We start from the raw sequence: 57,671 nt of genomic DNA, 5'->3' as shown, positions 1-57,671 counted from the left end.
TTCACTGAAGTGAAAATACGTGGGGCAGTCTCACGGCGCTCTGTCGTCAATTTAGCAGTACAAGCGGTAACATCTTGATTTGCCGATTTAAGACCATCGACCACATCTACTGAGCTACAACCACCAGCTGCCATCAACACCATCTCCATCGGGCTTGGTGCCGTTTCGCCGCCGCTACCGTCCATGACGATAGAATGACCTGACTGAGATTGACCTAAAAACTTGAATCCTTCGATCCATTTCACTTCCGCTTGCATATAAACCTCTGCATGGTAATTGGGAAAGACGGCAAAGATAGTAACCCGACACGTTGTGAATTTGAAAGTTTTTGCGCGTTTGTTGTGTCTTATTAAGAAATTAGACCACCACGTCTTAGGAGTAACTATGACAAACTTAGCCAAACTACTTCTTTCACTCGTTGTTGCGGTACCAGCGCTGTTTGCCCTCACTAGCCATTCTGGCATGGCAAATAGCCAAAAGGCGAATGCTGCAGCGCCGCAAGTCGCAACTTTAGCAGGCGGCTGTTTTTGGTGCACCGAGTCAGACCTTGAACAGCTAGACGGAGTAGTCGATGTTGTCTCCGGTTATGCGGGTGGGACATTGGAAAAGCCGACCTACCGACAAGTTGCCAGTGGACAGACGGAGCACATTGAAGTCATTCAGGTAACGTTTGATGCTGATGTCGTCAGCTACGAGCAAGTACTCGACCATTTCTTTAGGCATATTGACCCAACAGACGACAAGGGGTCGTTCGTAGATAGAGGCGCGCAATATCGACCGGCCGTTTTCTACCATAACGATCAGCAGAAAGCGGTGGCTCAATCATTTATGGCTGAGATCGATGCCCTTGGTGTTTACAAAAAACCGCTCGCGACAGAGCTGATTGAATATACAACGTTTTGGCCAGCTGAGGATTACCATCAGGACTATTACAAAAATAGCAGCCTGAAATACAAGTACTATCGCTACAACTCAGGCAGAGATCAGTATTTGGATGACATCTTTGGTGACGACCGCAAGGACAAGCCTGTCACCCTTAGGCAGATGATCGATGGTGCCAACCAACCTGCAGCAAAAGTGTACGTTCGCCCTGGAGACAAAGACATTAAGGAGGCACTGACGCCATTACAATTTTACGTGACTCAGGAAGATGGTACCGAAAGACCTTTTGATAACACATATTGGGATAACAAAGAGGACGGAATTTATGTCGATGTCGTAACAGGAGAGCCACTGTTTTCTTCCACTGACAAGTACAAGTCTGGTACCGGTTGGCCTAGTTTCACTAAACCTATCGACGAACGTTACATTGTCACTACAACAGACTATAAGCTTCTTTATCCAAGGACTGAAGTTCGTAGCAAGTTTGGAGATTCACACCTTGGACACGTATTTAAAGATGGCCCTGCTCCAACGGGCCTACGCTACTGTATGAACTCTGCCGCGTTGCGATTTGTACCGAAAAAGCTTCTCGCGCAGCAAGGTTATGAAGAGTTCCTACCTTTGTTCGACAAGTAAGTTTGGTAACGCGTACCTATGCTGCAAGCGCGGAGCTAACATTAAAACTTGAACGCACGCGACATCGATGATCCTTCCAGATGTCGCGTTTCTTTATCTGCGGTATACAAATGATTACTATGAAAAATACCCACAATCGCTGATAATTAACCTATTGATTATTAACAAGTGTCGTTTCAATGAACGGTTCAATGGAATTCTTACAGCGCTACGTCGAATCATTTGGCTATGATTGGCTTAGCAATGTTCTGCTCATCACCGCTGGCAGTTTTGTGCTTTGGCTAGCCTGGCGTGTTATCTATGGTCGCTTAGAAGCGATTACCGCGAGAACCCAACTGGCGTGGGATGACCTCGTGATACGAGCTGTCAAAACGCCAGTCAGCACACTTATTTGGGTTTGGCCTGCTACCGTCTCAATTGGGCTCATTGTCGCTTCACACTCAGATAGAGACACTATATGGCTTGGTAAGATTGACCTTATCCTAGTCATCACCACCTTTATCTGGATATCACTGCGTCTGATTCAAAATGTCGAAGAGTATGTTTTAGAGCAGAAAAAGCGCGACGAGACGACAGTACAAGCCATTGCTAAAGTTGCTCGACTCTTTTTCGTCACCATCGGTATTCTCACCATCATGCAAGCGCTGGGCCTGAGCCTCTCAGGTCTGCTTACGTTCGGTGGTGTCGGTGGTTTGATTGTCGGTTTGGCCGCTAAAGATCTGCTGTCCAACTTTTTCGGCGGTATGATGATTTACTTCGACCGCCCATTTAAAGTCGGCGACTGGATCCGCTCTCCAGATCGCGCCATTGAGGGTACTGTTGAGCGCATTGGCTGGCGTATGACGATTATCCGTACATTTGATAGAAGACCGCTTTACGTACCAAACTCCGTATTCAGTAATATCGTCGTTGAAAACCCGTCCCGCATGTTAAACCGCCGTATCTACGAGAAGATTGGCCTGCGTTACGATGACGGCGACAAGATGGAAGCCATTGTCGACGACGTAAAGAAAATGCTTGAAAGCCACAAAGACATCGATAGTCGCCAGACCTTGATGGTTAACTTTGACACCTTTGGTCCATCATCACTCAACTTTTTTATCTATACCTTCACTAAGACAGTGAACTGGGCACGATACCATGAAGTGAAGCAAGACGTACTGCTGCAAGTGATGGAGATAATAAAGAGTCATGGCGCAGATATCGCCTACCCTACGCAAACACTCAAGATCGACCCTGTTGTCATGGCAAATGACGAGGCTCAATCTAAGCACATTATTCAGCCGTAACCTGGCGAAATCGAAAAAGGGCTCATTCGAGCCCTTTTTGCTATTCGAAGTATAAAAACTATCGAAGTATAAAACCTATCTAAGCGTAAACTTAAGTTAAATCACACCTAGCTCACGCAAACGCTCCATAAGGTAGCTGTTCGCAGTGTATTTTTCTGAAAGCACCACGTCCGGTTTAGGGTGTAAAAACAGTGGTAGCGAAATACGTGACGTTTCCTGTTTTTCTCCCGTCGGATTGATTACACGGTGCGTAGTAGAAGGAAAATACCCACCGCTCGCTTCTTGAAGCATATCGCCGATATTGATGATGAGATTACCAAAATCGCAAGGAACGTCTAACCATTGACCCTCTTTGCTTAGCACTTGTAGTCCTGGCTGATTGGCGGCAGGTAGAACGGTTAGAAGGTTAATATCCTCATGGGCAGCCGCGCGAATAGCTCCTGGCTCTTCATCCCCAGTCATTGGTGGGTAATGCAGAACGCGAAGCAGCGTCTTCTCGCTGCCATTGATCATTTCTGACAGAGCAATAGAGAACTTTTCTTGTACTTCCACTGGCGCGTGCGCCTCTACCCAGCCCAGTAACTCTTTGGCAAAGCTGTTTGCTTTATCATAGTAATCAAGAATTTGATCACGCAACTCTGGTGGGATCTGACCCCAAGGGTATACGTGAAAGTACTCTTTAATGTCTTTAACGCTGTGGCCTTTTGCTACTTCCGACACCGTTGGCGGAAAGTAGCCATCTTGCGTTTCTACATTAAACTGGTAGTCGTTTTTCTTTTCCGACATAAAAAACTGGTACCAATTTTCGTAAATAGACTCAACAAGCTGCTGGGGAATTGGGTGGTTTTTGAGCACGCCAAACCCTGTTTCGCGTAGCGATGTGACAAATTGCTCTGCGGCATCTGCCGCTTGATAATCGACGGTTTCTAATTTCATGACTTTACTTTCTTATCGTTATGGTGCGACGCAGATGTTAAAAAAAAGTGCGACCTTTTACAAAGATTCTCATGTCACAGTCTGTCATCGAGTTACTCTTTTGTGCACTAGATCGCCAATTAAACATAATTAGCAATTGAACAGCGTTTTATTACACCTATACTAAGCTTACTCCATTCTGTATAGATAAGTTGAACGCATGAATTATCAAAGCTCGACCCGTTTTTGCCCTAGCCTTACCTTGCTTAGCGGACTCTACACCCTAGTGTTTCTATTCTCAGCAATCGCACCGAGCTCACGGGCGGTGTGGGTCGCCGAAATTATTCCTGCGGTGGGTATTCTTGTCTGTATTTGGTTGGTCTCAAGAACGTTTAAGTTCTCTAAACTGGCTTACTTACTGATGTTCATTTGGCTGTCACTACACACTATAGGCGCCAAATACACCTTTGCAGAAGTACCTTTTGACTGGTTCAATCAGTTAATTGGCTCAGAGCGTAACAACTTTGATCGTGTCGCCCACTTTTCCATTGGTCTGTATGCGTTTCCTATTGCCGAATATGTCTACCGCACTCGCGTTATGAACAAACTGCCTTCCATAATGTTTGCCCTCTTCGCCATCATGAGTTTGGCGGCGGCTTATGAGATTATTGAATGGTGGTACGCCGCGCTCGCTGGCGGCGATGAAGGGATTGCGTTCTTAGGCTCGCAAGGGGATATTTGGGACGCACAAAAAGATATGCTTTGTGACACGCTCGGAGCCATAACTGCGTTAATCTTGTTTTGGCTGACTTCGCCGACTAGGGATTAACGTGCTGCTTAAGCCAATTGAGGTAAGGTCGATAGCCTGCCTCAATCGGTAGTGCGACCACTTGTGGTACTTCGTAATCATGATTGGCCACAATCGTACGCTCAAGCCTTGAATAAGCCTCGTTCGTGGATTTGATGATCAACAACACTTCTTCATCACAGCACAGTTTTCCGTCCCAAACATAGTTACTCTCAATCTGCTGGGTTTGAATACAGGCCGCAAGGCGCGATTCCAGCAAAACTTTAATCAAGCGTTCTGCTTGCTGCTTCGACCCGACTGTTGTGAGTACCGTAATAGCGTTTGATTTCATCAAATCCTTCCTATTTCATCCGTACTTTGCCACCAATCATTTTGATTGATGGCGCTCCTCGTATTAGCATTTCTCTACCAAAAACAGTGTCGCATTCTGGGCAAATACCAACGGCTTTCGTATGGTCTTCGGTAATGCGCTCTTTGAAGCATTTTACCAAGGAACCTTTGCCGCCCTTTCTGTAGCGATACAATCTAAAACCACATTTGGCACAGAAAATATCTACCGCTTTGGTGGGCAGCTTTTTATTCGGTTTTGCCATGACTACTCAGACACCTCTTGGTTGTCTGGCTTCACCCATACCTTACTAAAATCAAACCAACCAAGCGCGTTACATTTTGCGTTTTGCAAGCTACCACAATGATCTTTGCTAATGCCCAGCCAGCAATGGAACAGAGGTATCACTTGAGCATGCTGCACCAATTGCTTTCCAATTTCTTGTGCTGGGAACTTGGTGTCGGCTTGACTTAACCACCCGGTCACAAGTGCACGCCAACCAGAAAATTCCTCGGGCTTAGCCATTTTCTCAATATCACTGTAATCGAGCAACCAACCTGCAAGGGCATCTTCTCGATTGCTGGCAATACCCATTGGACGGATCCAAATGTCAACATCATGAAAGTCTGGCGCATCAACTCCATAACGAATAAATTTAGCGCGTATCCCATCCTGCTTTAACAAGGCATCAATAGCTACCGAGATTTCTGGGAACGTGGGATGCTCCGCATAATACGCTATGCGGATTTCGCCATCCAACTCATCTACTGTGAGGTTGGCTTCTATGTCCGTCACATCGCTGTCGTCGACTGGAGTGGCCATTGGTTGATGATACCAACCAGGCTTCATACCGTGAGCGGGAATCATACCCAGCTCTTTAATCGTATCTTCTGGTAGCTTTCGAAAAATCGCTAAAGAGTTTAATTGTTTGGTGAGATAACGTGCCCACCTATCGTGTTTGGCTACGCCTGAGACTCGATTCAACAACAAATAAGTGCAGCCAGGATCGAGGTCGATCCCATCTTGAATGTCAGAACGAGCACCAGCGATAGGATCGGCAAGACTCGGAAAAACCATCGTCGAGTGGACTTCATCAATCACCCATACTTCAACCGTATCAAGCAGTGGTCGATAGCCAAAATAGCCATCAAAAGCCGTTAAGATAAGACGTTTGTCGTTGTTAGTAGTCACGGAATAAGGCCCGGTACCGATTGGGTACCGGTCGAAGTCATCCCCTCGCATTGATTCTGGCGGCAATATCTTCGCCATATTCTCTGCAAACAACTGGGGGGCACGATGATCTGGCTGAATGAAACTCACATCGATCACCCAAGGTGAAGGTGACACTACCTGGCTTAAGTGCTGGAACAAATTGGCAGATTTAAGGGACTCAATACTGCTGATAATATGTTCGAGCTTAAGTAATTCCCCATTGTGAAACCGCACACCCGGACGAATGTAAAATCGCCACTCAGTCTCACTGACTTGCTGCCAATGGTGCGCAAGGTCTGGCTGGAGTTCATCGTTTTCATCAAACTTGGTAAGGCCGCTAAATACCTGGCGTGCAATGTGAATTTCTGAGCGACGCATCGGTTTTTTCGGGTTAAGCATGGATAACGGACGATAGTACGGCAAACGAATGACCTGCTTACCATCCGCTTGAGAGACCCCCAAATAACTTTGGATCACGCTTGATAAACGATTCGCATCTTTATCAAGTACGTTGAGCGCGTGACCAATGCGGCCTTCTTCCAAATAACGACGCGCCAGAGTTTCACTCACATCGTTACGATTTTGTTTAAAAATCAGTTTTGAGAGTTTGCCGCGCCCTGCAGCAGGGTGCCACTCGATCCACCCCTCTTCTTCGAGTTTGTTTAAGACAATTCGAGCATTACGACGGGTGCAAAACAAAATACCAGTGACGTCATCAAGCTGAGTATCAGCATTTTCACCAGAGAAATGTTCAAACAAGATTTCGAATTGCTTGCGAAGACGAGGGCTGCTCATAAAGAGGAAATTCCATTAATGCTTTTGCCATTAAGTTTCCTCTTTATAAACATAATTAGCAAGTTACACGCGCATGATCTTGATGCTACATGCCTCAGAAATCGCCTTTACTTGAGATTCATCATCCAGTTTGATCGACCACTTACATTCTGAGGCATTTGCGGACAGGATACAGGCTGGCAAAATAAGCTGAAGCGCGTCTACTTGAGACTGCAAAGTGATTTGCCCCACTAGATAGCGAACCACAACTTCATGCGGTGTCGCAATCACCTTGCCCGAGGAAAAATCAATAACCATTACTTTCCCTTTTTATGCTTTTTCACGGCAATCGTCAGGCGGCTGGTACACACCAAACGTTGCTTTTCATCGGTAATATCGATTTGCCAAACCTGCGTAGAAACGCCAAGGTGCATGGGTTTCGCGGTACCAATGACATACCCAGTACGCATCGCTCTGATATGGTTAGCATTGATGTCTAAACCAACACAATAATGGTCATCGTCAACGCAAAAATTAGCCGCTAACGAACCAAGCGTCTCTGCCAGTACCACAGACGCGCCACCATGCAACATACCCAAAGGTTGATGAGTAAAGCTGCACACTGGCATGGTTGCCGACAAGGTACTGTCGCTAAAGTCCGTGTATTCGATTTGAAGATGCTCCATAAGCGTATTCTTAGATGTGCGATTCAGCGCCTCCAAAGAAATATTCTTCTTCCAAATACTCATCGATAAATCCTATACTTAGCTGATTGAATGATAGGAATGATGCCTTCAGTCACTCAGAAAGGCAAACATCTCACAAGGACAAGGGAGTCTTCACCATGAAACGTTGGACAAAGGTGTGCTGCAGCGCTGCCATTACCGTCGCTATTGCAGCTTGTTCGTCGTCTCCAACTGGACGTAACCAGATCATACTTTTCTCAGACGCTCAAATGAGCGACCTCGGTGCTCAGTCGTTCGAGCAAATGAAGAAAGAGCTAAAAATCAGCAACAACGAACAAGTCAATGAATACGTGCAATGTGTAGCGAAAGCCATCACTGATCATGTCCCTCCGCAACCCGAGTTTTCTCAATGGGAAGTTGTCGTTTTCGACTCTGACCAAGTGAATGCGTTTGCTCTGCCTGGTGGTAAAATTGGCGTTTATACCGGGTTATTAGATGTTGCGGTAAATCAAGACCAGTTAGCCACCGTTATTGGCCACGAAGTGGCTCACGTTCTGGCTGATCACAGCAACGAACGTTTGTCACAATCTCAGCTCGCCAATGCTGGCCTTCAAGTAACAAGCGTAGCGCTTGGCGGCTCCCAGTATAAAGATGTCACGATGGCAGCTCTTGGCGTGGGTGTTCAGTATGGCGTGATTTTACCTTATGGACGTACTCAAGAGTCAGAAGCCGATATCGTTGGTCTAGAGCTCATGGCGAAAAGCGGCTTTGACCCATTCCAAAGTATTGAACTTTGGAAAAACATGGCGAAAGCATCCGGAGGAAACCAACCACCGGAGCTTCTCTCTACTCACCCATCTCACGATACGCGCATTTCAGATTTGAAAACCAAAGCGGATCAACTCCCTGAATACGACATTTCACACCCGACCTGTAAAAAAGCCTAAACTTGATTTACGCCGGATGCTCCCTATCCGGCGGTTCTTTCTTTTTGTGAACCCCTCCTGCTTTTCCTTAATGCAACTAGCATCACAGTGCGCGCCTGTATCATTTTTGAGCATTTCTTCTTTTAATTTACTTAGTTGTTACATATAGTTAACAACAGGTCTGACAAGTCGCACTACATAGTCACTCAAAGATGCGACAGTTCAGATCCCCTACATTTATGAAAGGACGACTAAATGAAAAGAAGAATGCTGCTGACACCAATAGCGCTCGCTGTTGCTGCTCCCACCGTCTTTGCTGCTGGATTTCAGGCAAACGAACACTCCGCATCCGGTCTCGGACGCGCCTTTTCCGGTGAAGGTGCGGTTGCTGATAATGCGAGTGTGTTAGCTCGCAACCCTGCGGCAATGACGTTGTTTGATACTGCACAGTTCTCCGGTGCCATTTCAGTGGTGGATCCGCAGGTTGATGTGACACAAACCTCCCCTATTAATCAAACCTCTAAAGACGTTGCACCAACCCAACTCGTGCCAGGTGCTTATTACATCAGCCCTATTAATGAAAATTGGGCATGGGGACTTGGTTTATTTACCAACTACGGCGTTGCGACTGACTATCCAGATGGCATTTACGCTGGTGATCTCGCGGGTGACACCTCTCTTATTACCGTCAGTCTTAACCCTAATATCGCCTATCGTATTAACGAATCATTTTCTGTAGGTGCTGGCGTGAATCTGACTCATGCTGAAGCTGAACTCACCCGTCATAAAGGCGGTCTAGCACCAGCATTTGGCGGAGGTAACCCAAGCGACAAACTTATCGGCCTAAAAGGCGATACATTTGGCTACGGTTGGAACATTGGCGCACTGTATGAAATTAACCAAAACAATCGCCTTGCACTTACTTACCGCTCCACCGTTGACCTAGAGTTCAAGGATGGTGAATTCTCGAGCTACGATTCAGGCATCGCGACCAAACCAACCGTAGATGGGCGCTTAGATGTCACCTTACCCTCCATTTGGGAGCTATCTGGCTATCACAAATTCGCTGAGAAATGGGCGCTTCATTACAGTTGGTTTAGAACCGAATGGAGCAGCTTTAAAGAACTAAAAGCAACCTCACCTGATTGTAACGATGGCACAGCTGGGCAGTGTTTCTATAAGAAGGAAGACTATAACGACAACGATCGTTACTCGCTTGGCTTTACCCATTATCTAAACCAAGACTGGACACTTCGAGCAGGCTTCGCGCTTGATCAGCAAGCTGGTAAAACCACATTAAGCATCCCAGATACCGACCGTTATTGGTATTCCGCTGGGTTTACCTATCAGTGGAGCCCTAACCTATCGTTTGATGCTGGCCTTACGTACATCCATGGTAAACCTGGCTCGTTCACTGAAGAGAACGCAGCTGGTGAAGTGCTTACGTTCGATGCCTCGTCATCTGCCGCTATTGGTGCACTCCAAGTCAACTATGTATTCAATTAATGGCCAGAGAAAGGATTCAATAATGAAAAAAACAATTCTCGCGACCGCACTGTCTGGCGCTCTTTTACTTTCTGGTTGTGGCAGCGACGCCACGCAAAGTGGTGAACCTACACTGCCGACTTATGAGTCGTTTATTACTACGTCCCTCGCTCAACCAACTAAGCTTGAGTTTATCTTAAACGGTGCGAACGCCACCGTACCCGTTCCAAATAACCTGCTCTTCAATGCCGTAGACGGAACTATCGAAATACCTACCGATGACAGTGCATTGTCGAACCCGCTCGCGGCTATGGGCCAAATGGATGGTTGGTCGACAACCGCAAGCTTTCTTATTCCTTTTTCTGGACAATTGGATGCTGCGACTGCAGCTGCATCAGTAAGCCTTGTTAAGATCTCAGATAAAATGACCGGCAATCCAGCACCGGAGAAAGTCCTGGTATTCCCTACCGATTATTTTGTCAGTGTATCAGGTGGTAACCTTGTGATTACCCCGACTCAACCATTAGAGCCCGCCGCTGAATACCTCGTCGCGGTCAATGACTCGCTCTTAGATACTGATGGCGAAAAAGTGGGTATGTCTCAAAGCTACGCCTCATTAAAATCAAAGTCTCGCCCCTACGAGTCAGGTGACTTAGTCGCTCCTCAGCAGCTTACCTATGGCGTTGAGGCATTAGTTGAAGGCGCGACCACATTAGCTGGTAGTCCAGTTAGCGCAGAAAGTATTGTGTATTCTGCTTGGTTTAGTACCCAATCTGTTGGTGCCACGCTTTCAGGTACCAAAGGCATGCTTGCTTTAGCCCAAGGTGCCGATTACAGCTACGCAGATATCTGGAAAGAAGGCGCAAACCCAAACGGTGAAGCCGTTGAAACCATTGGTCAAATGACATTTGGCCAAGGCGCAGACTACGCAGAAGTGTTGGCAAACGATACCAATTTCACTAGGTACATAGCGACAACTACCGAGCAACAAATGTTGATTGGGTTTTATAACTCAACAGCACCTGGCACCGTTACCGTAAGCCGGGGTACCGTCAAGCTTCCACACTACTTAGAAAAAGGGGCAAATTGGAATACTCAACCGTTTGAGTCTGCGTCAACAAGCTTCGCTATCATTAACGATGCCGTTTCCGATGATGCTGAACAGAATAACTTCGCTCAGCAATTAGTAAGTTACGGTATCGACCCAGAAGAGTTCTTGGCGAACCCAGCATCAAAACTCCCAGATATCATGGGATACACGTTCACCAAGCTTGACGGCTCTCAATACGACGCAGACCGTATTGTCACTCAATACTCGCCTGTTCCATCAATCAAGTCGATTGAAGAAGTGAATTACCTGCTCTTCACCCCTACTGACAAGGTTATGAAAGGGCTAGTTATCTACCAGCACGGCATTACTTCAGCTAAAGAAAACAGCTACTTCTTTGCCAATAACCTGGTAGCCAGTGATTATGCTGTCATTGCCATTGACGCGCCGCTCCATGGTGACCGTAGTCTAGACGACCAACGCTCGGCGAATGCGAACGTTTTGGCTTATATGAATCTGTCGGTTTTACCGGTAGCACGCGATAACATTCGTCAATCTATGCTGGATCTCATCGCGCTTCGTTTAGCATTGGGCACCAATCAAGCAGCGCAGCAATTTGGTTCAAGCACACTCGCAACACTTCCTTCATTGGCAGACTCAGCTACAGCGCCGAGCTTTATCGGTCACTCATTAGGCGGTATCTTGGGTGCACCTGCGGTTGCCCAGTCTAACACTGCGTTGGGCTCTCCCGTTGATGCTTTCTTCTCATTTAAGAACTCATCATTTGTGAATTCAGGTGGTCAAATCGCTAACTTATTGTTGGGTTCTGCAGCCTTCGGCCCAGTTGTCACACATAACGTCGCACTTGGCGGTGTACCTGGCTACGCAGCATTTGCGGATGCCAATTGTGGCACTCCGGGCACTCTAGGTTACGAGCAACTATGTCTTAATGCTTATGAGGCTGATAATGCCGCTAACTACCCAACGCTTATCAGTGCGACCTCGCAGTTTAGTTTTGCCGCGCAAACAGTGTTGGATACTGCTGATCCTATCAACTATGCCATGACATTGAATGCGAGCAATACCCCTGTTTACATGGCTCAAGTTCTTGGAGATTCGACGGTACCAAACAATGTTCTTGGTCCAACAGGGACACCACCGACTAAGTATGCTTTGTATTCACCGCTTGCAGGTACTGAGCCAATGGCTAAAGCCTTAGAGTTGACTGAGATAGTGAAGACCGACGGTCCCGGAATAAAAGACAAGCCTTTTGTAAAATTCGATGCTGATGGTCGCCACTCTACCTATGTTATTCAACAAGGAGATGACGACGTTCTCCATCATCAAGAAATGCAGAAGCAAGTCATATACTTTGTGGAAAACAGTCAGGCAGCCGTCTCTGATGCAGATGTACTACAATAGCCTCCATCCCTAAGGCAAAAGCACGGTCTCGACCGTGCTTTTTTTATGCCCAAGATCACACTTTTTCGTAAAACCATGTATAATGCGCGGCTATCAATCCAGTGATACTAAAATTAAGTACCACATCATCTTAACCATCAGCTTATCGGCTGCTGGTCATATCAAAATAAGGTATATGTATGTCTACTGAAGCAACCATGCTTGAACGCTGCGAAAACAAATGTGAACTTTGTGCTGCCGAAGCGCCACTCACGCCATTCGCCGTTGCGCCTCATACACAAATCACGGTTGATCATGCGATTATGCTTTGCGACACATGTACGAGCCAGATTGAAAACCCAGAAACTATGGATGTGAACCACTGGCGTTGCCTAAACGACAGCATGTGGAGCCAAGTTGCCCCTGTTCAAGTGATGGCGTGGCGCCAACTTAAACGTCTATCTGCTGAAGGCTGGGCTCAAGATCTTGTCGACATGATGTACATGGACGAAGAAGTAGCAAAATGGGCTGAGCTTGGTCTTGATGAAAACCAGGAGAAACCTCGCGACGTGAACGGCGTTGAACTTAAAAAAGGTGACGACGTAACGGTAATCAAAGATCTACCAATCAAAGGTTCTTCTCAAGTCATTAAACAAGGTACTGTGATTCGCGGTATCAGCGTTAACCCTGACGATCCAAAGCACGTTCAGGGTAAAGCGAACGGTCAAGCGATGTATGTTATCGCTGAGTACTGCCGCAAGAAGTAATCTATACCCTGGTGTTAACTAACATCTCGATCAGAAAAGCGACCTTCAAGGTCGCTTTTTTATTCACTTCAATTCACGCTCTAATCGACATTCAAAACAGTCATTACCGCCGCATGATCCGAGCCCGTAATTTCCATGACTCGCTCTCTTTGGCATATCGGTGACCTATCACTATTCTCATTACTTACCCATAAGTGGTCTATCGCGACTATCGGGTAAGTTGGTAAATGCCAGCGCTTAAGAAACACAGGCCAGCTGTGGATGGGCGCTGTGTGAAACATAGGTAGAAATTTATCGAAACGGCGCGTTGTACTCGCGAGGTTAAAATCTCCTACTACTAGATTGAATGTTAGCGGAGAACGAAGGGCTAACGTTTCTATTTCTGCCAGCATGTCATTTCTCTCATTCCAGTGTTTCTGGTTTCTTGGAGACGGTGGGTGAGCCGCTATCACCATGACATCTTGCTCAAATCGAGTTTGCCAAACGAAACTAATGAAAGCATGACCAGCCGTAGTACGGTGAGTTGTCATGCCATAAAGTGGTGTCTTACTTAATACCATTTGCCCGCTCGGATAACCAACCCGAATCTGACCACCATAGTAATAGGGATAGCTGCGAAACAAGGCTTCTAGTGCTTGCCCATGCCTTGGCGAGACTTCTTGAAGAACAACCATGTCTGGCTGAGCCTGATTTACATAATCAATCAGAGAGGATAATGATGGGTTATCAAAAAACACATTATATTGCAGAACTGATAATCGATTAGTAGCACAAGCGCTTTGGTTGATGGATATGTTGCTCATTCCGAGCGTAAAGAGTAATACCGTAAGCAAGAGCCCTGTAAACACAAGCCAGTGGCGCATCATTAGAAATATCAGCGCCAACAAACCGAAATAGATGGTGAATAAAGATAAGAAAGCAGCAAGGTTCTCAAGCTGCCAGGAAGGTTCGAAAAATCTTAGATAAACGGCAAGAGGTAACGGCAAAAGAACAGCCAACAGTGCAAACACTCGTACCATACTTGTCCCCCACTACCCTGATAACTCCTTCCATTTCATTAGGATAGTCGCTGGTGGGACTATTCACCGCTTTTTCTTACCACTATTTGTAACAGGACTATTGCTCTTCGCTTTGCTCGTTCACGTCAAACTCAGACAATAGCAGACCAATTTCAATCGCATCTAGCCACTCTAGCTCGTGTTCGTTGATGTCTTTTTCCATACTCATATTCCTTAATCATGTCTGTGCGACAATGTAGTCACGCTATATGACATTAATAAGAAACCCAACTCGCTCTTACCATTTCCTTGAGCAAAGTCATCGTTAAACGATTGCTTCGCGCTTCAATCTCCCACTGTAAATAATTATTTACACAAGTATAAACATTATCGTACAAAGTACTTGATCGTTAGCTTTTAGCACTGCATAATCCCATCATTAATAGAATTAGCGTCTACAACATCAGCCAAAATAGTTTACATATCGCTAATTACCATCAATACGTAAAGAATTATATACAATGCAATCAAAAGTTCTCGGAAGCACTCTCATCATCGCCGGCACCACCATAGGTGCAGGTATGCTTGCCCTTCCCATCGCCTCTGCCGGCATCGGCTTTGGTACTTCTCTACTATTAATGGTTGGTCTGTGGGCGCTCATGGCTTATACCGCACTACTAATGGTTGAGTTACACCAATATGCCGACCATTCGGCGACACTACATACGCTTGCAAAGCAGATCCTAGGCAAGAAAGGTAAGTACATAGCCAGCTTCGCGATGCTGTTTTTGTTCTATGCATTGTGTGCGGCATACATTGCAGGAGGAGGCGGTCAATTTGCTGAGCGCTTAGAAATGGTATTTGGTCTTTCTCTATCATCAACCACAGCAACCGTAGTGTTTACGTTGATCGTCGCATTGACCGTCACTGTTGGTACCCATGCGGTGGACAAACTGAATCGAGTGTTGTTTACCATCAAGCTGATTGCCATGGGCAGTGTGCTTTTCTTGCTAGCACCGAATGTGACTCAAGGTTACTTAACCAGCCTTCCTCTCCAACAAGGATTAATTGTTGCGGCTATCCCAGTGGTCTTTACCTCATTTGGTTTCCACGGAAGTATTCCGGCGATTGTTAACTACCTTAAGGGGGACACCGCTTCGCTGCGTAAAGCCATTCTTATCGGTTCAAGCCTACCGTTGGTCATTTACGTATTTTGGCAACTCGTGACACTAGGCGTTGTACAACAACAAACCTTGGTTGAAAATAGCGGTTTATCTAACTTGATTTCACTACTTTCAAGCACCGTTCATGTCGAGCGATTAGCGACGATTATTGGTGTATTTGCAGACTTAGCCTTGGTGACTTCGTTTTTGGGTGTGAGTTTAGGTTTGTTTGAATACTTGCGAGATTTGGGCCGTAAAGCATCAGCAGATACATCAACTGACAGCGCGTTTGCTCATCGTGCTTTAGCGGCACTGATTACCTTTTTGCCACCTTTATGCTTTGCCCTGTTCTACCCACAAGGCTTTATTATGGCATTGGGATACGCGGCAATCGCCCTAGCCATTCTGGCGATATTTCTACCAACCGTCATGGTGGCAAAAACTCGTAAGGTTAGGTTAGACCAGGCTCAATCTACGACGCACTACCAAACCGGTGGTGGGCAAATTGCGCTTTACGTCGCAATGAGTGTCGGCCTGGTTATCGTTGTAGCTCAATTACTTGTAAGCTTTCATGTACTACCAAGTCTCGGCTAGTTTTAGTGATCAAAATCACAGCATTAGTGTATGCCTATAAAGACATTGCATAAAAAGTCGATATCATACCCATTAATTAAGCCCCTCTGGGGCTTTTTCATGTCTATTCAATAATAACAATATCACTCACGGAGCCGCCCATGAGAGAAGTACAATTTAGAAAAATCGATGCGTTTTTTATTAAGCTGTCGATCAACGACAAAGTATGGATTGTGTTTGCACTGTTTTTTGCAGCACTCACCTACTCGTCTGTCGCCCGTTATCAAGACGCTGTCACCAGTTCTGAATCTCAAGCAATCAGTCAGGTCGAAGCAAGCCTCAATGCTTATCTCGATGCGGCACATGCTACGGGTGATATGACTTTACTTAACAAGATGGGCGTGACAGAGGGATATTCTCAGTCCTCAGGCATCAGCAATGGTACCGTTTCTGCTAGCGCTAAAGGTAGTGAAGGCAAGAACTACTCACTCAGCGTTTCGATGAAAAATCAACTTGAGCAAGCGAAATCTGACGCACTAACTAGTTTGGCGCTAACCTACCTATGGGTGATTCCATTTGGTATTTTCAGCTACTGGCTTGCGACATTCCTTGGCGGCGCACTTTACACGCTATATACAACGGTAAACAAAATCGCAGATGGAGACCTAACTTCGCGTCTGAACTTTGTCGCTGGACGTGATGAGTTTGGTACTATCGGTGTCGCCCTAGACCAAGCAATGGACACGTTGACTGAGCTTGTTACCACAGTTAAAAACTCCGCGACTAGCTTAGAAGAAACAGCCTCTTCTTTTCATGAAGAAATGGCGCGCAGTAACAGCCAAATCAACAATCAATATGCTTCTTTGGATTCCGTCGCGACGGCAATGGAACAGATGACGGCTTCTGCACAAGAAGTGTCTAACATCTCTTTGCAATCAAATCAGCAAGCAGAAGAAGATAGCAAACAAGTTGAGCAGAGCTACCAACGTGTGCAACAAGCTATTGCGGATATCAACCAGCTGTCTGCCTACATCGAAGAAGCCTCGCACTCTGTTGCTGCATTGACCGACAACACGACACAAATCAACGAAGTGATCACCACGATCAATGCGATTTCAGAGCAAACTAACCTACTCGCTCTCAACGCTGCAATCGAAGCGGCACGTGCTGGTGAGCAAGGCCGTGGTTTCGCCGTGGTAGCGGATGAAGTTCGCACCTTAGCCAGTCGTACTCAGGCCGCCACTGTTGAAATTCAAGCAATGATTGAAAAACTGCAATCTGAAAGCCAAAACATTGCAGAGATCACCCAACAAACCGTTGAGCAGGCACAATCTAGTAGCAGTCTCATTGGTGAAATTGGCGGTGATGTTAACTCAATTGCTGACTCTTCACGTGCCGTTATGGATATGAGTACCCAAATCTCGACGTCAGCTGCAGAGCAAAGCAGCGTGGCATCAGAAATTGCCACAGAGCTTAGCGATATTCGTACCCAATCAGCAACCATTCGTGAAGTTGCAGAAAACAGTGAAATTGGCGTAGCGAACCTATCGAAAGCAACGAAGGTGCTAAGCGAAGTATTGACTCGCTATCGCACTTAACTAAAAACACGCCCAACGACAATGCGCTCTTAAACAACTAGAGCGTTTTATTCAAAAGAATGTTTAGCCATAAATCCAAATAGATCAGTTCATCTGGTCTATTTTTTATGCGAGCGCATTGATATAAGTGATGATTTCGAGTCATTCACTGATATTAGTGATATAAGTCGCATTACCTCGCCTAATTCAAGGGTAATGTAAGTGAGTTCCACTGAAGAGTATTACAATCATAAAAACCAGCCTATCCTCCACAACAAGAGGGGTTTTATGAATAAAACCAAACCTTCGCATCAACCGCTGGGTCTATGTCCAGTGTGTGGATCTGATGAAGGACTATTATCTGAAGATGCAGAGACATTTATATGCGCAGATTGTGGCTACTTTACCCGCCAGTTTTCTCATCATAGTCTTGTGGTTTACCAGAGCACCCATTTTCAAAATCATGTTCCACGCATCAAACATATCCACTTGATGCACTGACGTTTCGCTGTTGCTACTACTCTGCCTTCTCGATGTGTTTAATTACTTCACTCATCGAGGTTAGGCAAGTACTGGAGTTTTGCTGATAATCACACGACGAAGCGAAGTGGATGGTTTGAATCCCCGCCGTAATGCCCATCTTCACGCCTTTAGCCGTGTCATCAATGTACAAGCACTCGTCAGGCAGAAAGCCCATCATGGTCACTGCATATTGAAGCAAGTCCGGCTCCGGCTTCCAGCTATTAGCATCAAACGCCGAAATCACACGATTACTAAAACGCTGTTCTAGTCCCACTGTCGCCAACATCTTTTTGGCTTTGTGAGTAGGACTATTTGTGACCACACAATATTCAATACCGGATTGATCTAAAAAATCGAGCAGCTCAACGGCTCCTTCCATTGGTCTTAATTGCTCTTCAAACAGACGTTGGGTTTGCTCGCGATAAATAGGCTCTAACAGGTCGAGTGATACGTGGCTCCCCGCCAGTTGTTGAGCAGACGTCAATACGTCGGCAATTTTTCCGCCAACAAAGTTATCCATGACGGCGTCTAACCTAAGTGTCACCCCAACTTGCTCAAACGTTTCTACTATCGCAACACAGCACAAACGCTCGCTATCAACCAAGGTTCCATCACAATCAAACAATACACATTTAATACTCGCCATTATGTATTCAACGACCTTTTGCACTTAATTTTCGTTGAATATTAATACACTTCGGCGAATCAGAAGGCGATGGAATCGAAAGTTTGGATATTTGAAGAGAGCAAAATTCGAAACTCAGTGATTGATCACCGTTTTTCTAACCAAACCTGTGAATTAGTTGCAATCTGGGCACTTTGTATTAGAGAAGCGATACTGGCCGATACATTCGCCTCGTTCCAATCACCGGAAAGTGCGATATCTGAGATCAGCACCGTCTCCCCTTCTGTCGATACCATGGCCGCTGCTGCAACCTCTCCACGCTCAAAACCAACGTACAACGCGTAACTAGGCTCAACGATGATCTGCGTGAGAAATTCGACAATAAGTTGCTGGTGATCATCATTTGCCCAGCGTTTGGAATGTAACAGTGAGAACATAATGGTTAGCCGATGAAAATCGACCAAATGCCATTCAATATTAGTTGTTGAGTCACTGGGAGCTTCAAACGGTTCCAAGTAACAACTAGAGATTGCACCAAGGTAAAGTTCGCGACCTTTGAGGCTCTCTTTGGTTGGATACCCACCTTCTACTTGGCTAGCCAGCCATTGATTCTTTTCGTTGTGGAGGCGTGTGGCTATGTCTTTCATATTAATCCTATTCGATTTTTCGGGTAACCTTAGTTATGGTATACAAAAGCCTAATTTAAAAAGGAATCCTTTATGCTTAAAAAGCTTTTGCTTGTCCCGCTTGCCACATTAGCCCTATCGGGGTGTGGTGACAAAGAGGTGGGCGATGTGTCGCTCGGTATGTTCACATTAAAAGATATTAAACTCAACACTCTTGATGACCCAATTATCACTGGCGTTACGTGTCACGTTGCCAGCATCGAGGCCGATTTGAGCCTGGCCGATCCAAGTGACAGCTCTATCTCATGCCGCCAAACAGGCGAGATCACGCCTGAGATGATTGCTCAAATCGACAAATCAAAGTCTGGCGAAGTGGTGTTTAAGAAGTCCAAAAGTATCTTTTTCAAAAGTATGAAGGTTCGTAGGATTTATGATGCGGACAATCAAACCCTGATGTATCTGTCATATTCAACCAAAGAAACATCAGGCAGCTTTAAACACAGCTTGTCGACCGTACCCTTGTGGGGAACTAAAGCTTACGTAGAATCTCCGGTAGACGTTCAACAGTAGTCCTCGACATATAGTCAGCTCTTTTCTTTAGAGCTGACTTTTTAATGGCAGGTACGTTTCAACTTACATCGTTCACACTCGGTAATATGGCCTTGTTTGTCACAAAAGACCAACGTCATGTTTTTTCCTTCCTTTTCACGTTTCACCGTCATCAACGCCCCATCCGCTTGAGCGACAAGTAAGCCCGTGTTTCCTTCAGTAAGCTGTGAAACACCAAGACTAATGTTAATAGAGAACTTTTGCCCTTCTGAAGACACAAACTCATGTTCAGCAATGCTGGCACGAATTCTCTCCGCCACCTTATAAGCAGCAAATAACGAGGTCAGCGGTAACAGCAAGGCGAATTCATCACCGCCAAAACGAAAGCAATAGTCTTCTTCGCGTACCGATGATTCCATTAGCTTGGCAACGTTTTTAAGGACGTAGTCTCCAATGCTGTGACCATAGCTGTCATTGATATGTTTAAAATTATCGACATCCAGCATGACGTAGCAAAGTGGCTTGTTGTGGCGTACGTGAGCTGCAATTTCTCGCTTTAATTGCAACTCCAAGTAGCGGCGATTGTAGACGCCAGTCAGGACATCTCGAATAGCTAAGTATTCATATTCATCTCGCTTAGCAATAGACTCTGAAATGTCGATCGCCAAACCGAAAATTCCCGCCACATTGCCTTCGTCGTCATAAATCGGTGTTTTCAGAATTTGATAGTGATGGGTCACACCATATATATCCGTGCTTTTTTCAACTTGTGACAGCGATTCTCCTTCGAGCACTTTTCGATCGTGTTGAATAAGATCATGGCACTGTTCAAGGTCAAAAAACTGGGTGTCATCACCGCCAACAATGTCTTCGGCAGGTTTACCAAACAAACGCGACACTGCGTCGTTAACGTAGGTGTAGCGCACATGTTGGTCTTTGACAAAAAAGTAGCAATCTAAACGACTTAGTACCGCTCTAATTTCGTCGACTGTCAGATTTTTCATATCCATAACCTGCGTCCTCTACCTTACCCTAGCATTGAACAGTATTGCATATCGACACACTTTCCGTATGGCAATCGGTTCAATTTGTGACCGCTGACCTAGGTAGCACGCACCCCAAAACTAAAACAACTCACAAACTCAATGCAATTTCATGAAACACAGATAAACTTCTTGTGATATCATGCCGACAAATTTTGAGCCGCTAGCTTTTTATTATGAAATTTCCTGGACAACGCAAGTCAAAACACTACTTTCCTACCAGCAAGAAAGACCTTTCGGTCAGTCAAGCGCAGTCAGCGCCTAAGCTGTACCGTCCAACGATTGTTGGTGTCGGTCAAACCATCGTTGATATCGAAGCACGAGTTGATGATGACTTTTTAGCGAAATACGACTTGAGTAAAGGACACTCACTTGTGCTTGAGGAGAGCAAAGCGGACGCTCTTTATGCAGAACTCGTTGAGAAAGAGTTGATCACTCACCAGTTTCCGGGTGATACGATTGGCAACACACTACACAACTACTCGGTTCTCGCTGATAGCAAATCAGTATTGCTCGGTGTGATGTCAAAAAACATCCAAGTCGGCTCTTACGGCTATCGTTACCTTTGCCGCACATCTTCACGAATGAACCTAAATCATTTGCAGACTGTAGATGGCCCAATTGGTCGTTGTTATACCTTGATCACAGACGACGGCGAACGCACTTTCGCTATCAACGAAGGTGAAATGAACCAACTGCGTCCAGAAAGTGTTCCTGAATCGGTATTTAACAAAGCGTCAGCGCTTGTTGTATCTTCGTACTTGATGCGTGGTAAGCCTGAAGATCCAATGCCACAGGCCGTTGCACGCGCCGTAGAAATCGCAAAACAAAAGTCGGTACCAATCGTACTTACGCTAGGTACAAAGTGGGTAATCGAAGGTAACGAGAAGTTCTGGCAAGATTACATCCAAGAAAACGTGACTATCTTGGCGATGAATGAAGAAGAAGGTGAAGCATTAACTGGCTTTGCTGATCCATTACAAGCCGCTGATAAAGCGCTAGATTGGGTCGACCTTGTCCTGTGTACTGCAGGCCCAGAAGGTCTTTACATGGCAGGTTACTGTGACAACGTCACTCTACGTGAAACCACCCATGACTTGCTATCATCTGAGCAGTTCAGCGATTTCAACCAGTTTGAGTTCAGCCGCGCTATGCGCAAGCAAGACTGTACTGATCCGCAAAAAGTGTACTCACATATTGGCCCTTATCTTGGCGGTCCATTAGAAATCAAAAACACCAATGGTGCTGGCGATGGTGCCCTCTCTGCATTGCTACACGATATGACAGCTAACTCATTCCACAGCAAGAATGTAGCAGACTCAGACAAACACGTTGCACCATGTTTAACATATTCGTCGCTATCGCAAATCTGTAAGTACGCGAACCGTGTAAGTTACGAAGTACTTACCCAGCATTCTCCTCGACTAACGCGCGCGCTACCTGAAAGGGAAGACAGCCTCGAAGAAGAAGCGTACTGGGATCGATAAAAAAGGGCTTCGGCCCTTTTTTTGTTTCTAAATCAGACAACTATTGAGAAACTGGTTAATATTAGTACAGGAGGCTAAATGTTTAGCTTTACAAAGCATATTTAACCAGTATTATCCTGACGCAAACGTTTTCCTCAATAATTTTGTGGCTTTAAAGGACCGTTAATGCTTTCCGATATCGATATCTGTCGTACGACGTCACTCTCCGCTATTTCTGACATTGCCGAGCAAGCAGGCTTGCTTGAGCATGAGTATCATCCGCAAGGTTATCACAAAGCTAAAGTTACTTTAGATGCGGTTTCTCGCCTTAAGGACAACCGTGACGGCAAGCTAATCGTTGTTACTGCGATTACCCCAACCCCGCTGGGTGAAGGAAAAACCGTAACAACTATCGGTTTATCTCAAGGTTTGAAAAAGCTCAACAAGTCGGTGATGGCTTGTATCCGCCAGCCTTCTATGGGCCCAATTTTCGGTGTTAAGGGTGGTGCTGCTGGCGGTGGCTATTCGCAAGTTGCGCCAATGGAAGAGCTAAACCTTCACCTGACAGGTGATATCCACGCCGTTACTGCTGCGCACAACTTGGCTGCAGCCGCTATTGACGCGCGTATCTACCATGAACAGCGTCAAGGATTTGAAGCGTTTGAAAACCGCACTGGATTAAAAGCGCTGAAAATCGATAGCAAGAATGTGGTTTGGAAACGTGTTGTTGACCACAATGACCGTGCCCTGCGTATGGTGACGGTTGGTCAAAACGAGGTTAACAAGACCATTAATGGTTATGAACGCCAAGATGGTTTTGATATTTCTGCTGCGTCTGAACTGATGGCTATCTTAGCGCTATCTAAAGACCTAAAAGACTTACGTGCACGAATCGGTAAGATCGTTGTCGCCTACTCCATCGACGGCACACCGATCACAACAGAAGATCTACAAGTTGCTGGTGCCATGGCAGTGAGCATGAAAGAGGCGATTGAGCCGACTCTAATGCAAACACTGGAAGGCGTACCTACGCTTATCCACGCTGGACCATTTGCAAATATCGCCCATGGTAACTCTTCAATCATTGCGGACAGCATCGCCACTAAACTCAGTGATTTCACTGTTACCGAAGGCGGCTTTGGCTCTGATATGGGTTTTGAGAAAGCATGCAACATTAAAGCTTCAGCGACAGATAAAAAACCTGACTGTGCGGTAATCGTCGCGACACTTCGTGGCCTAAAAGCTAACTCTGGCTTGTATGATCTCAAACCGGGTACACCGATCCCAGATAGCATTTATGGCGAAGACAGTGCTGCACTTGACGCCGGCTTTGAAAACCTAAAGTGGCACATCAATAACGTTGCCAAGTATGGTGTTCCATCTGTCGTCGCAATTAACCGCTTCCCTCAAGATAGCGAAAAAGAGCTTGCTCTACTCAAAGAGTGGGTAGAAGCACTCGATAGCAATTGCGGCGTTGCAATCAGCGAAGGCTTTGCCAAAGGCGGCGAAGGTACTGTCGCTCTGGCTGAAAAAGTGATTGAAGCATGTGAAACAGAAGCTAACTTCAAACCACTGTATACATCTGAGCAAGCCATTGAAGAAAAACTCATGACGGTATGTGAAGTTGGCTACGGTGCGGCACGTGTTACGCTCTCCTATCAGGCTCAGCAGCAGTTAGAGATATACAAGAAACACGGTTTTGATCATCTCGCCGTTTGTTTGGCGAAAACTCCGCTGTCTATCACGACCGATGGCAGTATCAAAGGTGCCCCAACTGGCTTTGATGTGGTGATTCGTGAGTTGCGCTTATGTGCGGGTGCAGGCTTTGTTTACGCACTTTGCGGCAATGTAATGACTATGCCGGGTTTGCCAGATAAGCCAGCCTTTATGAGTTTAGACCTTGATGACGATGGCAACATTGTTGGGCTAAGCTAGCGCTTTCAATACGTTATTGACAGTCAGATACCAAAAAGCGACAGATTCACCGTCGCTTTTTTAGTATTTCTAGATTACTGAGCAACAATCAGTGTCAGTTCCACTCGGCGATTGCAGGCTTTACCAAACTGAGTAGAGTTCGTGCATGCCGGAACGTATTCCCCGTAGCCTCGAGTATAGATCATCTGCTGTGGGACTTTATTACCCACCAGCGCTCGTTTTACCGATTCTGCGCGTTTATTTGCCAAAGAATCATTCAGTTTCACTGTCCCCGTATTGTCGGTATGACCACCAATGACAACATCCACCCCGGTTTGATTTGATAAAAAGCTAGCGAGCTGACTTAACCACTGAGCAGAACCATCAGCGACATTGGCTGAACCCGTGTTGAAATGAATTTTCTGTTTGAGACGAATCATGACGTAGTCACCGGGAATCAGTTCATAATCCAAACCGTGATTAACCAGATATGTTTCCAGTTCATCCCATGACTGAGTTCGATACTGACCATTTGGGCCGCCTACTCTCGCGCTCGACATGATCGGCGCCTCTGCCCAATCGGCGTGCATGACATCGCTCTCTCCACGAGGCGCTGTCTCTAGCATCGCTGGGAACATTTTACTTGTGGTTGCGGACATCGAACTGCACCCTGACAAAATGATCGCAGCACTACCCGTTACAGCAAAAGCTACGATTTTTTTCAGTTTCAACATCACCCACTCCTCACTTTTGAACTTACCCTTTTATCGACCGAAATAGTCAAAGCTTTACAATAAATCTTTCGTCTTTTCTCCTCTTGTGTGGTCCACTCATTCAACGTTACACTCTTTGGGTTAAATTCATTTAGAAGCATTATCATGTTAAAAACACTTTCTAAGTCATTCTCTATATTAGCGCTGGTTGTAGCTATTGCTGCATGCAGCGAATCATCTACTCCTGTCGAAGGCAAACAATATCGTACGCTGGATACCAACTTATCGACATACCGCCTTCCACAAATCACTGAAATCTTCTCTTTGAGCTGTGGCCACTGTCGCAATCTAGAGCCAATGCTACCCGCTTTAGAAGAACAAACGGGTGAAAAGCTTGGTAAACTGCACGTTATGTTCAATGACAGTGCCAAGATTGCCGCGATGATTTTTTACACTGCGGTAATGCAGTCGGAAAACGGTATCGTGCCGGCAGATATGAAAGATAGCCTTTTTGCTTTGGTTCAAGATCATGATCTAGATGGAGAAGCAAAGAAAGCGGAACTCGATCGTATTTTCCACTCTCGTGACATGGTAAGCCCATACGAGCTCGATAAAACGCAGCAAGAGCAATTATTCCGTTATCTAGAAGTCGCGGAGTCAGTCTCTATTGAAGCGCAAATAAATGCGGTACCGACATTTATCGTAAACGGTAAGTATGAAGTCATGGTCTCTGGTCATCAGGGAATCGATGAAATTGCCGAAACTATTAATTACCTAAAAACTAAATAGAAGGAAAGATTGTGTCTAAAATTCTTATCCCTGTTATCGTTCTGCTGCTGGCAGCTTTCATGATTTATCGCACTTGGAACAACAGCAAAGCAGGTGAAGAGAACTTCCAACAAGGTCAGGCATTTTTGCTTGAAAATGCTAAAAAAGAAGGTGTGATCAGCACTGAAAGTGGCCTTCAATATGAAATCCTTCATAAAGGTGAAAATACCGAAACCCCAACGGCTAAGAGCAAGGTAAAAGTGCACTATCACGGTACGCTAATCGATGGCACCGTTTTTGACAGCTCCGTTGATCGTGGAACACCAATCAGCTTTGGCCTTAACCAGGTAATCAAGGGCTGGCAAGAAGGTTTGCAATACATGTCGGAAGGCGATAAATACCGCCTATACATTCCTAGCACACTAGGTTACGGCAAAGGTGGTAGCGGACCAATTCCCCCTTCAGCAGTATTAATTTTCGATGTTGAGTTACTTAAGATTCAGTAGACTTACATCTGTGTAAGCGCATAACTAAAACGCCCTATCGTCATCGATAGGGCGTTTTTCTTTATGCAGGGTAAAACTCAAAGCTGCTTTCAGCCACTAAATAGCAATCCATTCCTGCCGCGTGCGCAGCTTGCAACCCCAGCTTTGTGTCCTCAAAAACAACGCAGCGTGAGGCTTGCTTGCCCATTTTCTCCGCTGCCATCAAGAAGGTGTCTGGATTCGGCTTATGGCTGGTCACCTCGGTTGCCGACACGATACAGTCAAACGCCTCCAACACACCGGCTTCAGTAAGCAGCTTTATTGCAGAGTCACGCTGGCTGCCGGTACCAATGGCCATCGGCTTCTGGTCTCGATATTGCTTGAATACTTCATAGGTATGCATGATTGGGGCACCATGAAACGGCAATGTAGCAAACGTCTCCATTTTGAAAGTCGATACTGTTTGCTGATCCAAACTCAGGCCATAGCGTTGATTTACCTCACCAGCAATCTTATAACTCGGCATGCCACCAAGCGAATGCAGCCAAGTACGATCAAATGGAAATTCAAAGTGTTCAGCTGTTAACTCCCATGCTTTTACGTGGTTCGGCATAGTGTCCAAAAGCGTACCATCCATATCAAAAATAATTGCGTCGTATTTTTCTAGCTGTAACAAGATGTTAACCTCTAATGTTCATTTTTGTGCTCTAAAACCTACACCGTTCGCTAAAGAACGCCACCTCATAACCGATATAAATATCAATAAAGGGTTTCATTAGGTTGCTTTATATGCACTCGATTCCATTTCTTCTTCTTGCTATTGCAAATGAAGACTAAAAATCAATAAGTTGCTATATTGCGCACCCGAAAAGGTTCCAAGTTCAGATAATAACAAAACTTTGCGTCTACTGATCCCTCTTCAGTCACGGCGTTTCAATACGGATAGATAATTAGTTAAGGCTCATTATGAAGATTAAGCATCAACTTCTACTCTTAGGATCGCTGTCACTGTTGGCGATACTTGCGGTACTGGGCACCAGTACCTACTTCGCCCGCACCGCTGACAACCTCTCCAATGCGGCTACGCAGCTTGGACAGCTAGAAGTCACACTTCTCAATCTTCGCCGTAACGAAAAAGATTTCTTACTCCGTAAAGACGAAAAGTACTTAGATAAGTTCAATTCGAATGCAAGGTTGTTCATTGAACAAAAAATCGCAGTAGAACAAACTCTTGAAGCATCAAATGTTCCACTGCCAAATCAACTCGATAAAGAGTTGGTCGATTATCGTAGCGCTTTTACCGACTTGGTCGCAGCCTATAAAGCGCTGGGCTTGACGTCGAATGACGGCATCATGGAGGAGTTCAAACAAGAACTAGAGAGACAGCAGCGCAACAATCTGACTCTATCTCTTGTCGAATTAGAAAAAGCGGTGCTTACAGGTTCTGCTCTCTCTTTTGATAAAAGTGGCGTCGCGACGCTAGATCGACTAGGCCAAGAAGTGTTAACGCAACGTTCCATCATTGGTTTTAAATACGACCAAGGCTTGCTAGGTGAAACCCGTAGCCGCTCTCATAGTATTGAATCCGATTTCAAAGCCTTTAATCAAACCGTTCACAACGCGTTGGATCAAGCGATTGGTACACTAACGACAATTAAGTGGGTTATTTCCGGCGGGCTTATCTTTGCAATCGTCACTTTAATAGGCATTATCCTTCGCTCCATCAGCCGTGATGTTGATACGCTGCAAACCAATATCTCCACTATCGCTCGCACTAACGATCTGACGCTGCATGTGCCATCAGAAGGAAAAAACGAAATCGCTTCGATTGGTCGTGCGGTCAATAGCCTACTAGATAGTTTCAGAGCACTGGTCGCCGATACGCAACAGCAATCTAGCCAACTCAAACACAGCAGTAGCAACATGAGCTCTGAGCTGCAAAATGTTGTTGAACAATTCCATAGCCAAAGCGATCACACCAATACAATGGCAGCTGCCGTTCAACAAATGGTGACCACTATCGATGAGATCTCTCAAACAACGCATAAAGCAGCAGATGTCGTTAACCAAGCCGCAGACAACTCTCAGCAAAGCCGTACTTTTGTTGATGACACAGTGAGCAATATTCAATCACTGTCTGCCGTACTCGCTGAAAGTAATGATGAAATTCGCTCATTGAGTGACCATGTAGGCAAAATTGGTGGTGCGGTACATATCATTCAAGATATTGCTGAGCAAACCAACCTTTTGGCGCTCAATGCTGCCATCGAAGCGGCGCGCGCAGGTGAGCAAGGTCGAGGTTTTGCCGTGGTTGCTGATGAAGTTCGAGCATTAGCAAGCCGAACTCACCAATCTACGGAAGAAATCACCAATTTGGTGACAGCCATTCAATCTCAAATGACCACAGTGGTTGATGATATTGAGCAGTGCAATACACAAGGCGCAGCAACGCTATCCGCTTCAGCCAAGTTAGATACAGCACTGCAACAAATTTCTACTGACATGTCCGAGATCCAAGCAAACTCAGAGCAAATCGCTGCAGCTATTGAAGAACAAGGCATAGTCATGAACCAGGTTAGCGAGTCGATTACCGAACTCAATGAGATCTCCACTGACAACATGAGCAATGCCAATACTTGTATTGAAGAAGTACAAAAGGTTTCAGGCCAAACTCAGCATATGGATGATGTTGTATCGAGCTACAAAATCTAGTCTTAGCTGCAACACAGAATAACCTAACCGAGCCTTTGCCCCGCGCAAAGGCTTTTTCTTATTATCAACAAAATCTAAAAACTGTTTACTAACCGAGCTTCTTGGTGAGATACCTTCTATCGCCTAATCTATAGATGTTCACTCATCAGGAGACTACGCCCATGCAAAAACACTTTTATTGACGGGCGCAACAGATGGTATTGGCCTAGAAATAGCAAAACCAATAATCCACAGAGTTATTTTTTCACCATGACTAACTCATGATCCATGAGTTCTTTAACAAATGGTGACGGTGACGATTGATAAGTGATCCACACTCGACTTTTCGCACGGGTCATGCCCACATAAAACAATCGTCGTTCTTCTGCATGAGGATACTGGTCCGAGCCTTTGGTTAGAGCATCATTTAAGTGAGTGAACTTGCGCTTGGCCGGGAACTGCCCTTCATCGGCATTCACAATTATAACAAAATCGGCCTCTTTACCCTTACTCGAGTGGCAAGTCATAAACTCCAAAGAAAGATTAGCAAATCGCTTCTGCCAATCATTAAACAGTTCTGGTCTGTGGTAATGATTACGGCCAAGCAGTAGAACCGATTTGGCACTCTTTGCTTTACTGTTGATATCATCGAGTATCTTCTCTACTCGATTACCATGTTCAATTACAACCGCTTTTTGCTTCACAGTTTTGTGGCTTTTTATTTCTTTACTGATTTGTGCAGGATTAGCCTGAATAAAATCTGACGCCACTGCACAGAGTTTGTCACTAAAGCGATAGGTGGTATCGAGTAAATGCACCGATGAATGAGGGAAACGATCGCTAAACTCGGTGGTCAAATCCACATCGGAGCCAGTAAACTGATAAATAGACTGCCAATCATCCCCGACAGCAAACAGCGAGGCTTTATTATCTGGCTGCTCACATAAAGATTGCACTAAGGCTAGGCGATCGGGTGAGATATCCTGATACTCATCAACCATGATGAACTTCCACGGCGAAGTGAACTTTTTCGAATTCACTCGCTTAGTGGCATTGGTGATCATCGAAGTAAAGTCGATCTGATCGTTGTCTTTGAGCATCTTCTGCCAAGCTTGATAGCATGGCCAGCATAATGCTAGCTCACTATTCAAGCGCGTATATTCAGCATCATCGATGAGTTGCTCTTGAATCGCTTTTTTACTCAGGCCCGTTGCGATCAACTGGTCGAGCTGCTGTTCTAGCCATGCGATTAACTTGGGGTTTTCGCTCTGACTGCCAAGCTCTTCATCACCTTTTAGGTAAGCTATAGGCCATTTGGATAAGTGCTTTTGCCAACGCTTAAAGTTGGTGGGCGTCATCCAATGTTTTTTCAGCCAGTCAATACACCACCCGTTTTTCTTTGCTGACTCTGTAGCGAGCGGCGTAAGTTTCGGCGGTTGGATTTCTGTCTCTTTGAGGATTTGTAGACCAAGCTGATGGAACGTCAGTACCGCAATGTCATCAGCAGTTTTGCCAAGCTTTCTCTCTAGTCGTTCACGCATTTCGTTAGCAGCATCACGGCCAAAAGCAACAAGGAGTATCTGCTCTGGTTGTGCTAAATGACTTTGCAGCAAGTACGAAACCCTTGCCATTAGCACACTGGTTTTGCCTGAACCAGCCCCTGCTAAAATCAAATTCTGATCATTGTTGTGCAAAACGGCCATTTGCTGTGAGTCATTCATTGGCGACGATTCTGACTGTGTAAACAGAACCTGCCAATTTTCACGCTCGTCAACCAACCAATTGGTATTGCGCTCTACCAATGATTGTTGCGTTTCATCTAGCCACGGCAATAACTTTTGGATTCGATTCGGCACAGTACGCATCGCTTCAGAGATAGACATGTTCATCTCCAGAAACTGACTGTTCACCTCATCTACCCACCCAGTCATCATTGAATGCGGTAAGAACTGAGGTAGCGTACGCAATCTCGTCAACTCCTGCTCCCACTTTGGTAAGTAGGTTTTAAGCATGGCACTTTGTTCTCGATGCCAGTTTTGGTAAACCGCCACAGCTTGCTTGGCAAAACGCTGCGCTTCTTGCCATGGCAAACCTTGTACGACCCAACAAACCTGCTTATCGTCACTCTCATGAGCATGAACTGTAATTGAAGACCAGATCAAGCCACGCTTAACGCTGAGCTTGCCGCTCCATTCACAGAAAGGTATTCGGACCTCCGCTCGAACAGAATGCAGTACTAGGGAGTGTGCTTGCAGTTCAATGGTTCGGAACTCGTGTTGAGTAAAGATTTCGGCGGTAGGAGTAGCGGTTAGCAGCATGATAAATCGAAATAACGGATATTCATTGTGAGTTATAGTAGTCAGTCTACTGTATCAACTCGCTAAATCCATCCAAGTTTATGTAATAAGTGTGAAAAAGAATCCAAATAAAAACGCTCCCAGTCGTTGGGAGCGCTTTTTATCATCACTTTACTTGTTGGTCGGTGTCTGCAGCTTTTGCATGACCTCATCCAAGTTAAAGCTTGCGGCTTTTTGCCTTGGCGGATATTCTTTGAACGTCTCTAGGAACTTACCTACATACACCTGAGCGGGTACAAGAAGATAAACTCTATCCAGCATCCAATCATAGTAAGTGTTAGATGTCACATCTGCGACTTCATAAGGATCCATTCTCAAGTTGAAAATTTTCGGTACACGTAGCGTAACAAACGGTTCTGCCCAAATCTCAAGTGTTCCCTGAACGCGCTGCTCCATAAATACCACTTTCCAGTTGTTATAGCGCAGTGCGGTGAGATCGCCATCATCAGAAAAGTAGAAAATTTCCGCACGCGGAGACTCTTCGGTTTCACCGGTTAAATACGGCAGAAAGTTATAGCCATCTAAGTGAACCTTAAAGCTCTTGTCACCGGCTTGGTGACCTTTAAGTAGCTTCTCTTTCACATCTGGCTCACCCGCAGCTGCAAGGAAAGTTGGTAACCAATCCATGTGGTGCATAATGTTGTTGGACACACTACCCGCTTCGATTTTGCCAGGCCACTTAACCATTGCAGGCACTCGGTAAGCCCCTTCCCAGTTGGTGTTCTTCTCTCCACGGAAAGGTGTAAGACCGGCATCAGGCCAAGTGTTCATATGTGGACCATTGTCCGTGGAGTAAAACACAATGGTATTGTCTTCAATGCCAAGCTCGTCGACTTTCTTAAGCAATTCCCCAACATGGTTGTCGTGCTCAATCATGCCATCTGCATAAAAGCTGATGCCTGATTTACCCAAGTTGCCATCTTTAACATGAGTACGGAAGTGCATGCGTGTCGCGTTCCACCAGACAAAGAAAGGTTTTTTCGCCGCAACAGCACGATCCATAAAATCGAGCGCGGCGGATAAGGTCTCTTCATCTACCGTTTCCATGCGTTTACGCGTTAAAGGCCCTGTATCCTCAATTTTGCCATCAGCAAATGATTTGATGACGCCTCGAGGGCCAAACTGTTTACGAAACTCTGGATCTTTTGGATAGTCAATATTTTCTGGCTCTTCCTCGGCGTTCAAGTGGTAGAGGTTACCAAAAAATTCATCAAAGCCATGGGCGGTGGGTAGAAACTCATCTTTATCACCCAAATGGTTTTTACCAAATTGCCCGGTCATATAGCCGTGGGGCTTAAGTAACTCTGCAATAGTGGCATCTTCCGCTTGCAAACCTAAATCTGCCCCAGGAAGACCGACTTTACTCAGGCCTGTGCGAAGTACGCTTTGACCTGTGATAAATGTCGAACGCCCAGCCGTACACGATTGCTCCCCGTAATAATCGGTAAACATCATGCCATCTTTAGCAATAGAATCGATGTTGGGCGTCTTGTAACCCATTAAGCCAAAAGTGTAAGCACTGACGTTGGATTGACCAATATCATCCCCCCAGATAACGAGGATATTGGGCTTATCCTCGGCATACGCACTTGCTGAAACACCAATTAACGCGGTAGCCAATACAGCTAAGCTCCGCTTAAACCTTGTTGTCGTTGTCATGTAAACCTCTACGTTAGTTGGTTGCATCCTGCCCATTAACATATAGTCGCTAACATGCATAACTACCACTAACACAAAGACTTTTCTTTAAAACGTCACCAACGAATTTAAACGAGTAATTTGACAATAATCACACAGCGTTCGGTATCGTTATCCACGTTGATTCCAGACATTAACTTTAAAGATCAGAGAGTTAAATCCGCGTTATAACTTTTCTTTATAGTCTCTATAAGAGGACTTGCGTTCGTGACTCGCCTAAAGTGCCAAGCATACAGATACCCGATGGTGTCTTGTTCAAATCCAATAAGTTAAAAGACGATGGAGTCTCGAATGGCGAACCACTTAAGTAAGATTGCAATGGGCGTTGGCCTAGTTGCAACCTCTTCAGCAGCAGTTGCAGCCGACCAACCTAATATCCTAGCGATTTTTGGTGATGATGTTGGTTACTGGAACATTAGCGCATACAACCAAGGCATGATGGGCTACGAAACCCCAAACATTGACCGTATTGCTAATGAAGGTGCCCTATTTACTGATCATTACGGTCAGCAATCATGTACTGCTGGTCGCGCGGCATTTATTACTGGTCAAGAACCTTTCCGTACAGGTCTACTTACTATCGGTATGCCGGGCTCAACTCACGGCATCCCTGACTGGGCGCCAACCATCGCCGATCTTTTGAAAGACCAAGGCTATGTCACTGCGCAGTTTGGTAAGAACCACTTAGGCGACCAAGACCAACATCTCCCTACTCAACACGGCTTTGATGAGTTTTTTGGTAACCTTTATCACCTTAATGCCGAAGAAGAGCCAGAAACTTACTACTATCCAAAAGACCCAGAGTTTCGTAAAAACTACGGTCCTCGCGGTGTGATCAAGTCCTACGCAGACGGCAAGATCGAAGATACAGGCCCTATGACGCGCAAACGTATGGAACACGCGGATGAAGAATTCCTAGAGTCTTCACTGGCATTCATGGAGAAAGCAGTTAAAGCGGATAAGCCTTTCTTTATTTGGCACAACACCACTCGTATGCACGTTTGGACTCGCCTACAAGAGAAATATCAAGGTAAATCAGGTATCTCTATCTATGCTGACGGAATGCTAGAGCACGATGACCACGTAGGTATCTTGCTAGACAAGCTGGACGAGTTGAAGATTGCTGACAACACTATCGTTATCTACTCGACCGATAACGGTGCAGAAACGGTAAGTTGGCCGGATGGCGGTGCAACCCCATTCCATGGCGAGAAAGGAACAACGTGGGAAGGCGGTATGCGTGTTCCTCAGCTTGTTCGCTGGCCGGGTACTATTGAACCGGGTACCAAGATCAACGAAATGATGGCTCACCAAGACTGGTTACCAACATTACTTGCAGCCGCTGGTGTACCAGATGTGAAAGAGAAACTAGCAGAAGGTTACAAAGCGAACGGCAAAGACTGGCGTGTACATATCGACGGCTACAACTTCAAACCATTCTTCGAAGGTAAAACGGACGAGGCGCCGCGTGAATCGCTACTTTACTTCACTGCAAACGGTGAGCTAAACGCCGTACGCTGGAACGACTGGAAACTGCACTTTGCAACGCTAGAAGGCAACATTACTGATGCGGTTCGATTTGAGCCTAACTGGCCGAAGATCATTCACCTACGTGCTGATCCATTTGAGAAAGCACCTCACGAGTCTGGTATGTACCTACGCTGGATGGCAGACAACATGTGGCTATTCGTACCGATCCAAGACGTACTAGGTGATTTCTTCAAGACGCTACCAGACTACCCTATGCAGCAAGGTCAGATGATGAACCCAGCGGCGATTGATTACCAATCTTTGGGTCTGAAAGGCAAGATGCACCAGCTTGACCAACTACAGAAACAAGTTGAGCAAATGAAATAATGCTTCGTTTGGAACAAGCAATCTAAAACAAGCGCTATAAAAAAGGCCAGTCACTAATAAAGTGACTGGCCTTTTCTTTTAGGTTTCAATTAAACGTAATACGCTTCAACTGTACCTTTAAGTTTGATCAGCATAGGTTGACCCCAACGGTCTTTCGCTTTTGGAGAAGGGATTTTAACCCAACCTTCGCTGATGCAGTATTCTTCAACGTCTGTACGCTCTTTACCATTTAGGCGAATGCCAATTTGGTGTTCAAAACACTCAGCCACGTGATGTGGGCTACGAGGGTTGCCTGATAGATGATCTGGTAATTCTGGCTTTGCGTTGTCGCTCATGGTGATAACCTGAATGAGTTAGTGAAAAGTGGCTCATTGTAGTCAATACCTCCCACCTGCTCAACTAGTCTCTAACGATGTCACGCGATTTTCATGCACAGCATCTACAACATTGAGCATTAATTCATCAAACTGAGCAATTAACAACCCAGAAAAACCCCAGTCAATCTACATAATCCTCTATGGTCTTGGTGCCGCAAACCTGACAGACCCGGTGACACGAATAGGCATGGGTGGAAGTCATTAATCCACCAAACACCCAACCTTTTAGTAGGTTGGCCAAAAACACGCTGTTGTCTTGTGAATGTTCGCCTTCCGCTAGTGCCGGTTTTTCAACCAGCACCACAATGTGCTTCGTTTCAGCACAACATACACTGCATACACAGTTTTCAATCCTTTGCATGAAGGCACTCCTGAAAATCAAACTGTTGATTTGTGGGTCGATTGTAATTCAACCACACCACAAACCATGTTAACCAGGTAGCATATTCACGCAGAGTTATCGGCTAATTTTCAAACGATATCAATTTATGATGCTAGCGCTAATGCAGTGCCCAAAAGACACTATACGTCACTGTCTTTCGAAGTTGGTTCTTGGTTCACCATGCGTTTGTTGGCAACTCGGCGATCAAAATCAGAAATACGAGCTAAGAACTGAGTCTTCTCCTCTTGTGAAATAGACGTCGCCAACGGAAGGTCTGCCGTTAGGGGGTTCACTGCACGGTTACGCACCAAGACTTCAAAGTGCAAGTGTGGGCCCGTCAGTCGACCTGTTGCCCCTGCGAGCGCAATCTTCTGGCCACGTTTCACTTGTTGTCCTTGCCTTACCAAAAACTTCGACAAATGTAAGTAGCGCGTTTTATACACATTATTATGCTCAATGACCAAATACTTACCAGCGTAAGGGTGGTTGCGGATAGCCGTCACCTTACCATCACCAATTGAATAAACCGGAGCACCTACTGGCGTTGCGAAGTCGGTGCCGTTATGTGGAGAAATGCGTCCCGTTACCGGGTGCTTGCGTTTAGGGTTAAAGTACGAGGTTACTCGGCGATAGGCTTTGTCTATAGGGAAACGGTCAAAAGCTTGTTCTAAACTATTTCCTTCACGGTCATAGAAGCGACCATCCTCAGCCAAAAATGCAGCGACCTCTCGATTACCAATTGTAATTGAGATTCCCTGAACTTCAGCGTTACCAGTTGGGTGATTACCCAAGTATTGATGGTTTACCAATATTTCGAAACGGTCTCCAGCGCGCAGCTCTCTGGCAAAATTTACTTTATCCTTCAGTACTTGTGTAATGTTGGCAATCTGTCCTGTTGAAAGACCAGATCGATACGCGGAGGTTGAAAAACTACCGTGAATCGTGCCTGAATATAGCGCTTCCCTCCACTCCCCCTTTTCTTCTTCAAAACGATACTCAAACGAGCCATCCGAATCTTTTGTATAGATAGCGCGCTCGACCAAACTCTCGTGGAAAATCATCGACTGCAGTTGCTTTGATTCTGAGTCGATGACCAGCTCAAGATGATCACCGGGTTTGATTGTGTCGAGTTTGAGTACGTTTAAATCAGCCTCTAGTACATGCTGAAGCGTCGAGTAGCCAAGGTTCCATGATGAGAAAATAGTACTTAAAGTATCCCCGACTTTAACAAAGTAGTGAACTCGGATTGAATGGTCTTTTTGCTGCTCTAGATTTACAGCAGGATTTGAAGCAGCCTCACCTTTGTAAGGAGTCACCTTTATTTTAACAGACTCCAGTGTCGGTTCGGGCAGAAAGCTGATTAAAGAAGCAGTAGAGAGAGCGATAACAGCGGTAGTCATCAAGACAGGACGAAGAAGCTTCATAGTGGTGAATCGAAAAACAAACAATTGTTATGTTATAACACCTTTCATTATGTAAAGAAAACACCAGTATTGTCGAACTTTGTATCAAACGATGAGTCCGAACCTACGCCATCATATTATGAAACCAACACATAAAAGAAAAACGCCACAAAATCTTTCAATTTTATGGCGTTTCGTGGTTCAAAGTATCAGGAGGGTCTATGGCACACCATGACCTTTAGATGCAACCCAAACGCGGTACCACTGTTCTCGCGTCAACTCAATGTCTAGCGCAGAAATAGCCGCTTTCACGCGATCAATTTTACCAGAGCCGATGATAGGCAATGGCTTTGATGGCAGACGCATAACCCAAGCGTAAATAACTTGGTCGATACTCGCAGCGCCCACTTCAGCACGAATCGCTTCAAGCTCATTGCGAACACGCTGAGCTTGCTCTGATTGCCCATTAAAGATTTCACCACCAGCGAGCGTAGACCACGCCATTGGCTTCACACGCAGTTGCTGCAGTTGATCTAGGGTACCATCGTGAGCAACCTCAAAGTTAAGCGGGTTGATCTCAACTTGGTTAGTCACCAGTGATTTGCTCAATCGCGATTGCAATAACTCATATTGACGAGGTGTAAAGTTAGACACACCAAAGTGTTTCACTTTACCGATTTTATAGAGTTCATTGAACGCGTCAGCAACTTCATCCGCGTCCATCAGAACATCAGGACGGTGGATAAGCAGAACGTCTAGTTCGTTCACACCCAATCTTTGTAGAGAGTTGTCTACAGACTCATAAATGTGCTTCGCGCTGGTGTCGTAGTGATTGATCTTACGATCGGAAAACTTATCGCTACACAGCTTGATATCGCATTTTGAAACGATTTGGATTTGCTCACGGACTGATGGATCCAGTGCCAACGCTTCACCAAATAGTGTCTCACACTCATAGTTGCCATAAATATCGGCGTGATCAACGGTCGTCACACCCAGTTCGATATGCTGCTTTAGGAAAGTTAAACGCTCTTGCGGTGTCATTCCCCAATCAGCCAAACGCCAATACCCCTGAACCAACTCGGAAAATTCCGGCCCATTTGGCGCCATCGTCACTTTAGAAACCATGGGTTATCTCCTTATTTAAATCTGCCCACATCCTAAGCTTGTTTACCAAGGCTCACAACGGGTAAACTTCGAAAAAACGAACTGGGGTACGAAGTTGTGAGCTTTGCTGAAAGACTTAAAGAATTGATTGGACAAGAAAGCGTCAGTGGCTTCGCTCGCCGTGTTGAACTCTCTGAAGCACTGATACGCAAATATCTCAAAGGCAGTGAACCAAGCTTAGCAAAAGCCAATCAAATCGCTATGAAAGCCAACTGCTCACTTGAGTGGCTCGCCACTGGCTGCGGCTATTTATACCGCCAAGCAGAAGTGGTTGATATGCCTGCCTACCAACTCGCCCATGAAACCGTACTAGGTAATAAACTCGCTGACAGTGACACCCTTACCCACCGCAAACTCATCATCGCGTATCAATACTTACGCGCTACTAAGAAAAGTGATGGGCATTTAGATGCTCAAGGTATGAAAAGGTTGCTTGCTAGCATCACTAACTAATAAATCACTCACTAAAAACCTCAGAGCATTTACACTAACTCAAACCCGCGCAACAAAATCGCAACATCCATCTGTGACACATAGATTACACCGCCCCATGCATTCGTTTTGCATATGGTTCAACATTCACTCCTTTGATAAATGTGACCAAGATTAAACACATGTTTGAATAAAATATCTTACACTAATATCAACAAACAGATTCATTAAGAGCGAAGAGATATTCTCCAAAGCGAATATAACCAACTCTCCAATAACGTCCCCCAATAGTGGTATTCGAAAATAGAAATGTTTTTGAAGGGGGTAATTATATCCGAAAAACGGACTAAATATAAAAAGGAATACATATGAAAAGTCTATTTAAACTTTCTACTTTGGCAGTGAGTGTATTTGCTGCATCGCAAGTTTCTGCTATTGAGTTGTATAATGCTGAAGGTACTAGCGCAAACATGTACGGTGGCATTGCCGCACAAGTCAGCGCATATGATTATGACGAATCAACAATTATCGGCAATGACGCGGGCTTTGCTTATAACTCAGACCAAACTCACATTGAAGATCCAGGCTCATGGTTTGGTTTTGATATCAAACACCAAATGGGCAAAGTGTATGGTCTTGCTAAAATTGAGTGGGATGTAGACTTTTCAACATCGACAGACCTTGATAGTCGCCGTGCGCTTACAGCGCGTCAGACATTTGCAGGTTTCGGTCACGATGATTTTGGTGCAATTACTATTGGTCGCCAAGAAAGCCCGTACATGAAAACGGACAAGGGCTACTACGCATACTGGGTAGGTGGTCTTAACATGATGCAATCGGACGAACTTGGAAGTCGCCGCTCTCAAAACACAGTAGTTTGGCAGAATGATTTTGATAACCTTTACGTAGGTCTTCAATATCAAGCTCGCCGCAGTGTAGATGACCTAATTACCTTTGGTGGTAACGGCCTGAACTTTGGTTCGCTTCTTGAAGTGGACGGCGATCCTGTAACAATCAAGGGTGGCTATGGAGCGGCTATTGCCTATACTGTTGAGCAAACTGGTACATACCTAGCTGCTGCTTACAACCAAGCTAACGATATCAACGGTAAATTTAATGACCTATTGGGCGATCTGTCTACTACAACTGCGACTGATGCTGACGTAAAACAATACGCATTAGCAATAGAACAGCATTTACTAGATGGTGCGCTATCACTTTCTGCTCGCTATGAAGAGTTCACGGCAAAAGACGATTTAAACGAGTTTGATACGAAAACAACCACGTTTGGCCTAGGTGCAAACATGTACTTGTCTGAAACAGTTCGTATTTACGGTGGCTATGAAGTGGCTGAAGAGAAAGATGAAAAACTTGGTCGTACTAAGACTGAAATGACATCGTTTAACCTTGGTGCCGCCTATGCCCCTGTTCCTTGGGGTGAAGTGTACCTAGAGAGCTACACAGACGATCTTAAATTGAATGATGGTCTGAATTTCAATGACTTTACTTCTGTAGGCGTTGAATCCAAAGGCACTCACTTCTTCCTAGGTGCTGCAGTATTCTTCTAAAGCAATCTTGAGTTAGACACTAACTAGTAAATTTCCTTTAAAGCCCTTTGTACATTTCTGTACAGAGGGCTTTTGTTTATCCCTAATCACTTCTCTCAACAACTCACTCAACAGAGAAGCTTTCAGCTCAACAAACGAGCACACATTATCCCTCAATTACCAATCATACAAATATCTAATAGTTCAGACCGCAAACCATCTATAAGCCCAACAAATAAAAATTAATAAAAATATAAATTGTGATTTTAGCCCGATATTCATCACCATTTTATCCATAGAATCCACATCAAAATAATCTGAGAAGGAAGCAATTCAGCACAAACCAAGAATAGACACCAATAATAGACCTCATTCATTAACAACGTACTACCCATAAGTAACCCAACCAACAAACTACCACTAGAACGAATACATATGAACAGACATTGCATTAGACTTTTAACGTTTTCATTTACTTTGACGTGTTTTCCTGCCCTTGCCGCTGTCGAACTGTATAACCAAGAAGGTACAGAGCTTTCCGTTTACGGCGCTATTGCCGCGCAAGTAAGCCAATATGATTATGAGCAATCCTCTGCTATGGGAAGCCCTGAAGGCTACAACTACAACAGTGATGTTGTTCACATAGAGGATCCCGGTTCTTACATCGGTCTCGATCTCTCTCACCAAGTCGGGTCGATGCGTGGACTTGTAAAACTCGAATGGGATGTAAACTTCGGCACACAGTCCGATACATCTGACGAGGCACTGCAACAACGCCAAACCTACGTTGGTTTTGCGCATGACGATTACGGCCAAGTGACAATCGGTAGACAAGAAAGCCCCTACATGAAAACCGATAAAGGCTATTACGCGTACTGGGCGGGCGGACTGAACATGATGCAATCAGACGAGCTTGGAAGTCGTCGCACTGCCAATACCGTGGTTTGGTCAAAACAGACCGATAACTTTTATTTAGGGCTTCAATACCAGGCAAGTCGAAATGTTGAACAAATTTCTTTCGGGAACGGACTCAACTTTGGTTCCGTATTTCAACCTACTGAAGATACACCTACTATTTCTATCGACAACGGCTTGGGCATTGCCGCTACCTACACATTCGATTTTGGTACCTATGTGGCCATAGCCTATAACCAAGCGAATAATATCAATGGCAAATTCATCGACTTACTGGGTATCCCCGATTCATCAGTTAGCCTGGTCGCAAACGATGCTAAGGTAAAACAGTATGCATTTGCACTTGAACACCACTTTTTTAACGGCCAACTTTCTATATCGGGACGTTATGAGCGCTTTGACGCGCAAGATGGCGCCAGTACCTCAAGTTTCGATGGTACTACCGACAATATTGGAGTTGGTGCCAACTGGTTTATTACCGATGCTGTGCGAGTTTACAGCAGCTACGAGTGGGCCCTAGATAAAAACAATCTAACACAAACCACTAATACTAAAGTAAGCATGATAAATGTCGGCGCAGCATGGGCTCCTGTTCCTTGGGGAGAGCTGTACATGGAAGCTTATCACGACGATGTCACGCTGAATCAAACGTTAAATTGGCAATCAGGTATCGCTCCGTCCGATTTCCGAGGTAAAGCGACTCACATCTTCCTCGGTGCTGCTGTATTGTTTTAGATTCGTTGATTTTATAACTAACACACTGTTAAAGAGGTGCTTGATCATCCGTTCAGGCACCTTTTGTTGGTAATGTCGCTTCTAAAATACGAACAATGAATGGTAAATTTGCTCATAGAGCTTACAATGCATCACCCAATACACTGTTAGATGACTTACCATGATTCCTGATTACACTTTCGATACCCTCAACACTATGCCACGCCAAGAGCTAGAAGAGTTCGCTGCGCGTATGATCAGCCGCATGGTACCTGAGGATGTAATGACTGAGCTGTTCACCTTCGATCAGGAAGAAGTGGATAACGAAGAACGCATGCTAGCAACACAGCTTGACGCTATCTTAAGAATGACGGCAATTGCACTTTGTGAAATCCAACAAGCATTCGACGATTCTGAGAACGCGAATCAGAACAGTGAACGCATGACCCGTCTTGTTCTCTGGCACTTTTATGCGGTCTCTTTTAACCTAGAGAAAGTCATCCCATTGCAAACTCACTGCAATCACGTCGAAGTATTACTTAATAACAGACCAACAGACGTACTGGGCTGGGTGAAGACGTTAAATGACCTGTTGCACTCTTATGCCGAGATCAACACTGCGGAGTAATTCGCTATTATTCAAAAAGTTATGTCGCTGATGATGGCATCAGTGACATTGCGAATTCTCTCATATGACGAGCATTGTCGGCGCTCTCAGCATCACCACATGCCTTGCCAGAAAGCTTCTTTCGCTTGGTTGGGACTATAAATCGATCTTTAATCGATGGTTTTGTTCAAAGACGCCTAGTTTGGTTAAGAATGTCTAAAAGTATTCTATTACGCTTGCTTAGCAAGATTTTAAGCAAAAAAAGAGCCGCGAATCAGCGACTCTTCAGAGATATCTCACTAAGAGTAGTTGTTTGTTGAAACAACCATAAGCTGATATTTTTGATTTACCTATAATCAGCAAGTTACGTGAAAAACAACCATATGTTGATATCAAGCAAAACAACCATAAGCTGATAATTTTGTGAATCGACAAATTTAGCCCAGAACTAACGGTAAGAAAGTTACTTTCTTTATGTATTCTGGCGAAAACACTTCGTTACTCCTCATTCGCAGATCTACATCCTTTGCCTAATCACAAACAAGAAACCCGGTACAAAAAGTTCTCATCAAACAGAGTTTTTATCACAAAGAGTTTTCATCTACTTCTAAGAAGCTTTTGGACATTAGTAGCACATTTGCCGAATTTGTCGTCATTCCGCACTCGATGCGGAATCTACTGAACGCGCACACCTAGAGTTAAAAATTGGTTATCGGTGATCACATTTTATTCCCTAACAGGTGTAACTCATATTTGGACAAAAACGTTTTATATTTTTTTGCTAAATTAGTAAATTACGGATTATCTTTAGTATCGAAAACTCAGATAACATTCACTGCTGGCAAACTATCTGGCCTGATCCCCCCGACTAGGGGACTTAACTCTCTTCCATTGACTACAGGTTGCATTCATTTAGTACTGCTCAAGCTCGTATTGATTGCCATCATGTAGGTCAAACTCACTCAAAATATAAATCAATGCTCATAGAAAAGCCCCCCCTAGGCACTCTCTATTAAATCTAGTAGGTGCTGGAAACGTCGGTCTTTAACTAGCTCAGGCTTGGCTTGCTCTATTAGATCAAGCACCTCCTCTAGATTGACTGGTAAACCAGTAGTGGTATCTGGCGTTACCAGATAACACAGCTCTAGAATCTCATCTGGGTACACTGACGCGATGGGCTTTGTTTCTTCGTACTCGTAAGTTAACTGTTGCATCCAATATGGATCAAGTTGCACTGGAGCTAAGCACCATTTGGCGCACTTAAGGAGCTCTGGCAATGCTTCCTTTGAGTGAGTTAAAAGACTAATCCATGCTTGAATTTCAGCCTTTGTGCGCAGTTTCTTTTCTCTAGGCCAGACACTATTGATAAATGGAATAACCCGCTCTTTCCATTTTCCACCATCTCTCCTTCCCGCAACACCTAGGTAGTGAATAGCGTCACTTCTCTGCGTGTTCTTCATGCTTCGAATGCTATTCTTGAAATCCTGAGCGACCAAAGAGGCTGGAATGTCTTCATGCGGCATTCCCAGCTCTACGATTATTTGAGCTGCCACCTTCCTTTCTCCCTCACCCCATGACCACTTATAAAGGACAGGGAATAAGTGCTTCAGGTGCTCTTGAATATGTGTAAGTAGTGGCAAGTACGGCACCTTGCTATTTGAAATAAATCCATTCCATGCTGGCTCAGAGCTTTCATGTTTAAAGTCAAACCAAGGAATTACATTGTTGACTGTCCAGTCTGAATCCAACCAAAGCATCCACTCGGCAAATTTCGAGAAAATTATGATCGCATGATCTTGTCCCTCTCCGCCCAAAGACGTTAGCTTATCAAACCTGCTTTTAATGAAGTCAGGAACACCCTCTCCCTTCTCTAAGTTCATAGCCTGCAATTGCTTAAAGAGACACCCAGTCAACTTACCCGCAGGCCCATTAATGGCGTGACCATACGTTCTACGAGATAAATTTAAACTTCTACCCCCTCTGGTGGTATTGACTATAGAGCTCTTAGCCACGTCTTCTTCAGATTGCCAAATCGCATCAGTGAATTTATCAAATACAAACCATAAAGCCTCTTCGTTATCTTTTAGCATCGTGACAAAGAAATTATCGAACCACAAGCTTAAGGTATGACTAATTTCTAACATTACATCTTGAGGTAATAAGCCAACTCGACGAAGGAGTACTCGATGAGTTATAGAGTCATCTATCTCAGGCCAATCCTGTAGGAGCTGCTTCCAGTAGCCAATTGGATACTCACCTTTTTTTTCTAGATATAAGAGTGCAGCGAGTGCCTTTCTTGGCTCCTGTTTAACTAGACCAGTAAATGGAACCTTATTAACGAAACTACCGAACTCTCTTGGTTCAATTGCATCGATAGCTGCAATTATTTTGTGAGCAGGAAGTCCTCTAATTGGGTCAATTGATTCATCTTGTGAAATACTGCTAACTTGCATTCTTCTTGGTTCAGCAAGGCTCTTAACGCGCGCATCAGTAACTTGGTTAAGTGCAGGCACTACAGTGTCGTAAGTGTCCAGAAGATTGGCAGGGATCACCTCTCGCTGAATATCTATCCATTTTAAATATTCAGCGACAGAATCAGCCCTGTACATTGGATATTCAGACTCCGACCAATACTCGGATTTCTCTGGCCCCTCAAGCAGCTGGCCAATAACGTCCTCTCTCTCAATGGTAGATAGTTCACCCCACCTACCTTTAATCAAGTAAAGTAGTTCCTGCCTATTTTTATCACTCCAAAACAATGCTCTTTCTAGATTGCAAATAGCTTCAGCTACCTCGCTTGAAGAAAACAAAGCCCTAAAATTCAGCGCATAAAGCTTAAGCTTTAGGAACTGAAGTCCATCATCAAAACGCCACCCACTTGCCATTATGCGCGCTTCATCTGGCGATGATTTAGCAAGGTCATCGAACACCAGTCGAAACAAGTTAAATTCCTGATTATCTTCTTCGGAAACAACGTCTGGATAACATGATGGTGGGTAGAACATCACACTACCTATCCTTTCGTGTTGCCTGCCCGATAACCTCAAATGCTCCTCTAAAATTCTCGCAAGTTTGAGTAGATTTTTTTCTTTAGGGAGGTCAATTTTTGTTAAGTCCCTGAATGGGCTTTTAACCTCCCAGTTTCCAAGGTGATGTAACTCAACATTGTCCCACTCAGACCTAGGAGGAATAGCCCCATTAATCCCTGTGGCGGGCGAATAACGAAGATAGGGAGCCATTTCAGTACTCACAAACACGAGGACTTCTTCAGTCCAACCTTGCGTTTTAAGTAAGTCCAGTAGCGTATAATACGGGCGGTAATAATAAGGCGCAGTATGTTGCTTTACTCCTTCAAAGATGAGAGCCCAAGCTTTAAAGCAATTAGGGTGAATATCTTTTCTTTGCACGAGCCCCTTAAGCTCTGCCTCTAGAGTTGGGTGTAAACCAAGCTTCTTGACCGCCCACCATGCGACCACTGGACTATCGTGAATCCTTCGAATCCAACGGGATAAGTTAGCCAACCTTGATGGCAATCCAGTCCAGTTACTCCCCAAGCGGCAGTCTAGAGCATTAGAGTGACCATCTCCCCATGAGCCAGTCAACAAGTCTTCATACATGACAACTGGACTATCGTCATTATCGTCACCTTCTAATCCCTGCTTATTATCAGTTCGCTTAGGGTCTGAATCCAAACCGTAAGCATCTAGTGGGTCAAATTGAGTATTGTTAAAATAGTCCTTAGCTGCACTGCCAGCTCTCACTCCCGCATCAAAAACACACAGCCATTCTGCATGTAGTGGCGGCTCTGCATTTGCAAATGCCCTTGCACCTGCGTTGCTTCTTACAAGGTGTGCAACCATACCACGCTCATGAGGCTCTAGGTCTGAAGGGTTCTTTTGAGCCATTTTCAACACTTTGCTCCGCCAAGCTCTATGATCTTTAGCTCGTTCAGCCCACGCCTCGAGAGTTGACCATAATACAGGATGGTCTGAATAGGCTATTGCATTGACACCTCTGTCACGCCACTTAACTTCAATGTCTTCTGGCTCGCCCTTGTCGAAAGCGTATATCTTTGTACGGTCATACTGACCATCATGATTTAATCCTTGAAGTAGATATTTGACCTGTGGGTCTTCTGCTTGATAGCCAACCAGAACCACTGTGTAGCTCTCTAATAACCTTAAAATAAAGTTGGTAGCCCAACCTTCAGATAGGTAAGCCCTGCCAAAATCAGCACTACTCAATATGTACGGGTGACGCCCCTCTCCTGTATTGTTTAATCGTCCATGCAGGTAAGTAATTCCCTCAAGTGATGCCCCAAGTTTTATGTCAGGAAATGCAGGTGGTTCATGACGAGGAAGACCTTTACCATCTCCTAACTCAAGTAATAAATCGAAGTTGGTAGTGACGATTTGTGGTTTTCCATCTGAGCTAGTAGATAGCTGTCGAATCAATCCGTGTTCATACCCAGCATCACCGTCAGGCTTAAACTCATTCAGCCTCTTGGCGACTAACTCGTTGACCTCTTCACGACCATATTCTTGATACAGCATATGGAAAATCTGGTCTAGCGGAACCTTGGGAGCATCTTCTTTTTCATTCTTATCAACCCATGGCTGGAAGGCTTTGTGCAGCTCAGAGCCCTCTGCTGGCTGATAAAAGTCAATCACATGTTGAGTCAGGTCAGCAAAGCCAGGAAGTCCTGACGAAAATGAAATACCCGCACCACACAGGAAAACAACTCTACCCTTATCTCTTCTTTCTAGAAGCACGTCAGGGATGTCAGGACTATCAAAATTAAAGCGCATAGCTGTCCTTTTGCGTTAATAAGACTTAGCAATCAATAATACAACCAGTTGCAACGCTTCACTTAACTATCAATCACATATTTCAAAACTCTGTGCTTTGGATCCGACTTCGTCACTATGCTCAAAAACTCGCTACGGTAAGACCTCAGTAGACAATACACAGATAAGAAAAAATAGGTCAAACCACCTGTAAGTGATTCATGAGATTGAGCATCACTGGCATGGAAAGGGGCATTTTCGTGTTTCATGCCCCGTCAGCAAGCCTCTGGACAAAAGTGTTTTAGGTGTGTCGTTCTACAACAGTACTACCAGATTAGAAAAAGTATCTTGAAACCTTAAAAGTTTGTATGGAGGGCAATTGAGCTTAAGAGATTACAATGCTCAGGTGGGTGAAACTTACGCGATGATAAAAGCGTTGAACAAGCTTACTGGGTTAGGTATGCCTGAAACTGATCGTATTGACTAAGAAACACCCGAAACGGGCGGCTCTGTCTCTATACTGAATTACGCAACAAAGCCAGGATCAGATCGCACGACTTGGAAAAGGTTCAACTGATTTAGGCAACAACACCTTTCGAAAGGAACTCATTGATGCACTGTAACTTGATCAATTTGTTTGGCTCCCCCATGAATTCATTAAGGCGGTAACAGTCCCTCTCCAAATCTTTGGAAAGCCGTTCTTCTTTCTACACACGAGGCAACACTGTAAACGCCCCATGAACCCAAACCCACGGGGCGTTTACTAAACAAAAGAGATCGACCCAACCTGGATTATTTTCGGCTGGAACTGATAAGTAAGGAGGCAAAAATTTTTTAGCTGTCAGGGTTGGGCTGAATGAGTAAAAATGAATGTTATATCGTTTCAGTTTCGATAATTTCATTCATTAAACGATCGATTCCAAAGACAACTTGTACACTTGCGTCTTCCATAGCTTTAACTGACGCTTTTACCCCCTCAACATCACCAGATGCTGCTTGATTCAGTGCTTTACGACCATTGTCATGCACCTCTTTATGAGGCTTTTCAAGCAATTGATAACTTCTCAGGTGGTTGTAAACTCTGCCATCTCCACGATAATACCATTGACCTAAGCGACACTCTGAATGAGTATTGAGCGTTTCGTTAAAGGTTCGACTTTGTAGCAAACGATAAATGTTAACTTTCCATAAAACGTGGTCTAGCTTCACTGAATCTAAGAAAGCGCGAGTGGAAGCAATATAAATAACTTGCTTCATATGTTCCGACTTTACAACGACTTCATTCACAATAGCGCTGATTTGAGCAGAAGATGCTGAAACTTCTTCTGCACAAACTTGGTTTTCATCAATAGAAGCTTTAATTGTACTTACTTGGATTAAAACTTGTTTTACCAAGGAATCAATTTTTTCACTGGCTTTGCTTGCCTTACCCGCAAGGGTCCTTACCTCATCTGCTACGACTGCAAACCCACGTCCAGCATCTCCTGCGCGTGCGGCCTCGATGGCAGCGTTTAATGCAAGCAAATTGGTTTGGTCAGAAATCTCTTGAATGGTATATACAAGGCTCGAAATAGCCCCTGCAGTGTGATCTAATATATTCACAGACTCAAAGCTTTGAGAAGCTTGAGTGCTGATACTAACAGCGCGATTGTCTAGACGGACTAATGCTTGGTGTGTTTGCTTAAACATATCATCCATTTGTTGACGTTCTAGGTTTTCACGAGCCATCGATCTAGCATTTTCAATCATTCCCGTTTGAATAGTTTTGAGCATATCTCCGCCTTTCAAACAATCAGATAGCATTTCATTGCTGTCTTGTTGCTCTTCCTGTACTGATTGAACGAGCTGTTGGGACTTTTGAAGCTGATTTTCGAGGGAGCTCACATCCGCATTGTATTTCTTTTTTAAATCTACTAACTCTTGTTTGAGTTGTTCATTTTCTAATTTAAATCGTTTAATTCCAAACATAAAATGCCTATCACAAGTAGGAAAGTTATTTGGGAAGGCAATTTAGCAGTTTTAGTATGAAGAACAATACCAAACCTTGATGCACAGAATTAATAGCATTCAAACATCCAATAAACCAAGAGTGAACAATTAAATTAAAGCGTATATTAATTATGCTTTTACATTATTTTTCAACAGGTTATAACAAGAAAGAAATGGAGTGTATTATCTAAATTTCGCCCTAGATGGATGTTATTCGATTTTCGACTAACTCTAAGTCGATCCTAATTCTATTAATGCTCAGGAAAAGTTCATAAATTAATCCCGTACCAATTATTAATCATAAATAAATCTTCGGAGATTAAATATGTTAAAGAAGAATAAATTGGCTCTGGCCTTAACGTTGACTCTTTCGTTAGGTGCTGCTTCATTAGCCGCTACCCCTGCAATCGCTGGCACGAACGCACAAGTATTTTCAACTGAAGTGACTCAAGATCAAGCACTTCAGATCGCTTCAGAAGCGTACGTTTACGCATACCCTATCGTTCTAATGGATGTGACTCGCGAGCAACAGCTCAACAAAGGCGTTCCTGTGAATGGTGGCTTTAAACACTTCCGCGCATACCCAGACGCATCGTTTAAAGAGGTAGTTCGACCTAACTTTGATACGCTGTACTCTGTTGGTTGGTATGACGTATCTGAAGAGCCTGTGATCATCTCTTCTGAAGATACTAACGGCCACTACCACCTTCTTCCTATGTACGACATGTGGACAGACATCTATGCTTCACCAGGTTCTCGTACATCAGGTACAGACGGTGGTGCATTTGCAATCGTTTCTGAAGATTGGGAAGGTGAACTTCCAGAAGGCGTAACACGCATCGTTTCTCCAACCACAATGAACTGGATGATCGCACGTACGGAAAGCGACGGTCGCGATTACGACAAAGTGGGTAAAATCCAAGACGGCTTTAAGATGACACCACTTTCAAAGTGGGGTACAGACTACGTAGCGCCAAAATCACCAATCGACCCTAGCATTGACATGAAAACGCCGCCACTACAGCAAGTTGCGCAAATGGATGCTAAAGAATTCTTCCAACGTGCTAGCGACCTAATCGTTAAGTACGGTGCTCATGCTACTGATGGCTCACAATTGATGCGTTTAGAACGTATCGGCTTCTCTGCAAACACTGGGTGGGATCTAGATAACCTCTCTAAGTCTGAACTCGCAACACTTGAAGCTGGTGCAGCAAAAGGTCAGCGCGACATTAAATCTTACGTGCCTAAGTTTGAGACGCCTCAAAACGGTTGGTTGATCCCATCAGACACCATGGGTGTTTACGGTAACCACTACATTCGACGTGCGATGATTGCGCTAATCGGCCTTGGTGCTAACCACCCAGAAGATGCCGTTTACCCATTGGCGATTGCGGATGCAGATGGCGACAAGATGGTGGCTGAACAGAACTATCAACTTCACTTTGAGAAAGATGAGCTGCCACCTGTAGGCGCGTTCTGGTCAGTAACCATGTACGACGAAGAAGGCTTTGCGGTTCATAACGAGCTTGACCGCTTTGCTATCGGTGATCGCAATGAACTGACTTACAACGATGACGGTTCTCTAACTCTGTACATGCAGCATGAGCGTCCATCTGCAGACAAAGTGTCTAACTGGCTTCCTTCTCCTGAGAAAGGGGCAATTGGCGTAACCATGCGTCTTTATGAGCCAGAGCAATCAATCCTAACAGGTGAATGGATTCCACCAGCGATTGAAAAGAATAAGTAAACGCGAGCCATAAGCCGTTCGAATTTTAATTAATAAGCCGATAACTGTCCATCGGCTTATTTTATTTCAGACACATGAATTGACTCACCATATTAAAGCTATATTGATGAGTTATTAGAGATAATATTATGAACATTAACAATGTAACGATTGCTGGCGCTGGACTTCTTGGTTCTCAGGTTGCTTGGCAGATCGCGTTTAGCGGTTTTGAAGTCACGGTTTATGATTATTTTGATAAGGGACTGGATAAGAGCAAAACACTCCATAAGGAGTACGCAGAGTTATTTGTTTCAACGCGTGGCGCCTCTCAAGAACAAGTTGATGAAGCACTTGCTCGGCTAAAATATACGTCTGATCTATCAGAGGCAGTGAAGGATGCAGATTTAATTAGTGAATCCATTCCAGAGTCTGTTGAAATTAAGCAGTCATTTTATAAAGAGCTGTCTAAGCTTGCCCCTCAGAAAACCATTTTCACTACGAATTCCTCAACCTTGGTTCCAAGCCAGATTGTCGATAGCATTGACCGCCCAAAAAAATTCCTAGCTTTACACTTCGGTAATACGGTATGGGACAGCCGTATCGGTGAGGTGATGGGGCACCCAACAACATGCCCTGAGGTATACAAAGTTATCTGTCAATTTAGCAAAGCAATGGGCATGGTGACTATTCCGCTGCATAAAGAACAGAGCGGATACATCATCAATGCTGTCATGATTCCGTGGATCAATGCTTCACTTGACTTAGTCGTGAACGGAGTGGCGGATTTTGAGAGCGTCGATAAAACCTGGATGCTGGCTCACAACGTTGAAAGAGGCCCGTTCGCCGTGATGGATATCGTTGGACTCTCTCTTGCTGCTGATATTAACAGGTTATGGGGAGAGCAACTCAACGACGAGGCTGCACTCGCTCGTGCAAAATACCTAGATGAAAACTATGTTAAGCAGAACAATTTAGGTGTTAAAGGAGATGAGGGTTTTTACACATACCCTAATCCTGCTTATAAGGACGCGGACTTTATTCGATAATCATTAGGGGTAAACTTCTGTACTGACGTTTATCCCTAAATGTATGCCTAAACGAGAAAACCATAAATTATCGGATGGATCAACTAAGTAATTAAACTGTCTTTAGGTATAAAGGGCAAAATATGAATATCATTAAGAAAATATTCACTGTCATCTCGACAATATTAATAATATTAACCAAATTCGTATTATTCATGATAGTCATGCTTGGTGGTGCGTATTTACTGGCTCCCATGGGGAGGGTTAACTCAAAAGACATTGAAATGTCACTTTTCACAAATACCCCCAATGAAACCATAATGCTACTACTCAATAGCGAGTACTTTAGTGGCTACCTCTTTGCTGTCACCATTACTTTTGTATGCTTTGTCGGTTACCTATTCTGGCAATTGCACGAAATTGCCGTGCACAAAGAGCAGAACAATAAGAGCATCCATATCCAATTGGTTTCCGCTCTCTCTTTATGTGGCTTGTTCATTCATAAAGCGTGGTGGGTTGTTGCCGTCATCATTGCATTTGCAAATTGGAAATATATCAGCGCCTCTTTGAGCCAGATAATTCGAAATGGGCTACGTACAAATGATGTGACATCAAATACAAACACGACAAAAAGTGAGGTCTCACAATGAAAGAAATTATGATCCCTTATATTTTGTTGATGTGGATACTTGTCTCAACAGGGGCTATTAGGTGGACATTAAAAAGCGCGTTTTGGATCATCTCGGGCGGTGCTTTCATCCTAGTATTTCTTGGCATTGTTTCAAGGCTCTGGGCTCCTGTCGACTTTTCTTACTCTTCAACGGTCAAAGCACCTCACTCGATTTTATCCCCTCTTATTGGCGAGCAAGTTGATCAAATTTACGTCGACCATAACCAAATGGTAAAAGCGGGTGATGTCATTTATACACTCGTTGATACCGACTCAGAGGCGATCATTGAGCAAACTAAATCGGCAATCGTTCAACAAAATGAACTCATTGCCCAAATGGAACGTGATATAGAGCGTAGTAAGCAATCTCCCTCTATTTTTAAGGCTCGTGATATTGAAGATTATCAATCTCAATTGAGGGTGTCAGAAGCAAAATTGACCTCACTTCACGCGGATTTAAAGCGAGCTCTATTCACTCAAGATCGTAAAACCGTGACAGCACCATTTGATGGTCAAGTATCGGTAGTCAACATCGCTAATGGCAGCCGTGTCGGTAACATGCACATTTATGATACTTCGCGAAAATTTATGGAGATGCGCATTCCCGATCAAACCTTCCGTTACGTAAAAACAGGACAGTTTGCTGAGTTTTATGTGGATGCGTACCCCGGTGAAGTCTTTCGAGCAAGAGTTCATAGCTTTACCGCCGGCACAGGTGAAGCCTCTGTGTCGCCGATTCAAGGCCCTCAGAGTGTTAGGCAGCATGTCGGTTCCAATACCAGTACTCATGGACGAACGATCATACTCGAAATATTTGAGCCAGAAGGGAAAGTCATCCCTATTGGGGCAACAGGTTCAGCATGGATAGCCGCGAGTAAGCCTCACCCTTTACTTGGTTTTATTGACGTAATAGGAGCAGCAACAGTTCGGCTTCATTCGTATAAGTCGTATCTAAACGCTCTGTAACCAACCCCATTTTAAGCGCTGATATCACTCGATACAGCGCTAAGTTACACCCAAATTTTGAGAAATTTATCCATGAGATATACATATTTAACTGCGCTTATTTCGGCGTTACTTTCCACGCATATCCATTCTGCCGCCTATGTGTTTCCTGAACTGGGCATGATGAGTGTCAGCACAGCAGGCGCAGGTGCACAAGCCATTGCCGAAGGTGCTGAAACGGCTTTTGCTAACCCAGCAAGCATGACTAACATTGAGCAAAGCACGATTGCATTTAACCTTGAAGGGGTTATTTCAGATATCAACTACACCGATACCGGCTCTACGGGGGCTTTTGCTGGTGGAGAGCACTATAGCGAAGCTGGAACGACTATGCCTGCGGGTTCTTTCTACTGGGTAACACCAGCCAATGATACGGTTTCCTTCGGTCTGGCCATTGCCGCTGCGGGTGGTTCAGCGCTTGATTACGGAAGTAACTTCTCGGGTGCTCAACTTGTCACCGATACTTCGTTAATGACCGTACAGATTAATCCAAGTCTTGCGTTCAAAATCGACGAGCAACTCTCCGTGGGTGTTGGCTTGATCAGTGAGTTTGGTAAAATCGAACAGAACATGACCTCTCGCAACAATGAGCGAAAGTTAACAGGCAGCGGAGAAAGTGTCGAGTTTGGCTATACCTTGAGTGCTTTTTACGAGCTCAATGAAGCCCATCGATTTGGCGCTTTTTATCGCTCTGAAATCAGTCATGATATGGATGGTGATTTTAAAGGCGATAACCTACTCAAGCCGGCATCTTTTAACATCGTCATGCCTAACATTATCAGTATCAGTGGTTATCATGCTCTGTCCACAAAAACGGCTGCCCTATGGAGCGCAAGTTGGAGCGATTTTAGCAAAATTAAAGAAACAACCATCACTTTGCCTAACACCAGTGCCGCGATTAACAGACAATGGGAAGATACCTACTCTTTGAGCCTTGGTATGCACTATAACCTTGAATCTCAATGGCGATTAGAGACGGGGGTCACTTATGAGAGCTCGCCACAAGATGATCCAACTTTACAGGCTCCTGATGTCCCGACCGGCGAAGTGTGGAAGTTTGGGGTTGGTACAAGCAAAGACATAACCACGGATTTACGCATGCAGTTATATTACGAGTACTATTACGGTGGTAGCTCAGACATCATTTATTCACTTGATGGGCCTGCAAATAGCCAATTAAAAGGTGAATATGATGCCGCGATTCATTACCTTGGTGTGCTGTTTAATTACAAAACTTAATCTAAGATATTGCCCATACTATAGAAAGTATTGCAGATAAAAATTAACGTATGAACGCCAATGTGGGTCAACTTGGCCCACATTGGCTTTATACTCAATAGGCCGGATTTTTTGTAGGTTTTTATGAATCTAAATAGATTAGAACAGTTGGAAATACATCATCTAAAAGTGTTTATCTCGTTGTATCAAATACGAAACACCACTAAAACCGCCGAAAGTTTAGGGTTGAGTCAATCGGCTATTAGCCGTACATTGAAAAAACTTCGAGACACCTTAGACGACCCTCTGTTTACTAAGACAAAATCTGGATTAGCCCCAACAGAGTATGCTGATCACCTTTACTCTCGAATGCCTAATGCACTTGAGGCTCTATTATTGACGTTCCAACCCCAAGAGTCTTTTAACCCTGCTCATTTGACTGAAGAGCTACGCATTGCCCTGCACCCTTCCGCGCTTGAACTCATTGGTACCGAGCTTTATACCAAAATAAAATCTGAAGCTCCTAATGTAAAACTCCGCCTCGACAATTGCGATTCAGGCACGATGAATGGCCTGCTCAATGGCAATATCCACATGTCACTGAATCATGAAATCCTAGACCAACCTAAAGAGATATACAGCAAGCAACTGTTTGTTGACGAGCTCTGCGTGTATGGACGAAAACAGCACCCGTTAGCCAATGGAGCCCACACGCCACAAGAGCTCGATCAGTTTGATCTTGCTGTCTGCATAGGGACTGAAGTTGAAAATGGGATGAAGATTAAATCGCAAGCTGAAATGATAACGGAGAGAGAATATGTTATCGATCTACGATGTGGCGACTTGCAAACGGCGGTGAATATCGTATCAACCTCAGACACGATTTTAGTCGGTTCAAAAATGTATCTTGCTCGCTATCCTGATCTTCTTCAAAGAATAGACCTGAGTTTCTCAAAAACGATTGAAGTCCCATTCTCTATTTCTGTGCTGCAAAAAAACCGCAATCATAGCCTGCATGTTTGGCTAAAAAACATGGTCTCAGAGCTGATTGCAGGAAAAGTCAAATGAACCTCATTCACGCTTAAATAAAGCTTCGAAACGGTAGAGTCGTACTATGGTTGATTTAAATTTACTCAAAACATTCTCTGCAATTTATAAAACGGGAAGTGTCCGAGGTGCGTCTGAAATAATGCACATTACTTCATCAGCGGTCAGTCATGCGCTCAGCAAATTACGAAATGAGTATAACAACCCGCTTTTCGTCAGAGAGGGAAGAGGGTTAAAGCCAACAACATACGCAGTGGAACTCTACAAAGAAGTATCACCACACCTCACAGCTCTTGAAGGAACCAAAAAAATATTTGAAGCATTTTACCCAGAGACAAGTGATAGAACCTTTTTTATCGCAGGAGATTCAGACCTCGACCTCTGGTATTTTCAAAAATTATTAAAAATCTCAAAGCGCGCAGCACCCAATGTGAATATCGTCAAGTATAGAAGTGAAAACCGCGAAGAAATTTTTAACAACGCATTAAGTATGCGTAAGGCTGATGTGCTTATTTCATTCGTCAACTCTGAAAATCGCTCTTTTGTTGTTGAACAAGTGGCGACAGATAAAATGGTTGCGATTGCCAACAAGGACCACCCTCGAGTCAATGGACATCTGACGCTTCAGACATTCCTTAATGAAGAACATGTTGGTTGGAGTCGACCAGATATTGATAGAAATACATTTGAGGAGCTTATTCAGGATAAAGTGCCTAATGTAAACGTGACATATGGTTCAACAGCTGCAATGAATCTTATTTTTATGGTTTCCGAAAGTGACTGGCTCAGTGTCATTCCTGAGTACCTGTATGATAAAACCAAGGAGCTAAACTTGGTTCAACGTTTTGACTTGCCGTTTAACTGTGATCTTCTCCCGCTTTATTTAATCAATCACAACGCAACGGAAAGAGATATGGGGGTCCAGTGGCTAAAGGAAGTGATCAGAGAGTCATTTGCCTAGATCTTTCAATGTTCACGGCAGAAAAGTGAATAACAAAGAAACGGTTTCGCTTACATGAAATTGACATGCAAGCGAAAATTTTCACCGTGATTAGAAACGGAAATCAAAGCCGATGGTACCCGTGGTCTCTTCAGATTTGAATGTTGAATTGTTAATCGCAGTATAGCCAGTCGGCTCAATTTCAATTACATCGTACTTTACTTCAAAGTAGATATTTAGAATGTTGTCACCCAACTTTGTCTTGATACCTTGTAACCACATTAAGTTAGCGACATTCATTTCAACACCATCAAACGAAGACCCAAGATTGGCGTTGATTACAGTATAGTGGTTAGCGTTCCATGGCTTTAAAGCATAGAAGTTCACAGACCCCATGTGAGCCGAGTCGTCATTGCCGATCACTTGTTCAATCAACGTTGCACTTGCTCCTCCAAGTCCTTCAAGGGTGCCGCAGGCATTCACAACAGAAGAGTTTGCGAAATTGCATGCTTCATTAGCCACTTTCGCTAAACCATCGGTATCGAAATCCACATAAGTGTAATTGACCGACGGAAAAAGCATTAAGTTATCGCCAGCATCCAACGGAAGCATGTAACCTGCCGAATAGAAGTCAATCGCATCGCTAATATGATTGTAGTCAATGTAAACACCACCAAATCGCTCATCAAAGTGTGCGGAACGAAGTCGGGCATTTTCTGAATCTGTGTAGTATTCAATTAAAACATTCGTTTGTGTCTGATAGTCAGTATCAAAAAGATTTGAACCACCTCCACCAACAGCCAGTTTTATCTCACCCTCATTTGAAGCCCCTATGCCTGTTTCGTGGATCCGCATCGTGAAACTCTTCTTCTGCCATTACTGTTGTGAGCTTACGGCAACATAGCTCAACTTAATCATTTAACTCTGATTTACTGAGT

At 44.6% G+C, this 57,671-nt stretch carries 49 protein-coding genes and 1 pseudogene (1 of these 50 running past the window's edge); 28 read left to right on the top strand and 22 right to left on the bottom strand.

Going from position 1 to position 57,671, the window contains the following annotated elements:
* Positions 1-257, bottom strand: the 5' portion of a protein-coding gene (locus ACJB0T_RS11805) for an OsmC family protein (protein WP_479293541.1). Its footprint begins 142 nt before the window's first position; the window shows 257 of its 399 coding nt (coding positions 1-257); the start codon lies at positions 255-257; the stop codon falls past the left edge of the window.
* Between the two features lie 127 nt (positions 258-384).
* Between ACJB0T_RS11805 and msrB the strand changes: the two genes are divergently transcribed.
* Entirely contained in the window at positions 385-1,518 is a 1,134-nt protein-coding gene (gene msrB / locus ACJB0T_RS11800) for a peptide-methionine (R)-S-oxide reductase MsrB (RefSeq protein WP_479293544.1), read from the top strand.
* Positions 1,519-1,709: 191 nt separating this feature from the next.
* Positions 1,710-2,807: a mechanosensitive ion channel family protein gene (locus tag ACJB0T_RS11795; RefSeq protein ID WP_479293546.1), complete on the top strand. Its 1,098-nt coding sequence runs from the start codon at positions 1,710-1,712 to the stop codon at positions 2,805-2,807.
* Between the two features lie 96 nt (positions 2,808-2,903).
* Here ACJB0T_RS11795 and ACJB0T_RS11790 read toward each other — a convergent pair whose 3' ends face one another.
* On the bottom strand, positions 2,904-3,743 hold the full coding sequence (locus ACJB0T_RS11790) for an isopenicillin N synthase family dioxygenase (RefSeq protein ID WP_479293548.1): 840 nt from the start codon (positions 3,741-3,743) through the stop codon (positions 2,904-2,906).
* Between the two features lie 199 nt (positions 3,744-3,942).
* On the opposite strand from ACJB0T_RS11790, the gene ACJB0T_RS11785 reads away from it, so the two are divergent.
* Entirely contained in the window at positions 3,943-4,551 is a 609-nt protein-coding gene (locus ACJB0T_RS11785; protein WP_479293550.1) for a DUF2238 domain-containing protein, read from the top strand.
* Here the strand turns inward: ACJB0T_RS11785 and cutA are convergent.
* From cutA to ACJB0T_RS11760, 5 genes are all read right to left on the bottom strand, one after another.
* A complete protein-coding gene (gene cutA / locus ACJB0T_RS11780; RefSeq protein WP_479293553.1) occupies positions 4,541-4,861 on the bottom strand; it encodes a divalent-cation tolerance protein CutA in 321 nt (106 codons plus the stop codon). The genes ACJB0T_RS11785 and cutA overlap by 11 nt on opposite strands.
* Positions 4,862-4,871: 10 nt before the next feature.
* Complete coding sequence (locus ACJB0T_RS11775) at positions 4,872-5,123, bottom strand: hypothetical protein (RefSeq protein WP_479293555.1); 252 nt, start codon at positions 5,121-5,123, stop codon at positions 4,872-4,874.
* Positions 5,124-5,125: 2 nt separating this feature from the next.
* Positions 5,126-6,865, bottom strand: a complete 1,740-nt coding sequence (locus ACJB0T_RS11770; protein WP_479293557.1) for an SgrR family transcriptional regulator — start codon at positions 6,863-6,865, stop codon at positions 5,126-5,128.
* A gap of 63 nt (positions 6,866-6,928) precedes the next feature.
* Positions 6,929-7,162: a DUF3389 family protein gene (locus ACJB0T_RS11765; protein ID WP_479293559.1), complete on the bottom strand. Its 234-nt coding sequence runs from the start codon at positions 7,160-7,162 to the stop codon at positions 6,929-6,931.
* Positions 7,162-7,593, bottom strand: a complete 432-nt coding sequence (locus ACJB0T_RS11760; RefSeq protein WP_479293561.1) for a hotdog fold thioesterase — start codon at positions 7,591-7,593, stop codon at positions 7,162-7,164. Before ACJB0T_RS11760 ends, ACJB0T_RS11765 begins: the two co-directional genes overlap by 1 nt.
* Before the next feature lie 95 nt (positions 7,594-7,688).
* On the opposite strand from ACJB0T_RS11760, the gene ACJB0T_RS11755 reads away from it, so the two are divergent.
* The 4 genes from ACJB0T_RS11755 (at position 7,689) to ACJB0T_RS11740 (ending at position 13,157) form a co-directional block, all read left to right on the top strand.
* Positions 7,689-8,477, top strand: a complete 789-nt coding sequence (locus tag ACJB0T_RS11755) for a M48 family metallopeptidase (RefSeq protein ID WP_479293563.1) — start codon at positions 7,689-7,691, stop codon at positions 8,475-8,477.
* Positions 8,478-8,711: 234 nt separating this feature from the next.
* On the top strand, positions 8,712-9,962 hold the full coding sequence (locus ACJB0T_RS11750; protein ID WP_479293565.1) for an outer membrane protein transport protein: 1,251 nt from the start codon (positions 8,712-8,714) through the stop codon (positions 9,960-9,962).
* 22 nt (positions 9,963-9,984) lie between these two features.
* Positions 9,985-12,411 carry a VolA/Pla-1 family phospholipase gene (locus tag ACJB0T_RS11745; RefSeq protein WP_479293567.1) on the top strand — a complete coding sequence of 809 codons (2,427 nt, stop codon included), beginning with the start codon at positions 9,985-9,987 and terminating at the stop codon, positions 12,409-12,411.
* 179 nt (positions 12,412-12,590) lie between these two features.
* Entirely contained in the window at positions 12,591-13,157 is a 567-nt protein-coding gene (locus ACJB0T_RS11740; protein ID WP_479293568.1) for a PhnA domain-containing protein, read from the top strand.
* Positions 13,158-13,237: 80 nt separating this feature from the next.
* On the opposite strand, the gene ACJB0T_RS11735 is transcribed toward ACJB0T_RS11740, so the two are convergent.
* Positions 13,238-14,176 (bottom strand): endonuclease/exonuclease/phosphatase family protein, encoded by a 939-nt coding sequence (locus tag ACJB0T_RS11735; protein WP_479293570.1) that lies wholly within the window; start codon positions 14,174-14,176, stop codon positions 13,238-13,240.
* A gap of 500 nt (positions 14,177-14,676) precedes the next feature.
* Here ACJB0T_RS11735 and ACJB0T_RS11730 point away from each other — a divergent pair, with 500 nt between their 5' ends.
* Complete coding sequence (locus tag ACJB0T_RS11730) at positions 14,677-15,912, top strand: aromatic amino acid transport family protein (protein ID WP_479293572.1); 1,236 nt, start codon at positions 14,677-14,679, stop codon at positions 15,910-15,912.
* 140 nt (positions 15,913-16,052) lie between these two features.
* Positions 16,053-17,489 carry a methyl-accepting chemotaxis protein gene (locus ACJB0T_RS11725; RefSeq protein ID WP_479293574.1) on the top strand — a complete coding sequence of 479 codons (1,437 nt, stop codon included), beginning with the start codon at positions 16,053-16,055 and terminating at the stop codon, positions 17,487-17,489.
* 496 nt (positions 17,490-17,985) lie between these two features.
* Here the strand turns inward: ACJB0T_RS11725 and ACJB0T_RS11720 are convergent, their stop codons facing one another.
* Both ACJB0T_RS11720 and ACJB0T_RS11715 read right to left on the bottom strand, forming a co-directional pair.
* Entirely contained in the window at positions 17,986-18,636 is a 651-nt protein-coding gene (locus ACJB0T_RS11720) for an HAD-IA family hydrolase (RefSeq protein ID WP_479293576.1), read from the bottom strand.
* Positions 18,637-18,761: 125 nt separating this feature from the next.
* Entirely contained in the window at positions 18,762-19,262 is a 501-nt protein-coding gene (locus ACJB0T_RS11715) for a hypothetical protein (RefSeq protein ID WP_479293578.1), read from the bottom strand.
* A 72-nt stretch (positions 19,263-19,334) separates the two neighbouring features.
* Here ACJB0T_RS11715 and ACJB0T_RS11710 point away from each other — a divergent pair, with 72 nt between their 5' ends.
* Entirely contained in the window at positions 19,335-19,811 is a 477-nt protein-coding gene (locus tag ACJB0T_RS11710; protein WP_479293579.1) for a CreA family protein, read from the top strand.
* Between the two features lie 41 nt (positions 19,812-19,852).
* On the opposite strand, the gene ACJB0T_RS11705 is transcribed toward ACJB0T_RS11710, so the two are convergent.
* Positions 19,853-20,800, bottom strand: a complete 948-nt coding sequence (locus ACJB0T_RS11705) for a sensor domain-containing diguanylate cyclase (RefSeq protein WP_479293580.1) — start codon at positions 20,798-20,800, stop codon at positions 19,853-19,855.
* A 209-nt stretch (positions 20,801-21,009) separates the two neighbouring features.
* On the opposite strand from ACJB0T_RS11705, the gene ACJB0T_RS11700 reads away from it, so the two are divergent.
* Positions 21,010-22,320, top strand: coding sequence for an inosine/guanosine kinase (locus ACJB0T_RS11700; protein WP_479293581.1), 1,311 nt, complete (start codon positions 21,010-21,012; stop codon positions 22,318-22,320).
* Positions 22,321-22,485: 165 nt separating this feature from the next.
* A complete protein-coding gene (locus ACJB0T_RS11695) occupies positions 22,486-24,234 on the top strand; it encodes a formate--tetrahydrofolate ligase (RefSeq protein ID WP_479293583.1) in 1,749 nt (582 codons plus the stop codon).
* Positions 24,235-24,308: 74 nt separating this feature from the next.
* Here ACJB0T_RS11695 and ACJB0T_RS11690 read toward each other — a convergent pair whose 3' ends face one another.
* On the bottom strand, positions 24,309-24,947 hold the full coding sequence (locus tag ACJB0T_RS11690; RefSeq protein ID WP_479293585.1) for an OmpA family protein: 639 nt from the start codon (positions 24,945-24,947) through the stop codon (positions 24,309-24,311).
* A 144-nt stretch (positions 24,948-25,091) separates the two neighbouring features.
* Here ACJB0T_RS11690 and ACJB0T_RS11685 point away from each other — a divergent pair, with 144 nt between their 5' ends.
* Both ACJB0T_RS11685 and bamJ read left to right on the top strand, forming a co-directional pair.
* On the top strand, positions 25,092-25,715 hold the full coding sequence (locus tag ACJB0T_RS11685; RefSeq protein ID WP_479293587.1) for a thioredoxin domain-containing protein: 624 nt from the start codon (positions 25,092-25,094) through the stop codon (positions 25,713-25,715).
* 11 nt (positions 25,716-25,726) lie between these two features.
* Positions 25,727-26,200, top strand: a complete 474-nt coding sequence (bamJ, locus tag ACJB0T_RS11680) for a BamJ family beta-barrel-assembly machinery protein (RefSeq protein ID WP_479293589.1) — start codon at positions 25,727-25,729, stop codon at positions 26,198-26,200.
* 61 nt (positions 26,201-26,261) lie between these two features.
* Here the strand turns inward: bamJ and ACJB0T_RS11675 are convergent, their stop codons facing one another.
* A complete protein-coding gene (locus ACJB0T_RS11675; protein WP_479294542.1) occupies positions 26,262-26,858 on the bottom strand; it encodes a beta-phosphoglucomutase family hydrolase in 597 nt (198 codons plus the stop codon).
* A 287-nt stretch (positions 26,859-27,145) separates the two neighbouring features.
* Here ACJB0T_RS11675 and ACJB0T_RS11670 point away from each other — a divergent pair, with 287 nt between their 5' ends.
* Positions 27,146-28,891, top strand: a complete 1,746-nt coding sequence (locus ACJB0T_RS11670) for a methyl-accepting chemotaxis protein (RefSeq protein ID WP_479293590.1) — start codon at positions 27,146-27,148, stop codon at positions 28,889-28,891.
* A gap of 236 nt (positions 28,892-29,127) precedes the next feature.
* Here ACJB0T_RS11670 and helD read toward each other — a convergent pair whose 3' ends face one another.
* Positions 29,128-31,188, bottom strand: a complete 2,061-nt coding sequence (gene helD / locus ACJB0T_RS11665; RefSeq protein ID WP_479293591.1) for a DNA helicase IV — start codon at positions 31,186-31,188, stop codon at positions 29,128-29,130.
* A 150-nt stretch (positions 31,189-31,338) separates the two neighbouring features.
* Positions 31,339-32,913, bottom strand: coding sequence for an arylsulfatase (locus ACJB0T_RS11660; RefSeq protein ID WP_479293593.1), 1,575 nt, complete (start codon positions 32,911-32,913; stop codon positions 31,339-31,341).
* A 303-nt stretch (positions 32,914-33,216) separates the two neighbouring features.
* Between ACJB0T_RS11660 and ACJB0T_RS11655 the strand changes: the two genes are divergently transcribed.
* A complete protein-coding gene (locus tag ACJB0T_RS11655; RefSeq protein ID WP_479293594.1) occupies positions 33,217-34,782 on the top strand; it encodes an arylsulfatase in 1,566 nt (521 codons plus the stop codon).
* Between the two features lie 89 nt (positions 34,783-34,871).
* Here the strand turns inward: ACJB0T_RS11655 and ACJB0T_RS11650 are convergent, their stop codons facing one another.
* The 4 genes from ACJB0T_RS11650 to ACJB0T_RS11635 form a co-directional block, all read right to left on the bottom strand.
* Positions 34,872-35,117, bottom strand: coding sequence for a DUF3297 family protein (locus ACJB0T_RS11650; protein WP_112477983.1), 246 nt, complete (start codon positions 35,115-35,117; stop codon positions 34,872-34,874).
* 163 nt (positions 35,118-35,280) lie between these two features.
* The gene (locus ACJB0T_RS11645) at positions 35,281-35,520 is read right to left on the bottom strand and encodes a hypothetical protein (protein ID WP_479293596.1); all 240 of its coding nucleotides are present in this window, start codon (positions 35,518-35,520) and stop codon (positions 35,281-35,283) included.
* 161 nt (positions 35,521-35,681) lie between these two features.
* The gene (locus ACJB0T_RS11640; protein ID WP_479293598.1) at positions 35,682-36,965 is read right to left on the bottom strand and encodes a peptidoglycan DD-metalloendopeptidase family protein; all 1,284 of its coding nucleotides are present in this window, start codon (positions 36,963-36,965) and stop codon (positions 35,682-35,684) included.
* A gap of 198 nt (positions 36,966-37,163) precedes the next feature.
* Entirely contained in the window at positions 37,164-38,072 is a 909-nt protein-coding gene (locus ACJB0T_RS11635; protein ID WP_479293600.1) for an aldo/keto reductase, read from the bottom strand.
* Positions 38,073-38,168: 96 nt separating this feature from the next.
* Here ACJB0T_RS11635 and ACJB0T_RS11630 point away from each other — a divergent pair, with 96 nt between their 5' ends.
* The 4 genes from ACJB0T_RS11630 (at position 38,169) to ACJB0T_RS11615 (ending at position 42,347) form a co-directional block, all read left to right on the top strand.
* Positions 38,169-38,564: an XRE family transcriptional regulator gene (locus ACJB0T_RS11630; protein ID WP_479293602.1), complete on the top strand. Its 396-nt coding sequence runs from the start codon at positions 38,169-38,171 to the stop codon at positions 38,562-38,564.
* 347 nt (positions 38,565-38,911) lie between these two features.
* On the top strand, positions 38,912-40,111 hold the full coding sequence (locus ACJB0T_RS11625; protein WP_479293605.1) for a porin: 1,200 nt from the start codon (positions 38,912-38,914) through the stop codon (positions 40,109-40,111).
* 414 nt (positions 40,112-40,525) lie between these two features.
* A complete protein-coding gene (locus ACJB0T_RS11620; protein WP_479293607.1) occupies positions 40,526-41,740 on the top strand; it encodes a porin in 1,215 nt (404 codons plus the stop codon).
* Positions 41,741-41,900: 160 nt separating this feature from the next.
* Positions 41,901-42,347, top strand: coding sequence for an exoribonuclease R (locus tag ACJB0T_RS11615; protein ID WP_479293609.1), 447 nt, complete (start codon positions 41,901-41,903; stop codon positions 42,345-42,347).
* A gap of 977 nt (positions 42,348-43,324) precedes the next feature.
* On the opposite strand, the gene ACJB0T_RS11610 is transcribed toward ACJB0T_RS11615, so the two are convergent.
* Complete coding sequence (locus ACJB0T_RS11610; RefSeq protein ID WP_479293611.1) at positions 43,325-47,134, bottom strand: SIR2 family protein; 3,810 nt, start codon at positions 47,132-47,134, stop codon at positions 43,325-43,327.
* Between the two features lie 334 nt (positions 47,135-47,468).
* On the opposite strand from ACJB0T_RS11610, the pseudogene ACJB0T_RS11605 reads away from it, so the two are divergent.
* Positions 47,469-47,600: pseudogene (locus ACJB0T_RS11605) on the top strand (IS5/IS1182 family transposase); the annotation flags it as partial.
* 386 nt (positions 47,601-47,986) lie between these two features.
* Here ACJB0T_RS11605 and ACJB0T_RS11600 read toward each other — a convergent pair.
* A complete protein-coding gene (locus tag ACJB0T_RS11600) occupies positions 47,987-49,081 on the bottom strand; it encodes a methyl-accepting chemotaxis protein (protein WP_418642922.1) in 1,095 nt (364 codons plus the stop codon).
* A gap of 346 nt (positions 49,082-49,427) precedes the next feature.
* Here ACJB0T_RS11600 and ACJB0T_RS11595 point away from each other — a divergent pair, with 346 nt between their 5' ends.
* The 7 genes from ACJB0T_RS11595 (at position 49,428) to ACJB0T_RS11565 (ending at position 56,754) form a co-directional block, all read left to right on the top strand.
* The gene (locus tag ACJB0T_RS11595; RefSeq protein ID WP_418642921.1) at positions 49,428-50,849 is read left to right on the top strand and encodes a DUF1254 domain-containing protein; all 1,422 of its coding nucleotides are present in this window, start codon (positions 49,428-49,430) and stop codon (positions 50,847-50,849) included.
* Positions 50,850-50,977: 128 nt separating this feature from the next.
* Positions 50,978-51,874: a 3-hydroxyacyl-CoA dehydrogenase gene (locus ACJB0T_RS11590; RefSeq protein ID WP_479293613.1), complete on the top strand. Its 897-nt coding sequence runs from the start codon at positions 50,978-50,980 to the stop codon at positions 51,872-51,874.
* 122 nt (positions 51,875-51,996) lie between these two features.
* Complete coding sequence (locus ACJB0T_RS11585; RefSeq protein ID WP_418642919.1) at positions 51,997-52,503, top strand: magnesium transporter; 507 nt, start codon at positions 51,997-51,999, stop codon at positions 52,501-52,503.
* Positions 52,500-53,489, top strand: coding sequence for an efflux RND transporter periplasmic adaptor subunit (locus ACJB0T_RS11580; RefSeq protein WP_418642918.1), 990 nt, complete (start codon positions 52,500-52,502; stop codon positions 53,487-53,489). The genes ACJB0T_RS11585 and ACJB0T_RS11580 overlap by 4 nt, the downstream gene beginning before the upstream one ends.
* Before the next feature lie 72 nt (positions 53,490-53,561).
* Entirely contained in the window at positions 53,562-54,767 is a 1,206-nt protein-coding gene (locus ACJB0T_RS11575) for an OmpP1/FadL family transporter (protein WP_418642917.1), read from the top strand.
* Between the two features lie 123 nt (positions 54,768-54,890).
* Complete coding sequence (locus ACJB0T_RS11570) at positions 54,891-55,814, top strand: LysR family transcriptional regulator (RefSeq protein WP_418642916.1); 924 nt, start codon at positions 54,891-54,893, stop codon at positions 55,812-55,814.
* A 46-nt stretch (positions 55,815-55,860) separates the two neighbouring features.
* Positions 55,861-56,754 carry a LysR family transcriptional regulator gene (locus ACJB0T_RS11565; protein WP_479293615.1) on the top strand — a complete coding sequence of 298 codons (894 nt, stop codon included), beginning with the start codon at positions 55,861-55,863 and terminating at the stop codon, positions 56,752-56,754.
* Positions 56,755-56,844: 90 nt separating this feature from the next.
* Here ACJB0T_RS11565 and ACJB0T_RS11560 read toward each other — a convergent pair whose 3' ends face one another.
* Complete coding sequence (locus tag ACJB0T_RS11560; RefSeq protein WP_429759026.1) at positions 56,845-57,588, bottom strand: hypothetical protein; 744 nt, start codon at positions 57,586-57,588, stop codon at positions 56,845-56,847.
* Positions 57,589-57,671: the final 83 nt, after the last annotated feature.

Source organism: Vibrio sp. CB1-5, from assembly GCF_059412285.1.
The sequence above is the reverse complement of the archived record's forward strand: the minus strand, read 5'-3'. Positions and strand labels throughout refer to the sequence as shown.

Excerpts from the sequence above, each read along its gene's own strand:
- msrB (WP_479293544.1), top strand. The coding sequence starts at position 385 with ATGACAAACTTAGCCAAACTACTTCTTTCACTCGTTGTTGCGGTACCA.
- ACJB0T_RS11795 (WP_479293546.1), top strand. The coding sequence starts at position 1,710 with ATGGAATTCTTACAGCGCTACGTCGAATCATTTGGCTATGATTGGCTT.
- ACJB0T_RS11790 (WP_479293548.1), bottom strand. The coding sequence starts at position 3,743 with ATGAAATTAGAAACCGTCGATTATCAAGCGGCAGATGCCGCAGAGCAA.
- ACJB0T_RS11785 (WP_479293550.1), top strand. The coding sequence starts at position 3,943 with ATGAATTATCAAAGCTCGACCCGTTTTTGCCCTAGCCTTACCTTGCTT.
- cutA (WP_479293553.1), bottom strand. The coding sequence starts at position 4,861 with ATGAAATCAAACGCTATTACGGTACTCACAACAGTCGGGTCGAAGCAG.
- ACJB0T_RS11775 (WP_479293555.1), bottom strand. The coding sequence starts at position 5,123 with ATGGCAAAACCGAATAAAAAGCTGCCCACCAAAGCGGTAGATATTTTC.
- ACJB0T_RS11770 (WP_479293557.1), bottom strand. The coding sequence starts at position 6,865 with ATGAGCAGCCCTCGTCTTCGCAAGCAATTCGAAATCTTGTTTGAACAT.
- ACJB0T_RS11765 (WP_479293559.1), bottom strand. The coding sequence starts at position 7,162 with ATGGTTATTGATTTTTCCTCGGGCAAGGTGATTGCGACACCGCATGAA.
- ACJB0T_RS11760 (WP_479293561.1), bottom strand. The coding sequence starts at position 7,593 with ATGAGTATTTGGAAGAAGAATATTTCTTTGGAGGCGCTGAATCGCACA.
- ACJB0T_RS11755 (WP_479293563.1), top strand. The coding sequence starts at position 7,689 with ATGAAACGTTGGACAAAGGTGTGCTGCAGCGCTGCCATTACCGTCGCT.
- ACJB0T_RS11750 (WP_479293565.1), top strand. The coding sequence starts at position 8,712 with ATGAAAAGAAGAATGCTGCTGACACCAATAGCGCTCGCTGTTGCTGCT.
- ACJB0T_RS11745 (WP_479293567.1), top strand. The coding sequence starts at position 9,985 with ATGAAAAAAACAATTCTCGCGACCGCACTGTCTGGCGCTCTTTTACTT.
- ACJB0T_RS11740 (WP_479293568.1), top strand. The coding sequence starts at position 12,591 with ATGTCTACTGAAGCAACCATGCTTGAACGCTGCGAAAACAAATGTGAA.
- ACJB0T_RS11735 (WP_479293570.1), bottom strand. The coding sequence starts at position 14,176 with ATGGTACGAGTGTTTGCACTGTTGGCTGTTCTTTTGCCGTTACCTCTT.
- ACJB0T_RS11730 (WP_479293572.1), top strand. The coding sequence starts at position 14,677 with ATGCAATCAAAAGTTCTCGGAAGCACTCTCATCATCGCCGGCACCACC.
- ACJB0T_RS11725 (WP_479293574.1), top strand. The coding sequence starts at position 16,053 with ATGAGAGAAGTACAATTTAGAAAAATCGATGCGTTTTTTATTAAGCTG.
- ACJB0T_RS11720 (WP_479293576.1), bottom strand. The coding sequence starts at position 18,636 with ATGGCGAGTATTAAATGTGTATTGTTTGATTGTGATGGAACCTTGGTT.
- ACJB0T_RS11715 (WP_479293578.1), bottom strand. The coding sequence starts at position 19,262 with ATGAAAGACATAGCCACACGCCTCCACAACGAAAAGAATCAATGGCTG.
- ACJB0T_RS11710 (WP_479293579.1), top strand. The coding sequence starts at position 19,335 with ATGCTTAAAAAGCTTTTGCTTGTCCCGCTTGCCACATTAGCCCTATCG.
- ACJB0T_RS11705 (WP_479293580.1), bottom strand. The coding sequence starts at position 20,800 with ATGGATATGAAAAATCTGACAGTCGACGAAATTAGAGCGGTACTAAGT.
- ACJB0T_RS11700 (WP_479293581.1), top strand. The coding sequence starts at position 21,010 with ATGAAATTTCCTGGACAACGCAAGTCAAAACACTACTTTCCTACCAGC.
- ACJB0T_RS11695 (WP_479293583.1), top strand. The coding sequence starts at position 22,486 with ATGCTTTCCGATATCGATATCTGTCGTACGACGTCACTCTCCGCTATT.
- ACJB0T_RS11690 (WP_479293585.1), bottom strand. The coding sequence starts at position 24,947 with ATGTTGAAACTGAAAAAAATCGTAGCTTTTGCTGTAACGGGTAGTGCT.
- ACJB0T_RS11685 (WP_479293587.1), top strand. The coding sequence starts at position 25,092 with ATGTTAAAAACACTTTCTAAGTCATTCTCTATATTAGCGCTGGTTGTA.
- ACJB0T_RS11670 (WP_479293590.1), top strand. The coding sequence starts at position 27,146 with ATGAAGATTAAGCATCAACTTCTACTCTTAGGATCGCTGTCACTGTTG.
- helD (WP_479293591.1), bottom strand. The coding sequence starts at position 31,188 with ATGCTGCTAACCGCTACTCCTACCGCCGAAATCTTTACTCAACACGAG.
- ACJB0T_RS11660 (WP_479293593.1), bottom strand. The coding sequence starts at position 32,913 with ATGCAACCAACTAACGTAGAGGTTTACATGACAACGACAACAAGGTTT.
- ACJB0T_RS11655 (WP_479293594.1), top strand. The coding sequence starts at position 33,217 with ATGGCGAACCACTTAAGTAAGATTGCAATGGGCGTTGGCCTAGTTGCA.
- ACJB0T_RS11650 (WP_112477983.1), bottom strand. The coding sequence starts at position 35,117 with ATGAGCGACAACGCAAAGCCAGAATTACCAGATCATCTATCAGGCAAC.
- ACJB0T_RS11645 (WP_479293596.1), bottom strand. The coding sequence starts at position 35,520 with ATGCAAAGGATTGAAAACTGTGTATGCAGTGTATGTTGTGCTGAAACG.
- ACJB0T_RS11640 (WP_479293598.1), bottom strand. The coding sequence starts at position 36,965 with ATGAAGCTTCTTCGTCCTGTCTTGATGACTACCGCTGTTATCGCTCTC.
- ACJB0T_RS11635 (WP_479293600.1), bottom strand. The coding sequence starts at position 38,072 with ATGGTTTCTAAAGTGACGATGGCGCCAAATGGGCCGGAATTTTCCGAG.
- ACJB0T_RS11625 (WP_479293605.1), top strand. The coding sequence starts at position 38,912 with ATGAAAAGTCTATTTAAACTTTCTACTTTGGCAGTGAGTGTATTTGCT.
- ACJB0T_RS11620 (WP_479293607.1), top strand. The coding sequence starts at position 40,526 with ATGAACAGACATTGCATTAGACTTTTAACGTTTTCATTTACTTTGACG.
- ACJB0T_RS11615 (WP_479293609.1), top strand. The coding sequence starts at position 41,901 with ATGATTCCTGATTACACTTTCGATACCCTCAACACTATGCCACGCCAA.
- ACJB0T_RS11610 (WP_479293611.1), bottom strand. The coding sequence starts at position 47,134 with ATGCGCTTTAATTTTGATAGTCCTGACATCCCTGACGTGCTTCTAGAA.
- ACJB0T_RS11600 (WP_418642922.1), bottom strand. The coding sequence starts at position 49,081 with ATGTTTGGAATTAAACGATTTAAATTAGAAAATGAACAACTCAAACAA.
- ACJB0T_RS11595 (WP_418642921.1), top strand. The coding sequence starts at position 49,428 with ATGTTAAAGAAGAATAAATTGGCTCTGGCCTTAACGTTGACTCTTTCG.
- ACJB0T_RS11590 (WP_479293613.1), top strand. The coding sequence starts at position 50,978 with ATGAACATTAACAATGTAACGATTGCTGGCGCTGGACTTCTTGGTTCT.
- ACJB0T_RS11585 (WP_418642919.1), top strand. The coding sequence starts at position 51,997 with ATGAATATCATTAAGAAAATATTCACTGTCATCTCGACAATATTAATA.
- ACJB0T_RS11580 (WP_418642918.1), top strand. The coding sequence starts at position 52,500 with ATGAAAGAAATTATGATCCCTTATATTTTGTTGATGTGGATACTTGTC.
- ACJB0T_RS11575 (WP_418642917.1), top strand. The coding sequence starts at position 53,562 with ATGAGATATACATATTTAACTGCGCTTATTTCGGCGTTACTTTCCACG.
- ACJB0T_RS11570 (WP_418642916.1), top strand. The coding sequence starts at position 54,891 with ATGAATCTAAATAGATTAGAACAGTTGGAAATACATCATCTAAAAGTG.
- ACJB0T_RS11565 (WP_479293615.1), top strand. The coding sequence starts at position 55,861 with ATGGTTGATTTAAATTTACTCAAAACATTCTCTGCAATTTATAAAACG.
- ACJB0T_RS11560 (WP_429759026.1), bottom strand. The coding sequence starts at position 57,588 with ATGCGGATCCACGAAACAGGCATAGGGGCTTCAAATGAGGGTGAGATA.